Source organism: Agrobacterium sp. DSM 25558, from assembly GCF_900100825.1.
GTDB lineage: Bacteria > Pseudomonadota > Alphaproteobacteria > Rhizobiales > Rhizobiaceae > Agrobacterium.
Genome location: NZ_FMUD01000004.1, coordinates 171,848 through 229,161, shown reverse-complemented (window position 1 = coordinate 229,161; position 57,314 = coordinate 171,848). Strand labels below are relative to the sequence as shown.

Genomic DNA, 57,314 nt, shown 5'->3' with positions numbered 1-57,314 from the left:
GGCACGCTCAGGGCGTTCCTGACGCTCAGTGCGGTCCGACCGCTCTGGCTGTTCGTTGCGCTGAGACTGGTCATTGCGTTGAGGCTGGTCGTTGCGCTGCGAGCGCTGGTCCTGATGATCCTGCATGGAAGGCGCAGAGCCCATGCCGTCATCATTGTCATCGCCGTCGATATCGTCGCCGTCACGGTCCTGCTGGAACTCGCCGCGTTCATCGCGCTGGAAGCGTTCCTGCATCTGCGCCTGAGCGGACAAGATGATACGGTTATAATGTTCTGCGTGTTGCAGGTAGTTTTCAGCCATGACGCGGTCGCCGGAGCTCTGAGAATCGCGGGCAAGCGTCAAATATTTTTCGGCTATATGCTGGGCTGTGCCGCGTACTTTAACGTCCGGGCCGGAGCTGTCATAACTTCTGGTGAGCGGATTGCCGCCCTTGCGGTTGAAGTTATTGTTGTTGTTCCCGCTGCCACCACCGCCGCCGCCATTGTTATTGTTGTTGCTGCCACGCCCCCGGCCGCGCTTGTTTTGCTGTCCTGGCCTCATCAATTGCTCACCTGAATTCTGTCTTGCTGATAATTATTGTTGTTTCGATGCAATGGCGGAAGGGTGGACCACGGCCCGGTTTTCCGAAACTGCTCCCATCGCGCGCCTTGACCCCAAGGACAAGACCTCGCGTATATTGCCCGGATGCGCAAATGCTGCATCTAGCCGCCTGCGAACAAAGTTTACTGAGTCACATGCCGGGAACGCCCAGCCTTACAGGGTTCTCAAAAAGAACCCGCGTCGGGACTGATCCTTACCATGGCGAATCTAAAATTCGCCCTCAGCCACCCTGCATGTGGCGGCAAACTAGCCCGCTTCCCGTGGAAATCCAAGCCTTTTCTTTTGCTTTGCAAAATAACCTTGAACAAAACACATATCGTATCAACCCGGCCTATTTGCAAAAGATCAAAGCGCGATCATTCCCGCCATAATCCCTGATTGCTTCGATACAGCCATACGCGTTGCTTGCGAATATGGCCGTCACATCCACTTTTTGATCGTAACCGATTTCAACGCCGATAACGCCGTCTTCGCTGAGGAAATCCACCGCTTTTTCGGCAATCGAGCGGTAAGGAGAAAGGCCGTCCTCACCGCCATCGAGCGCCAGCATCGGGTCGAAATTGCGCACGTCACGATCAAGCGTTTCGATGACTTGCGTTTTTATATAAGGCGGATTCGACACGATTATGTCGAAACGACCGGAAATCTGTTCGAACCAGTGGCTTTCGACAGCCTCGAACCTGGCATCGAGCCCGTGCCGGTTTGCATTCTTGCGCGCCGTTTCCAGAGCATCTGGTGAAATATCGCTGCCGACGCCGGTGGCTTCAGGGCATTCATGCAGAAGCGCCAGACAGATGGCACCGGTGCCCGTCCCCATATCGAGAATGCGTGCGGTGCCAGTATTCGCGATGATGCGTTTGACGTGGGGCAGCAGCGCATCCACCAGCACTTCGGTGTCTGGCCTTGGCTCCAATGTGCCCTGAGACAGAACCAGATCAAGGCCATAGAATTCGCGATGCCCGAGAATGCGATGCACCGGTTCGCCATGTTCGCGTCGGGCAATCATGGCCTCGATCTCCGCGGTCTCTTCGTCACTGACCAGGCGGGTGCCGTTTAACACGAAATCCGTCAGCGAAAAGCCGACGACCTCCCCCATCAGCAAGCGCGTGTCGGTCAGCGGATCGGCGATGCCAGCATCCGTCAGACGCTTGCGCATCTGCGCGGCGAAGGCATCGACCGTCAGTGGCGACTGGCTCACGGCTGCTCGCCGAGTTGGGCCAGCTGACCGGCCTGATAATCGGAAATCAGGGCGTCCACCATTTCATCGATGTCACCCTCTATCATGCGGTCCAGCTTGTAGAGCGTGAGATTGATGCGGTGATCGGTAATGCGGCCTTGCGGAAAGTTATAGGTGCGAATGCGCTCGGAGCGGTCGCCGGAGCCGACTTGGCTCTTGCGCTCGGCAGACCGTTCGCCATCCACTTTCTGACGCTCGATATCATAAAGACGGGAGCGCAGAACTTGCATGGCTTTCGCACGGTTCTGGTGCTGCGATTTTTCCGAACTGGTGACGATAAGGCCGGTGGGCAGATGGGTGATGCGGACCGCAGAGTCGGTGGTGTTGACGTGTTGGCCGCCAGCACCGGATGCACGCATCGTATCGATGCGGATGTCCTCGGGGCGGATTTCGATGTCGATCTCTTCGGCTTCCGGCAGAACGGCAACGGTTGCTGCCGAGGTGTGGATGCGTCCGCTCGCTTCCGTGTCCGGCACGCGTTGCACGCGGTGAACGCCGGATTCGAATTTCAGCTTGGAGAACACGCCGCGCCCGGTGATGGTGGCGATGATTTCCTTGTAACCACCTGCCTCCCCTTCGCTGGCTGAAAGTATTTCGACCTTCCAGCCTTTGGTGCTGGCGAAGCGCTCGTACATGCGAAACAGATCGCCCGCGAAGAGAGCAGCTTCCGAACCGCCGGTACCAGCGCGAATTTCAAGGATCGCGCTTTTCTCGTCGGCAGCGTCCTTGGGCAGAAGAAGGATCTGCATGTCCTTCTCGAGCGTCTCGATATGCTCGGATATATCAGGCAGCTCGGCCTCGGCCAGATCGCGCATGTCCTTGTCGGTCGATTTATCCGCCAGCAACGCTTCGAGATCGGCAGCTTCGGCAAGCGCTTTTTCGTATTCACGGATCTTGTTGACGACCGGTTGAAGCTCGGAATATTCGGACGCCAGCTTCACATAGACATCGGCCGCAGGGCCAGCCGCCATGCGCGCTTCGATTTCACCGAAACGCCGCTCAAGCTCACGCATTTTTTCGACGGGGAGCTTAGCCACCTGTCACGCACTCCAATTGTTGTTGGCTTTCAGATAGGGATAGAATGCGTGGCTGCAAAGCGCAAAAGCACCTGCCGGGTGCTTTCCGCCGACTTTTGATCGTCCAATGCCGCATCGAGCTCAGCCGCTAGCGCACCAACGTCCAGCCCCAGCAGCATGGCTTTAACCGGGCCGATGGCCGTTGGCGACATGGAGACGGAGCGGAAGCCCAGTCCCATCAGGGCCATGGCCGACAATGGCTTGCTGGCCATTTCGCCGCACAATGTCACAAGCGTGTTGTTGCGTGCGCCTGCACGAACGATATCGCGCAGAATGCGCAGAAACGGCTTGCCCAGATTATCGAAACGGTCGGACACGCGCGCATTGCCGCGATCCACCGCCATGGTGAACTGGAACAGGTCATTGGAGCCGACGGAGACGAAATCGACTTCCTGCATCAACTCATCCAGCTGCCACATCAGCGCTGGTACTTCGAGCATCGCGCCGAATTGCAGCTTGCGCGGCAGGGAATGGCCGAATTTCGACAGGTGCTGTACTTCTTTCTGTAACAACTCACGGGCGGCTCGAATTTCGGATACTTCCGTGATCATCGGCAGCATGACGCGCAGTTCGGCACCGGAGGCTGCACGCAACAGCGAGCGAAGTTGCGTGCGCATCAGGCCGGGACGATCCAGCGACAGGCGGATGGCGCGCCAGCCGAGTGCGGGATTTTCCTCTTCCTGACCGCGCATATAGGACACGACCTTATCGCCGCCGATATCCAGCGTGCGGAAGGTAACCGGCTTGCCCTTGGCGTTGCGCAGAACGCTGCGATAAAAGGCTTCCTGCTCCTCACCCTTGGGCATGTTCGAGGCGATCATGAACTGAAGCTCGGTGCGGAACAGGCCGATGCCATCAGCGCCGGATTCTTCCAGCTGCGGCAGATCGACCAGCAGACCGGCGTTCATCTTCAGATCGACTCGCACGCCGTCCTTGGTGACGGGCTCGACATCGCGCAGCGCCCGAAACTGTTCCTGACGCTTGGCGCGCAGACGAACTTTTTCCTCATAGGCGCGCTGCAAGTCGATGACGGGACGCAGATGGACCTGCCCATCATCACCGTCGATGATGATCGGGTCGTTGTTTTCCGCGAGCGCCACGATGCCAGCTGCCTGGCCGATGATGGGGATGCCCATGGCACGTGCAACGATGACGACGTGGCTGGTGACAGCACCGTCTTCCAGCACCAGACCGCGCAGCTTTTCACGCGGGTAATCCAACAGTTCGGCAGCACCCATGGCACGGGCCAGAACGATGGCATCGGCGGGGAAATCCTGCTCCGGCGGACGACCGCCATAACCGATCAGTTGGCGCAACAGGCGGTTGGCCAAATCATCGAAATCATGCATCCGCTCGCGCAGATAAGGATCAGTCAGACGCATCATGCGCGCCTTGGTATCGCTTTGAACCTTTTCGACCGCCGCTTCCGCCGTCAGGCCGTTGCGGATGGCTTCTTCCATACGACGCACCCAGCCCTGGTCATGGGCGAACATGCGATATGTTTCCAGCACCTCGCGGTGCTCGCCTTCAGTAGCGACATCGCGGCGCTGAAGCATGTCGTCAATGGACAGGCGCAGGGAGCCGATGGCTTCCGCCAGACGCCGAATTTCGGTGTCGGCGTCCTCGTTCAGGAGATTGGTGACGACAATACGCGGATCATGCAGCACGACATGGCCAAGGCCGATGCCTTCACCATAGGCATCGCCATCGATCGAGACGGCTCTCGTCAGATCCAGTTCGACGCCGGGGCGGGTGATTGTTTTCAATTCACCGCTCGCTACGATTTCCGCAATGAGCATCGCAGTGGTTTCAAGCGCTTCAACTTCATCCTCCCGGTATGTTCGGCTGGTCTTGTTCTGGACGACAAGAACGCCAAGAGTGCGACCGGATCTCAAAATCGGCACACCCAGGAAGGAATGATAAATTTCTTCACCCGTTTCAGGGAGATAGCGGAAAGCTGGATGCGCCTGAGCATCGGAAAGATTGAGCGGTTGGGCAGATGCGGCGATGGTGCCGACGAGGCCCTGCCCCATTTTCAACTGGGCAAGATGGACTGCGTCTTTATTGAGTCCTTCGGTGGCATAAAGCTCCAGCACACTGTCGGAACGCAGCACGTAGACGGAACACACTTCGGCGACCATGTTGCTGGCAATCTGCCGAACAATCTGGTCGAGACGCTCCTGCGGCTCAAGATGCTCCGCCATCATTTCGCGGAGCCGCTTGAGGAGGACGCGTGGACCTGCAGAAAGGTCTCTCATCGCGTGTGCTCCCTGATGTCTTCATCATGCGGGCCGAGATGATCCGCATGGCAATCAATCAAAATCTATGCCGCCTGCACAGCAAACCGCAAGGCAGGGATGCACAGCCGACCGAACATCAGGCACGCCACAACAAGAATCGGATGACGTGTATCGACGTTACGGAATCAACTCTTATCGAGACCGTAAGCAGAATGCAAAGTACGAACTGCAAGTTCCGCGTATGCGCCATCAATAAGAATGGAAATCTTGATTTCCGACGTCGTGATGGCCTTGATGTTGATATTCTTCTCGGCCAGAGCCTTGAACGCGCTGGCAGCAACACCGGCGTGGCTGCGCATGCCGATGCCGATGACCGACACCTTGGCAAGGCCGGTTTCGTTCTGAACAACGTCAAAACCAATCTGGGTCTTGTTGTCTTCCAGAACCTTGATGGCCTTGGGCATATCGCCCGATGGAACCGTAAACGTCATATCGGTGCGCGAACCATCTTCTGAGATGTTCTGCACGATCATGTCCACATTGATATGCGCTTCGGCCAAGGGTCCGAAGATGGCAGCGGAAACACCCGGCCGGTCCGACAGGCGGCGCAGCGAAATTTGTGCTTCGTCCTTGGCATAGGCTATGCCGGTTACGACTTCCTGTTCCACGATTTCTTCCTCGTCACAAATCAAAGTACCGGGCGGATTGATAAGGTCACCCATGCCCGGCGCATCGGGATCCTCGAAACTGGAGCGCACGAAGGTACGAACCTTGTGCACCATGGCAAGCTCGACAGAGCGAACCTGCAAAACTTTTGCGCCGAGAGACGCCATTTCGAGCATTTCCTCGAAGGCGACCTTCTTCAGGCGGCGTGCCTTTGGCACGATGCGCGGATCGGTGGTGTAGACACCGTCGACATCGGTATAGATATCGCAACGATCTGCCTTGACGGCAGCGGCGATGGCAACGGCAGATGTATCCGACCCACCACGACCAAGCGTGGCAATGCGGTTATCCGGGCCTAAACCCTGGAAACCGGCAACGACGGCGACCTGGCCCTCGCCCATGCGGCGGACGATATCGGACCCGTCAATCTCGAGAATGCGGGCAGCGCCGTGGGCATTATCGGTGCGGATGGGAATTTGCCAGCCCTGCCACGAGCGGGCATTGACGCCCATGGACTGCAAGGCGATGGCCAGAAGGCCTGATGTGACCTGCTCGCCTGAGGCGACGATCGCATCATATTCACGCGCATCGTAGAACGATGTTTCCTTGGAGCCGGCCACCTTAGGGGTGTTCTGGACCCAGTCCACCAGTTCGTTGGTTTTGCCGGACATGGCGGACACCACCACGGCCACTTCATGGCCAGCATCCACTTCACGTTTCACATGCCGCGCGACATTATGAATGCGTTCGAGATTTGCGACGGATGTACCGCCGAATTTCATGACAATGCGCGCCATAGTTTGACCAGTACCATCCCATTATTACCGCCCAAACGGCGGACAAGAGCACAACCCAGTCGGCCCTTCCTAAAAACGGCCTCAGTTCCGGGTCTCATAGCGAAAAGGCATGGGCCACGCAATGCCGTTTATGAACCGTGCGGTACGCCTTTTTGCCGAGACAGTGCCCCATGTACGGCGTTTCAACAAAGCGAGCGTACCGCTTTGGTCTGTACAAACGTCGCTATTCACAGTATGAGCGCGTCAATTCAACTGGCTGAATGGCCGAAATGGCCCGTATCGGCTGCTTTATAACCCTTATGATCTAATGGTTTCGAGCGGATGCAGGCAGCCCAATATCCGAAAGACGGTAGATGACAGAAACCCAGGGTATCGCCCCGGCGATTGCACAGGCGTTGGAAAAACGCGGCTACAAAGATTTGACCCCTGTTCAGAAGGCAATGCTTGCCCCTGAGCTGGACGGACAGGACGCGCTGGTTTCCGCCCAGACGGGCTCTGGCAAGACCGTCGCCTTCGGAATGGCCATTGCCCCGACGCTGTTGCAGAAAAATGGCCGCTTCGGCCAGGCCGGCGCGCCACTCGGCATCGCCATTGCCCCGACCCGCGAACTTGCCATGCAGGTGATGCGCGAGCTGGAATGGCTTTACGAGTTCACCGGCGTTTCTATTGCGTCCTGCGTTGGCGGCATGGATATCAGAGCTGAGCGCCGTGCGCTGGAGCGCGGTGCGCATATCATCGTCGGTACGCCGGGACGCCTGTGCGACCACATCAAGCGCAAGGCGCTGGACCTTTCGTCCATTCGAGCCGTGGTGCTGGATGAGGCTGACGAGATGCTCGACCTCGGTTTCCGCGAAGATCTGGAATTCATTCTGGAAGAATCGCCGTCCGACCGTCGCACGCTGATGTTCTCGGCGACCGTTTCGCGCAGCATCGCTAAGCTTGCCGAAAGCTACCAGAAGAACGCTGTGCGCGTTGCAACGACATCCGAGCAGAAGCAGCACGTCGATATCGAATATCGCGCCATGGTGGTTTCGCCATCCGACCGCGAAAACGCAATCATCAATGCACTGCGCTTTTATGAAGCGCGCAATGCCATCGTGTTCTGCTCCACCCGTGCTGCCGTCAACCATCTGACCGCGCGTTTGAACAATCGTGGTTTCTCCGTCGTGGCGCTGTCTGGTGAATTAAGCCAGAACGAGCGTACACATGCGTTGCAGGCCATGCGTGACGGCCGCGCCCGCGTTTGCGTGGCAACAGACGTTGCCGCACGCGGTATCGATTTGCCGGGTCTCGAGCTCGTCATCCACGCCGATCTGCCGACCAACTCCGATACGCTTCTGCACCGCTCTGGCCGTACAGGCCGCGCCGGACAGAAGGGTATCAGCGCCATCATCGTGCCGATGAGCCAACGCCGCAAGGCGGAGCGTCTTCTTGAAGGTGCCAAGGTCAGCCCGGCCTGGGTTCGTCCGCCATCTGCCGAAGAAATCACCCAGCGGGATGGCGAGCGCCTTTTGGCCGACGCCTCGCTGACGGAAAATGTCAACGACGACGAGCGCGATTTCGTCGCTAAGCTTTTGGAACAGCACGGTGCCGAAAAGGTTGCTGCTGCTTTCGTGCGTCTCTACCATGCGGGTCGTTCAGCACCTGAGGACATCGCCGAAGTTTCGCTGGATGGAGCCCGCAAGCCACGCCGCGAAGGCTTCGAGACCGTTGAAAACAACGAACCACGCCGGGATCGTTCCGACTTTTCCGACAGCGGTTGGTTCACGCTTTCCGTTGGTCGCAAGCAGAATGCCGAACCACGTTGGCTCATTCCCATGCTGTGCCGCTTCGGCAAGCTGACCCGCCAGGATATTGGCGCGATTCGTATGCAGCAGACCGAGACCTATGTGGAACTGGCCGCCGATGCGGTAGACCGTTTCACCTCCGCACTCGGCAAGGACATGATGCTGGAAAAGGGCATCCGCGTTAAAGCCATGGACGGAAAGCCCGACATGACCGGCGGTGCGCGCGAAGAAACCCGCCCTGCAAAGCCGCAGCGGAAATTTGCCGAAAAGCCCGCAGCCGGTGGCGAACGCCGCACGGACGACAAGCCTTGGAAAAAGAAATCGGCTGCGCCCGCTGGTGACAGACCCGCGAAGTTCGATGGCAAAAAAGACAAGCCATTCGAAAAGCGCGCTCCCAAGAAAAAAGATCGCACATAACAAAAACCCGGCGGAGATGATCCGCCGGGTTTTTTTCTTTTTGCGATGTAGGAATTACCTAGGTAGCTGGCAGCCGGGCGAACCCACGATACAACCCAACTGTTGTCCATCCTGCGGTGGCGGCGGTGGGCGATTACCATCTGGACGACCTCGACCCTCATCATTCTGACGACGTGGATCGTTTTGGTTCATATCGCGGTTGCGGTCCCGGTTGTTGTCGCGGTTAGCGTCCCGATCTCTATTGCGATCACGGTCGCGATTGTCGTTATCCCAACGCTGTCGGTCATTGTCGCGATCCCGCATCGGTGGACGTTGACGATCGTTCTGGTTCCAATCGCCATGGCGCTGCTCCCAGCGACCATCGTTCGGACCGCGGTCTCTACGGTCGTCACGACCACGCCAGTCATCCCGTGGACGGGGTGGCGGGCCACCGAAATCGCGCGGTGGCGGGGCGTTCCAGTAACCACCCGATGGTGGCGGACGGCGCCAGCGGTCACGATCACGGTAGAAATCGCGGTTGCGGTAGTTCTGATCCCAATAACGTCCGGCTTCGAAGGTGATGATCGGCACGCCGAGATCACGGTAGTAGCGCGGCTCTACATAGACGCGGTTCTGTCGGTAGATGGCCTGAACGTAACGCCCGGCGACCCAGCCACGACCATAGCTGAACGAAACGTCGCACCACGGTGTATCCGACAGGCAACCGTGGATCGTCAGTGGTTCGCCATTGGGAATGACAACAACGGCTGGGTATGCCGTGCTTGGTCCGGAGCGCATATTGACGTTGGCAGTGGAAAAGCCCTGCGTCGCCGCTTCAGCCAAGGCCGGGGCGGCGACAAGCGCAAGCAGCGCAAAGGCACCAAACAGTTTCTTCTTCATTTTTTCTCCCTCAAGCAAGAGCTTGGCCGCCGATATCGGCATGTGACATTTCGAAAATACGCGCTTGATGATGAACGCAGCATGAAACGAAAATGCCCTGATAACGGTTCCTTCCGTGTCCGCCTGAAGCCTGAGATGAGAAACGCCCCCTTGACTTCGCGGACCAAGCATCCGACTTCAGGGACTGAACACGGATGGAGTAGAACCATGAGCGAAACCGCAAAAACGACCATCGACCAGAGCGAAGTGGACCGGTTTTCCGCCATGGCCGCGGAGTGGTGGAGCCCGACCGGTAAATTCCGGCCACTGCACAAGTTCAATCCCGTCCGTTTGGAATATATCCGCAACCGCGCCTGCGAGAACTTCGGCCGCGACCCCAAGGCGCACCGCCCGCTCGAAGGATTGCGGGTTTTGGACATCGGTTGTGGCGGCGGCCTGCTGTCTGAGCCCATGGCGCGGATGGGTGCGGATGTGGTTGGTGCCGACCCGTCGGAGAAGAACATCGGCATCGCCTCGACCCATGCCCGTGAAAACAATGTCTCCGTCGATTACCGCGCCGTGACCGCCGAGCAGTTGCTGGCAGTGGGTGAGACTTTCGACATCGTTTTGAACATGGAGGTGGTGGAGCATGTGGCTGATGTCGAGCTGTTCCTGACGACATGCGCGAAGATGGTGCGCCCCAACGGGCTGATTTTTGCAGCAACGATCAACCGCACTCTCAAGGCTCGCGCTCTGGCGATTTTTGCAGCGGAAAATGTCTTGCGCTGGCTTCCGCGTGGAACGCACCAGTATGAAAAGCTGGTGCGCCCGGACGAGCTGGAAAAGCCACTCGTTACTGACGGCATGCACGTCGTTCACCGCACCGGCGTCTTCTACAATGTACTGCAGGACCGCTGGAACCTGTCGCCGGATATGGAAGTGAATTACATGATACTGGCGAAACGTCCAGCTTAGCGCAGGCAGTCAGTTCACATCGTCAGGCAGGACCGGAAGGGGCGCGACTTCGATGCCCTCTTCGATCAGCGCCATGGCTTCTTGCGGAGATGCCTGGCCGATGATGCCGCGCTGTTCCACTTCGCCGTAGTGGATTTTGCGGGCTTCCTCCGCAAACTTGTCACCGACATCTTCGGTATTCGCGCGGATGGTCGCCAGCGTTTCCTTGATCTTGGCGAAGGCCTGCTTCTGCGCCGTGTCCAAAGCAAGCGTGCGCGTGGCGTCTTTCTTGCGGGCTGTAGACACGGATGGTGCCATCAGCATCTTTTCGACGGAAGATGAGCCGCAGACAGGGCAGCCGATCAGGCCGCGCTGAAGCTGGTTGTCGAAATCGGCGCTGCCGGAAAACCAGCCCTCGAATTCATGGGCATTTTCGCAATGGAGCGAATAGCGTATCACTGTACGCTACCCCCCGCGCCTGCTTTGTTTCTGACCGTATCGAGGTTGAAATCGCGTGCATTCTTGAGATTGGGGATTTTGCCGCGTGCCGATGCGACGGCAGCAGGATCGATATCCGCAAAAATGATCTCCTCGCCAGCGCCACCGGCGATCGCCAGAACATTGCCCCAAGGATCGATGATCATTGAATGGCCGAAGGTTTCGCGACCGTCTTCATGGGTGCCGCCCTGCGCGGCGGCCACGAGAAATGCACCATTTTCGATGGCACGGGCGCGCAGCAGAATTTCCCAATGGGCTTCGCCGGTTTGTTTTGTAAAGGCGGCAGGAACGGTGAGAACCTGCGCACCCGCCACGGCTTCGGTGCGAAACAGCGATGGGAAGCGAACGTCGTAGCAAATCGCAAAGCCGAACGTCGCAAGCGGCAGTTCGGCCACGCAGGCTTCCGTGCCGGCCTCATAAGCGGCACTTTCGCGCCAGCTTTCACCATTGTCGAGATCGACGTCGAACATGTGGATCTTGTCGTAGGTGCAGATGCGCTCACCATCCGGCGCAAACAGGAAGCCGCGATTGGCAATCTTGCCATCAGCGCGGGCAATGGCGGTAGAGCCGACATGAACGTAGATGCCGAGTTCACGGGAAAGCCTTGCCGCGGTCAGGACAACGATATCGACCTTCTCGTCCCTCAAAACCGCACGGAGCGCATCGCGATCTTTCTGGATGGCACCCGTCATCTCCGGAGTCTGCACATAGACGGCACCCTGGGATGCGGCATCACGAATAAGACGCTCCATGCTGGCGGCGTTTGCTATCGGATCAACGCCCGAACACATCTGAATTGCGGCAGCCTTGAAGCTCATCTTGTTTGTCCCTTGCATCGTCGTCGTACTCAAATTAGCTCGCCAGAAGCGCGTCCAGCTTGCCGTCGCGATCCAGCGCGTGCAGATCGTCGCAGCCGCCGACATGATTCGTGCCGATGAAGATTTGCGGGAAGGTATTGCGTCCGGATTTATCCATCATTTCCTGACGATAATCAGGGTTCGTGGTGGCATTGAATTCGGCGAAATCAACGCCCTTGCTCTCCAGCAGCGCTTTTGCACGGGCGCAAAAGCCACAAAAATCACGTGTGTAAATCGTAACGGATGCCATCGTTTTCAACCCTCGCACTATCGACCAAACCCGGTCTCTCCCGTGTCATATAGGCCCGGAAATCGCCATTGCAAAGGTCAAAACAGTCACATCTGAGGCACCTGCCTTCTTCAGCGTTCGCGCCGCTGCCGCAACGGTTGCACCCGTGGTGTAGACATCATCGATCAGCACGACGCGCTAACCGACAATGTCGGCTTCCCGCCCCGGCGCTATTGCGAAGGCACCGCGCACATTCTGCTGACGGGCGCGAGCGGAAAGGCCCACTTGGCGGCTCGTCGGCTTGATGCGCAACAGGGTGGAGGAGAGAAACTGTTTGCCCGAGAGAGCCGCGACGTGACGCGCAAGCTCGGCGGACTGATTAAACCTGCGTGCAAGAAAACGCCGCCTGTGCAGAGGCACGGGCACGATGCAATCACACGCGGCAACCGTACCATTGCTTGCCCGCAGCATCCACGATGCCATCAGCAGCGCGAGATTGGTACGGTCGAGATATTTGAGTTGGTGGACGAGCTTTCTGGCGGGGCCATCATGGATGGTGGCCGCTCGCAGGCGTTGGAATGGTGGAGGCTCGGCGATGGCTTCGGCGCTGAGAATGCCCGGGCCATGGTCATGCGCGAAAGGAATGTCCAGCACCTCGCAATAGGGCCGCTGGATGAATGTCACCTGCGCCCAGCACTCTGTACAAAATGCTCCGCCGCTTTTGGTCATACGCCCGCAACCCACGCAGGATCGCGGGTAGATGAAATCAGCTAGCGCGCGCAAGACCATGCGCAGCGCACCGACACCACCCACGTCTGTAAACAGCTTTTTCCCCTGGCCCATGTGGTTGACAATAGGCGCGAACGGGTGCCTTTGCGACAGCAAAGTTTGGATGGATGACGGCATGGATATGATTTTCGACCCGGTGCTGGTGGAGAAGAACCGCAAGCGCGCCTGGCGCTCCAGAGACGACAAGGCTCTGTTTCTGTTGGATATCGCAGCCGACGAGCTGGCGGACCGGATTGCCATCGTGGAGCGGCATTTCGATACCGCCGTCGAGCTTCACGGGGCAACGGGCGTGACGGCTCAACGCATTCTGCAAACCGGCAAGGTCGGCGCTGTCGTGCGCGTCGAAACCGATGCCGCGTTTGCCGAAGGATATCAGGACTTCAAAGTCGCGCCGATAGAGCAACTGCCGTTGGAACCGGCATCGGCCAATCTGATTGTTTCCCCCCTTACCCTGCATCTGACCAACGACACACCGGGAACGATGATCCAGATCCGCCGTGCGCTGAAGCCCGACGGGCTGTTTCTGGCGGCTATTCCCGGGAGCGGCACCTTGCAGGAACTGCGGGATGTGCTTCTATCCACGGAAATCGAGCTCAGCGGTGGCGCAAGCGCCCGTGTCATTCCCTTTGCCGATGTGCGTGATGTGGGTGCGCTGTTGCAGCGCGCCGGTTTTGCACTGCCAGTGACGGACGCCGAAACCTACACGGTGCGCTACGATTCCATCCTTCCGCTGATGCGCGACCTGCGCGCCATGGGCATGACCAACCCATTGATGGACCGAAGCAGAAAGCCGCTGACGAAGCGTTTCCTGATGCGCGCTGCCGAGATTTATGCAGACAAATACAGCGATCCCGACGGTCGTATCCGCGCAACCTTCTCAATTATCTACGTGTCGGGATGGGCGCCACATGAAAGCCAGCAGAAGCCGCTAAAACCCGGCTCGGCAAAAGTTCGGCTTGCCGACACGCTGAAGACGACGGAAATCACATTGCCTTAAAAAGATGCCGACTGAAAGAAAGTGGCACTCAGACAACGGCGTTTGCGAACGTATCGGATATGATCTTGAAGATGGCCATGAGGTTGTCGCGGATGCTTTCCATGCCGAAGATGATCGCCATGGAAATAATGCCGACGATGAGGCCGTATTCGATGGCGGTCGCGCCTCGCCGGTCGGCATAAAGCGCTGCCAGCTTCCGCACTACGAATTCCGCCCTGTCTGCCATTCCCCAAAGCCCTTGATCCGCGTGCGTGAACGACACGTCACAGTGAAACCATGCATATTTCTACCGCAATAAAGTGTGTAATGTGTTACGCACTTTACTAGGATTGTGCGCGCGATATGTTTGCAATTCCGGCGCAAAGCTTGCTGCCCTAAACTGTGGTCGAAGCCTTTCTTAAAGCAACATATTATCGTAAGCATCGATACCCGTGTTTGAACGATGAGCCATATGCCACAGCTTGAAATTGACCAATCGCTTCAGGATTTCTTCCAAAAATCGTCCGTTGCCCTTGCGTTATCCTACGCGCAAGATGACCAGCATCTGGCCTTGGTCAACGACAAGTTTTGTGCCCTGACGGGTTACAGCAGCGATGATGTGGTGGGTAAAAACTGCCGGATGCTGCAAACCAGCCCCAACGGAACGCACGCGGAAAACGCAACTGCCCGCGAAAAAATCCACGAATTTCTACAGGTCGATGGACCTATGACCATTCGCACGCCAATCGTTAATTTCCGCAAGGACAACAGCCCCTTCGTCAATCTGCTGTTCATGTCGAAGCTGAAGGCGACCTCTGGCCAGGTGCGCTACATTTTGGCCTCTCAATTCGATGTCAGCCGCGCCCATGCACACCTGTTGCAGGACTATGAGCTCGAACTCGACCTTACGCTAACAACAATCAAACCGCTGCTCGATGACCACAACATCATGATCGAGGGTACGCTTACAACAATCGCGAATTCGACCACGACCATTGCTCAAGCAAAACTAACATTGGCGGAATGGGAACAAAACTCCCCCTATTGATCGTTTCAGTACCGAAAATTCAAGGACGAGTGTTTGTCTAAAGATTATAATGTTCCCGTCGTCGGCGTCGGCTCTTCGGCCGGTGGTCTGGAGGCGCTGCGCGAGATGTTGAGCGCGGCCGAGGTTCCAACCGGGCTTGCATTCGTTGTCGTCCAGCATCTCGATCCACACCACGAAAGCATGCTGGCAGAGTTACTGGACAGGCACACGCGGCTCAGCGTTCGTCAATGCGAGGGCGGTGAAGCCATAGAGGCTGATACGGTCTTCATCATTCCACCGGGTAAGGGACTAAGCATCGAGCGCGGGCGGCTCGTGCTGAACGACTTTGCCCAGCCGCGCGGGTTGCGCCGGCCTATCGATGACTTCTTCATCTCTCTCGCCAACGATCAGCAATCGAATTCCGCCTGCGTTATTCTGTCTGGCACGGGTGCCGATGGATCAACGGGGCTGCGCGCCATCAAGGAAAATGGCGGGCTCTGTGTCGTTCAGGAGCCTTCAACGGCCAAGTATGACGGTATGCCCGTTTCGGCAACCGGCACCGGCCTTGTCGACTTCATCAGACCACCACAGGAGATTCTGGCTTGCATCGGCGGTTTCTTTTTTCGAAAGAGCCAAGGGTCCGATAAAAAAGAGACGTCGAAGATCGCGGATATTGTCGAAGACCTTTGCACGGCGCTTCGGCGCAGCGTCGGTCATGATTTTACCGGCTACAAGCAAACGACCTTCGTTCGGCGGGTCGAGCGACGCATGCATGTGCTGGGTATAGACAGGGGCACCGAATATCTGGCCCGTGTCCAGACGGATCATGACGAGTGCGATGCGCTGTTTCGAGATTTGCTGATCAATGTAACCCGCTTTTTTCGCGACCGGCATTCGTTCGACGTCCTGAACGAGATCGCCATCACCAATCTGATGCGCGATGCGGCTGGCAGCGAAGAGGGTGTGCGGGTCTGGATTCCCGGCTGTTCGAGTGGCGAAGAGGCTTACACGATCGCGATCCTGTTTGCAGAGGCCGCCAGAAATCTGAACCTGCCCTGCAACGTGCAGATATTTGCGACCGATATCGATGAGAGCATGCTCAAAATCGCCCGGGAAGGCTCTTATCCGATCGCGTTACTGGCCGACATACCGCACGAACTGCAAGAGCATTACGTCATTCCGCACAAGGAGCGTTTCAACTTCATCGGTCAAATCCGGGATATGATCCGCTTTTCCGGCCACAGCCTGATCAAGGACCCGCCGTTTTCCAAGGTGGACCTCGTCTCCTGCCGAAACCTGCTGATCTATTTTGACGACAAGCTTCAAAAGACGGTCATGCCGCTGCTGCATTACGCGATCCGTCCGGGTGGTTTTCTTTTTCTCGGCTCTTCGGAAACGGTGGGGCGCTTCGACAGCGTCTTTTCCGTCATCGACCAGAAAGCCAGATTGTTCGAGCGCCTGCCGGGATCTCCCACCTACCCTATTCCGCTTCCGGGAGAGCGCAGCAATCGCCGCCCTGCCGTTCCACGGGCCGAAGTCGAAAAGATGTCGGGCTCCGTTGAAGAACTGGCTACAAGCCGGCTGATGGAACGCTACGTACCGGCAAGTGTCGTGCTGGACAATGACGGGCAGATCGTTGCGGCCTATGGCCGGCTGAGCCGGTTCTTTGAGTTTCCCGTGTCTGGAACGAGCGAAACCAGTGCGTTTACCCTGGCCCGTCCCGGCGTCAAGGAACAATTGGGCGCGCTGGTACGGCAGGCGGCAACGGCAAAGAGGCGTGTTGTTGCCCGCAATGTCGACGTCATCACCGACTTTGGCACGCTAAAGACCGAGATTATCTGCGATCCCTTGGAAGAGAACGCCTATCTCGTGGTGTTTCAGGAATCGGCTATGTTTACACCGCTGGAGGCCATTGACCTTGTGGAGATGGAGCCGGGTGATGGCCATGTCGAAGCATTGGAGCGGGAGTTGCGCTCCGCCAAACACCGGTTGCGATCAGCGACGGAGGAGCTTGAGACCGCCAATGAGGAGCTGAAAAGCTCCAACGAAGAAATGATGTCGATGAACGAGGAGCTTCAGTCGACAAACGAGGAATTGACGACCGTCAACGACGAATTGAAAACCAAGATCGACGAAGTCTCCGTGGCCAATGCCGATCTGCGCAACTTCTTCGATTCGACCAGTCTGGCGGTCATCGTTCTCGATGACGAGATGAGGCTGCGATCCTATACGAGAGCGGCGACGGCGATCTTCCCGCTGCAACCCACCGACAGAGGCCGCCCGCTATCCGATGTGGCAAGCCGATATCCGTCTCTCGATTTTACCGCTCGCGTCAAAAGCGTGATGGCCAACGGCCTGGAGTATAATCAGACCGTTATGGACCCGGAGCAGGAGCGTACGTTTTCCCTACGTATTCTGCCGTACCGCACCGCCGATGGAGCAATAGATGGTGCCACGATCATCATGACCGACATATCCCATGCGCTGAGCATGGAAAGCCAGCTGGCGGCCGAGCAGGAGCGTCATGAGCTGGCTATCGAGGCGGCCGGGATCGGTGTTTGGGAGTATTTGCCGGATCACGGTGAATTCGTGCTGGGGGGAGCGGCCATGGAGCTGCTTCAAACCAGAGATGGTCGACCCGCGTTGCAAGCCGTTCTGCAAAACTTCAACAAACTGGACAGACAGCAATTGCACGATGCATTGGATTCAGCCGTGCATAATCATACCGGGTTCGAGCTGACCTCTCGCATCACCGGTGTCGATGGACGTCCACGATGGCTCAAGACGTTTGCCCGGCACGTTGCGGACAGCAATCCGGACCGCGTGATCGGCGTCAGTGTGGATGTGACGGCGGAATACGAACTGGCGGAAGCGCGTGAACTGATGCTGAGCGAAATGAACCACCGCGTCAAAAATCTGTTTGCGATGATCGGTGGTATATTGCGCATGTCTGCCCGCAAGCACGAAACAATCAAAAGTCTGGTGGAGGATGTCGAGGGCAGAATTCTGGCGCTGGGAAGCGCACATTCCCTGGCCTCGAACCAGAAACGCACCTCTGCGGTTCCCATCCACGACCTACTCGACACCATCCTGACGCCCTATAACAGGCACGCCGTAATCGACATTAGGGGTAAGGACTTTCTGATAGCGGTGAACTGCATCACGCCATTGACGCTGATCCTCCATGAATGGTCCACCAATGCGCTCAAACACGGCGTTCTTGGCAAGGAAGGTGGGGAATTGCGCATCGACTGGGAAGAAAAGGGCGATCATATCGATTTGGTTTGGAACGAAATAGGCACGGTACCCGTTGAGGGGTCAGGAGTGGCTGGATTTGGGACAGTGCTCTTGACCAGCGCCGCAAAACAAATCGGCGGTACGGTTTCAACTGAGGTCGATGGGGCACGGCTGACGCACACCCTGACGATGAAGATCAAGGTAAGACATGACGCAGAAGACCGTGTTGCTGGTTGAAGACGAAGTATTTGTCGCAATGGACATTCAGATGACCCTCGAGGACGAGGGCTGGACCGTTGCAGGACCATTTCCGAGTACCGCAGACGCTCTGTCTTATCTCGATGAGAACATCCCCACCTGCGCTATTCTCGACGTTCGGCTAACAGACGGAGACGTGTTTCCGGTGGCGGACAAATTGAAGGAAACGAATATTCCCTTCGTGTTTCATTCCGGCCATGCCGATGGAAAAGCGTTGGAGGAAGTTTATCCCGACTCCGCTTTCTGTCAGAAGCCATGCCTGCCAACCAGTCTTCTCCAGCAGGTAACGCGGCTGCTCAGCCGTGATGAACCGCAGAGACGTGCCGCTGCCGGTTAAGGCCGTGGATTCACGAACCCGTTAACGATGACGGTGTCGTAGAACGATTGCGTTCTTCATTCATAGAATTGCCACAGGTGCCGAAACGAGCTTCCAAAAGTGGTCCGTTGCGGCTCTTCTTGATTCCTCCTTTGAAAGTCTTTCCCGTGAACCAGAAAACATTGGTCGAAGTTTCCGTTCCGGACCAGAACGGCACCATGGTTCCTTACGGCATCATGAACAGCGAGCAAGCGGCTGAGCTGCCTGACGACTACGAGCTCGCGATTGCGCATCCAGCCGGTCAGCAAGAGGCAGACCTGGACGAGCCTAAGACGGGAGCGCTGATCTAAAGGCTGAGCCTCATGGTGCCGATAAGGCTTTCACCTGGAGCCTGTATCTTAAGGCCTAAATCGCCACGCTGGGCCTCAGGCTGGTACAGGGTTCCAGCAGCCATGGAAACTGGCTCAAGGCAGATGTAGCGTTCCGTCCGGTGGGCAGCGAGATGGCTCAGGACCGGATCGGCCTCTATCACGAGCGACCGGCTATCTTTCAGAATAATCTTTGCATGTGACCACTGCGCGAAATGTTTCGTGTAACCCGCGAGCGCCGGTAAAAACTTCGTAGAGCGGGCGACGGGTGGCTCGCCTGTGGGAAGGTCATGATCGTCCAGCGGATAGGCAAGCGCCGCATCCGTTTGCGCTTCACGATCCAGCCCCGCGGCAAAATAGGGATGCCAGCCGATGGCGGCGGGTGCCGGGACCTCTGCTTTGTTGGTGAGTGTTAGCTGCACCGTCAGCCCTTGCGCAGTAAGCGTAAATGACTGCTGCGCTTCGAATGCAAAGGGCCACTCGTCATCCGCTTCATAGGCAAGTGCGAGCACGGCCTTATCCGACGTCTGACTTGCTAGGTGCCATGGGCGACGGTGCGCAGGGCCGTGGGTGGCATCCTTGCCGAGTGCTGGATTTGGCAGGACGTTGTATGCGACGCCTCCATGCACGAAAGACGCGCCATAGAGGCGGTTATGATAGGGAAACAACGGATAGGCCCCTGCCTTCGGCCAGTTCCAGGGATCGAACACATCCGTTTCTGTTGGCATCAAGATATCGCCAAACTGCGCGTGGGTGAGATGCGTCATGCGCCCGCCCCACGCGGGACAGATGCGGGCCGAGAACGGCCCGCTGGCAATTGAAATTACATCAGGCAAAGGCATAGGAGCCGTCTGGTCGCTTTGGAACCCGGCGTTGCCAGTGGATATAACCGTCTTCCTGCATGGCCTTTTCATTCATCTCGACACCCCAGCCGGGGCGATCCGGCCGCAATTCGAGATAGCCATCCTTCGGCAGATAGGGATCGACCACGTAGCGCGTTTCGTCTTCACGCTTTTCCAGATCGGTGCCGCCATAGACGTAGCATTGACCCTTGGGCAAGCGGTACTCCAGAATGCGGAAATTCTGCTGTGCGGCAGAGAAGTGAACGTTGACGGCTGTTGCCAGCGGCCCCATGGGGTTATGCGGCGCAATGCTGACGAAATGGGCTTCGGCAAGCGTGGCGATGCGACGCATTTCGGAGATACCGCCGACGACGCAGATATCCGGCTGGATGATATCGGCACCCTTGACCTGCAAGAGCCGCAGAAATTCGTTGCGGTTATAAAGGCTTTCGCCTGTCGCCAGTGTGCAGTTGAGACCCTGTTTCAGGTCTCCCCACATTTCGATATTTTCCGGGCGCAAAGGCTCTTCGAAAAACAGCGGATCATAAGGTGCCAACGCATTGCCAAGCTGGCGGGCGGCCGCGGGTTCGAAAATCTTGGCGTGAGCATCGAAGGCGATATCGTAATCGGAGCGCACGGTTTCGCGCAGCGAACGGAAATACTCCGCCGAACTTCTGACGACCTCACCCCAGCGATGGGCGTGGATATCGAGACGCCAGGGGCTGAGTTTGAAAGCCGTGAAGCCCCATTCTTCATTCAGACGGTCGAATTCTTCCTTGGCTGCCGGTGCATCCGGTGCTGTATAGACGCCGGCATAGACCTTGATGCGGTCACGAACTTCGCCGCCCAGCAGCTTGTAGACCGGCACTCCGGCGGCCTTGGCGGCAAGGTCCCACAGGCAATGGTCGAGGGCGGACATGGCAGATAGGCCAAGCGCACCGGGCGGAAAGCGGTTCTGCTGGAGCATGAGATTATAGAGGTATTCGACCCGCGTCGGGTCTTGGCCCGCCAGGAAATTATAGAGGTAATCTAGGATCGGCGGCAGTGCGAGATCGGGGCCATGATTGTAGCACTCACCCCAGCCGGTCAGCCCGTCATCGGTATCCAGCGCCACGACGACACGCGGGCGGTCCTTGTCGCGGGTGACGAATACCCGCATGCGATCGATTTTCATGCTCTTGTCTTCCTCATGGATTTTAGCAGGCGCGCCGTATCAACCAGCTTTGCTTTCGGTCTTGACGGCGGCAGGTTCGATGTAACGGAAACGGCGGGTGCGATCCCGATCACGTGGATCGGGGCGTGGAATGGCGGAGAGAAGTGCTTGCGTGTAGGGGTGATCCGGCGCGTTGCAGACCTTTTCCGCATCACCCACTTCCACCAGCTTGCCGCGATACATGACGCCGACGCGGTCACACATATATCTGATAACGCCGATGTCATGGCTGATGAAGATATAGGCAAGGCCAAGCTCGTCCTGTAGCCGCATCAACAAATCCAGCACCTGGAACCGGACGGACACGTCGAGTGCCGATGTCGCCTCGTCCGCAACGATAATGCGCGGCTTGAGCGTAATGGCTCGGGCGATGCCGATGCGCTGACGCTGACCGCCGGAAAAAGCATGCGGGTAACGTTCACGCCCGGCGGGGTCCAGCCCCACCTGATCCATCAGCGCGCAGACGCGTTCATCAAGCTCCTTACCCTTGGCGATGCCATTGACGAGAAGCGGCTCTCCGATGACCTGCGCTACCGTCATGCGCGGGTTGAGCGAGCCGAAAGGGTCCTGAAACACCATGCGCAATTCGCGCCGGGCGGCTTTGAGTTCAGCACCCTCGATCTTCGCCAGATCGACCACGCTGCCATCCGCCTTGCGGTAAAGCATTTCGCCACCCGTCGGGTCGTAAAGCCGCATGATGGAGCGGCCCATGGTGGTCTTGCCGGAACCGCTTTCGCCGACGATGCCCAGTGTTTCGCCTGGCAAAAGCTTGATGGACACGCCGTCCAGCGCCTTCATCTCACCGAAGTGCATGGAAAGGTCTTTGACTTCCAGAATCGGTGCGGCGGTGAGATCGAGCGGCGGTCGGGCGAGCCGTATCTCGGCCTTCTGTTCTAGCTTCAGAACCGAGCCGATCAGCATGCGGGTATAAGGATCTTGCGGGCTGTGGAAGATTTGCTCGACCGTGCCATATTCCTTGGCAACGCCGTGGTGCATAACCAGCACGTCATCGGCAATCTGTGCCACCACGCCCATGTCATGGGTGATGAACAGCACGGCCATGCCATGTGCTTTCTGCAAGCGGGCAATGAGGTCGAGGATTTCGGCCTGTGTGGTGACGTCGAGTGCTGTTGTCGGCTCATCCGCGATCAGCAATTGCGGTTTGCAGGCCAGCGCCATGGCGATCATGGCACGCTGGCGCATGCCACCGGAATATTGGAAGGCATATTTGTCCAGCGCCGTTTCCGGGTTGGGAATTTCCACCTGTCGCAGCAATTCGATGGCTTCCGCCCTCGCCTGCGCCTTGCTCATTTTCAGATGCAGACGGAGCACTTCGGTAATCTGATCACCCACCGTGTGGACCGGCGACAACGAGGACATCGGCTCCTGGAAAATCATCGAAATATCCGCACCGCGCACCGAACGGATGGCGCGGCTGCGTGGATCGAGCTTTGCCAGATCGAGCGTCGTTCCATTCGCACGGTTGAGGATGATGGAGCCGGACGCGATGTGGCCGGGGCTATCAATAATTTGCAGAATCGAACGGGCGGTGACGGATTTGCCGGAGCCGCTTTCGCCTACCACGCACAAAGTCTTGCCCGGATCGATCGAGAAGGACAGGTCGTTAACGGCGCGGAACACGCCATTGCGCACTGGAAATTCCGTGACGAGATTGCGGACTTCGAGGAGCGGCTTCGCAGGCTTGATCGGGAGAATATCGCTCATCTGTGGCCTCACTTGTTGTAGGGATCGGCTGCATCGCGCAGACCGTCACCGAGCAGGTTGAGCGCCATGACGGCGACGACAACAGCGACACCGGGCAGAAACAGCCAGGGTGCGGTTGCGATGGAGCGAATATTCTGGGCTTCACGCAGCAGCACGCCCCAGGAAATGGTGGGCGGTTGCAGGCCAAGGCCGAGGAAGGACAGCGAAGTCTCGGCAAGGATCATCGCCGGGACGGCCAGTGTGACCGAAGCGATGATGTGGCTGGAAAAGCTGGGCAGCATATGGCGGAAGATGATGCGGCCTTCCGGCACGCCATCCAGACGGGCTGCCGCCACGAATTCCTCGGTTCTGAGCGACAGGAAGCGGCCACGCACCACGCGGGCAAGCTGCGCCCAGCCGGTGAGCGAGAGGATGATGGTGATCATCATATATTGCAACGTGGCGGGCCAGCCCTGCGGCAGTGCTGCGGCCATGGCAAGCCAGATGGGGATGGTGGGCAACGACAGCACGAAATCGATCACGCGCTGCATGACGAAATCGATGCGCCCACCATAATAGCCGGAGATGCCACCTAAGACGACGCCAAGCAGCAGCGAGAAGAAGACGCCGACGAGACCGATAGACAGCGAAATCTGCGACCCCTGCACCACGCGGCTAAAGACATCGCGCCCCAGACGATCTGCACCAAACAGGAAGAGCGGGCGGGTTTTATCAGTTGAGGCCAAGAGGTGAATGTTGGTGTTGAACAGGCCGAGCACGGAGTATTCGTAACCGCGTCCGAAAAGCTGGATGGGGATTTTCTTGCCCGTGTCTTCCACGAAGACGGCGGCCAGCGTTTCAGGATCACGCGTCAGCTTGAGCGGATAATAGTGTAGGCCGACGGAGAAACCATCTGTCGTATCGATGAAATGGACCCGTTGCGGCGGATAGAACGTGGCGCGGGCGTTTTGCAGCACCGGATCATTGATGGCAAAAAAGCCAGGTACGAGCGCCACGATATACATGGCGACGGTGATGAACAGCGCGGCCATGGCCAGCCGGTGGCGTTTGAACGCCCACCAGATGAGCTGCCATTGTGAGGCGACGGCGGCGCGGTCCGGGCGGACAGCGGTGGTGATGGCAATGTCACTCATGACGCCCTCCTATTCGAGACGGATGCGCGGATCGACCAGCGCCAGCAGAATGTCGCTGATGAGCGATCCGATCAGCGTCAGTGCGCAGATCAGGAGCACGAATGCCCCGGCGAGATACATGTCCTGCGCCATTAGTGACTGCAAAAGCAGGGGTGCGGCGGTGGGCAGGTTGAGCACGATGGCAACGACCACTGAGCCCGAGATGAGGTTGGGCAGCAGCCATGCAATGGTGGAAATGAAGGGGTTGAGCGCAATGCGCAGCGGATATTTCGTCAACAGGCGAAACTCCGACAGGCCCTTGGCACGTGCCGTGGTGACGTAGGGTTTCGGCAACTCATCTAGCATATTGGCGCGCATGACGCGGATAAGGCTGGCGGTGGAGGAGATGGCAAGGATGGCAACCGGCAACCAGATATGGGCCATGAGATCGACCATCTTGCCGATGCTCCACGACGCGGTTTCATATTCCGGCGAAAACAGACCGCCGACATCCGCCCCGAACTCGACCGCCGCGATGTACATCAGCACGAGTGCAAGGAGGAACGACGGCACGGAAAGGCCGAAAAAGGAAAATGCAGTGAAGAGATAATCGCCAATCGAGTATTTGCGGACAGCGGAGTAGACGCCGATGGGAAGGGCGATGGCCCATGTGGCCAGAAGGCTTGCGACAGCCAACACCAGCGTCAGCGCCATGCGTTCCCAGATGAGGCCCGACACCGGCTGTTGCCACTCAAAGGATATGCCGAAATCACCGCGGCTGATGATGCCCCATATCCATTTCAGATATTGAATGATCATCGGGTCATCGAGGCCGAAACGTTCACGCAATTGCGCTGCCGTATTGTGGTCGATGACTTCGTTGGAGGCGGCCAGTGTGGCGATGTATGTCGTCACATAGTCGCCGGGAGGCAACTGGATGAGGACGAAGGCCAGAAAACTGACGGCAAACAGGGACGGGATCATCCACAGCAGGCGTTTGACGATAAAAATCAGCATGTCGCTCTCGCAATCACATTTTACCGCGCACGCCACCGTCCCTGAACGACGGATGCGGGCGGTCGACACAGACTGAAAGCGTCGCCGCCGTGAGACGGCGACGCCAAAGTGACGTTGTTAGCTTGTGAAGGTGAACTGTTGCGGCAGCGCAGGACCGGGGTTCGGCCATGTCCAGCTGTCCGGTTCCGTTTCCGGCACGTTACGAAGATTGTTGCGGATGATGCCGAAGCCACCGACGGCGAGGCAAAGACCAATGGTCTCGAACTCTTCTGCGGCGATATCGAATATCTGCTTCATCTTCTTGCCGCGCTTGGCAAGATCGGCTGTCGAGCGTGCTTCATCGAACAGTTTGAAACGCTGCTTTTGGCTTTCCGGCGGCTCTTCGCCCTTCTGGCCGTTCGATGTGTACCACAGTGCCCAAGGGATTGCGTAACGCGAGCCCTGCGGGTGGAAGGCAAAGAAGTCGCGCGGATCAAGCATTGGGTCGAGACCACCAGGGCCTGGCCACACCGCTGCATCATGGGCATTGTCATCGCCGCGTGTGTAGTAGAGTGCGCGCTCAATGGTGTTGACCTTGATATCGACGCCGATCTGCGCCCACTGGGCCTTCACCAGTTCCAGCGAGTCCACCAGATCGGGGTAAAGCGTCGGAATGACGTCGATGGAGAAGAAGACTGGTTGGCCATCTGGACGCAGACGTATCCCGTTGTCGTTCTTCTTGTCGTAACCGGCCTTGTCGAGCAACTCGTTGGCCTTGTCTGCATCATAGTCCGTGTTCTGGCGGGCCAGCTTTTCGTGGTACCACGGATGTGTCGGGCGAGGCCCGGCCTGATAGCCTTCGCTCTGTCCGAAATAGACGATGTCGATGATTTCCTGCCGGTTGAGGCCGATGGACAGCGCCTGGCGGAAGGATTTGTCGGCGAACATCTTTCGCATCGCCGGGTCTTTATGGGTGATGTTGAGGTAAATCTGGCACTGCTGCGCGGCAGATGGCACCAGCGTCAGCAGGCGGTAATCACCCTTTTTCATGTTTTGCGACAGGGTCGGCTTGTTGGCGAGAACGCTGATGTGGCGTTCCTGAATATCGATCTTACCAGAGATGACGTTTAACATCAGCGATTCAACATCCTGTGAAATGCCGAAATTGACCTCATCAATGTAAGGCAACTGGTTGCCTTCGGTATCGACCTGCCAGAAGTATGGATTGCGTGTCATGACAACGCGCGTCGCACCGCCGGAATAGGGCTCCTTGACGACCCAAGGATCGAGCGTCGGCTTATCGACATTTGACCAGCGCGAGGGAATTTCGATATCACCGCATTTGGCGCGGAAAAGTTCGGTCCAGCTGGAAACACCAGCGGCCTTGACGTCGGCGTCCAGCGCCGTGTTGTATTTCGGAAGGAACTTGCTGCAATAGTGCTTGGCAAACATCGTCGGGTGTTGACCGAGCGGGGTCGCAAGGTTTTCGAGATAAAGCGCGTTCGGTGCGGCGAAGGTGAATTTCACCGTGAAGTCATCGACTTTTTCAACATTGACGGCTTTGCCCGCGACGGACAATTGCGCTGGTGCGGAGCTGTAAAGCTCCTTGTTCTTGATGCAGTCCTCGATGGCAAAAACGACATCATCTGCGGTGAAGGGATGACCGTCAGACCACTTGGCACCTTGGATAAGATGGAATGTGAACTGTGAAGCGTCGTCGCTGACTTCCCATTTTTCCGCCAGGTTCGGCAGAACTTCGGTGAAATCCATGTTCCAGCGCACCAGACCCTGGTTGCCGACCATGCGCAAAATGCCGTTATGGTCCGACGAACCGCGAAGGCCGCGACGCAGCGTGCCGCCATAGGTGCCGATTTTTTCGTGTGGCGTGACCACCATCGGATTTTTCGGCAACCGGTCGGCCAGTGGCGGCAACTTGCCGTCTTTTACCATGGCCGCCAGCGCAGGCGCTTCTTTGCCGCCAGCAGCAAATGCAGGTCCCCCCAGAACCGAGACGGCGGCAACGCCTCCAAGCCCTGCGATAAAGGTTCGGCGTGTTACGCCCAGCGAAAACAGATGCTCGTCGCTCATCGATTATCCTCCCAAAAAGTCACTGGCAGCAACAGAGCTTTCGCTCCGTCGCACCGACCCTCCCGGTCAGCCAGCATGCCAATCCTCCATCGGCACGCAGACCATATGGGCGTTTTCAGATGATTACAAGTATTGACAGATTTTTACAGATTTTTTATTGATGGGTCACTCGCGGTGCTCGCCCAACTTTTCTTTTCGATCCGCACCCACTTTAAAAACATAACAAACTCAGCGGTTTGCAACCGATAAAGGCGCGCTGATGGACAATCTGGCGACATCTGCTTCTCCACGAAACGACACGCGTTTCAGCGATGTGATTTACGAAAAAATCGTCGGGATGATTTCTGACGGACGGTTTCCGGTCAACGAACGCCTGCCGTCCGAACAGAACCTCGCCGTGATGTTCGGTGCTTCGCGGCCTGTGGTGCGCGAAGCACTGGAGCGGTTGCGCAATGACGATCTCATCGTGTCCCGGAAGGGATCTGGTTCCTATGTGCGCCAGCAGCCGGACTCGTCTGTCTTGCAGCAAATTCCCGTGGGGTCGCTTGCCGATGTTCAGCGGTTTTTCGAGTTTCGGTCCGGGCTGGAAGCATCAGCTGCCGAACTTGCGGCGCGCAATTGGCAAAACGCCGACAGAGCAAGAATCGAACAAGCCATTACCGCGCTGGAAGCCTGCCTTGAGAATGGCGACCTCGGTGCGGATGAAGATTTCGCCTTGCATGAAGCCATTGCCATGGCGAGCCAGAACCAGTTTCACATCACCGTCCGAGCCTGGTTCAAGCCGCATTTTTCCATCGGGCAATCCGTGACGCGAAGCCTGAGCCTGAAACGGACTCCACAACGGGTTCGTGATGTGCAGAACGAGCATACCGCAATCGTGGAAGCCATTTTCGCGCGGCGTGAACAGGCTGCACATGACGCCATGAAAAACCACGTTCTGAAAGCACGCGCACGTATGTTCGAAGGCGTAGGGAACTGAGGTAATTGCAGATGACCCAACCGCACATCATCGAACCAACGTTTCATCAGCTGATCGACCTCCCCCTCAAGGTGGGTGAATCGCCTGTGTGGGATGACCGTTCCGGTGCCCTTTGGTTTGTCGACATTCTGGCACCTGCGGTGTTTCGCCTCGAGCAATCTGGACATCTTGATCGCTTTGATATGCCCGCGCCCGTTGGGTGTCTTGGCCTTTGCGAGAACGGGATGGTCGTCGTTGGCTTGCAAACAGGCGTTCACCTGCTTGATCCGGCAACGGGACAGCTGGACAGTTTGTGCGACCCCGATGACGGGCGGCCAGACAGCCGTCTTAATGACGGCAAAGTTGGACCGGACGGTCATTTCTGGGTGGGTACGCGTGATGAGGCCGTGCCACAGACCGGCAATGCCCGCCTTTATCGGGTTGCGCCGAACGGTGACTTTACGTGTGTGATCGATGGCAGCATGCTGACCTCGAACGGTCTGGCCTGGAGCCCAGACGGCAGGCGGATGTATCATTCCGATAGCAGCGGGTTGTTGCTGCAAGTGTTTGATTTTGAACCGCAGACCGGACAATTGGGGCCAGTGCAACGGCTGCACGACTTTGCACCTGGCGAAGGACGGCCGGACGGGGCGGCAACGGATAGCGAGGGTTTTTACTGGAGCGCGGGCGTTCAGGCGGGTCGTCTGAACCGATTCTCGCCAGAGGGCGAGATTGTGGAAATTTACACATTTCCATTCAAGGGACCGACCATGCCCTGCTTCGGCGGGCCTGACCTCAAGACGCTGTATCTGACGAGCCTTACAACGGAAAATGACGGTGCCAGCGTCGCCGGTACCGTCATTTCATTTAAAGCTCCCGTCGCTGGCGCACCCGTCAGCCGGTTTGCTCTTTAGGCGTCACAGCGCACGTGGCACGCCGTCGTTCTCATCGGGATTGGGAAGTGGCAAATCATCCGGTAGTCCGTCGGGTTCCGGCTCTTTGACTGGCGGAACGTCGGGCTGGGGTGGAAGGGGTGGAACCTGTCCGGGAACGGGCTCAACAGGGATGACAGTCATGGACGTCTCCTAACATGAAATTGGCGGGCAACACCCTCTTCGAAATCGCCGTTCGGTCGACTTTCGTTCGCCGCTTATGGTCCATTTAAATTCGTGTCGCCCGCCTCGCGGGTATCATGGGGTAAACGTATCTCGCCCGTCAGGGTTCCCGATCGTTTTAGGATCAGGCAAAGCCGAGGGCGTTTCTGGCAACCTCGCGGCTGTCACCATAGTCGCGGGTATGGGATTCGTGGCCATATTCGCGAGCGACCATGCGGTCGGATTGCATCTCGGGCATCTGCAGAAAGGCGTCGGCGTAGGTGCCGGTCTCTTCCTCTACCGCTATCGTGTTTTGCGCTGTTTTCAAGAAATCGAACATGGCTTCCTCCCACTCCAATGTTAAATCGTTAACGCGTCAGTTGCGTCCCTGTTCCCTCCCAGAAAAGCGAAACAACCGTTGTAGATCAAAACAATAATACAACACGGTTTTTTGACAATCCGTTACGGCGGATCGTTAAAATAATGTCATTTTGCAGGACCTGACGACTGCCGCAAAACGAGATCGACGGGCCATAGTTCCTGACACTCCGTTACCGGGCGGCCGGCGATGATCTGCAGCAGCAAATCCGTTACCCTCTCGCCTGCCATGCGCTGGGGAGAACGGGTCGTCGAAAGTGACGGCAACATACTCTCAGGCGTCAGATACGGGAACACGTCATCATGCGCGATGACGGATACGTCCTTGCCGATGACGAGGCCAAGCTGGCTTGCGGCACGGTAAACGCCCTGTGCCGTCATCATGGCACCAGCCACGAAGGCGGTGGGACGCGGGCTTTTTTCCAGCAGCGAGCGGGCGAACTGAAAGGCCGTTTCCTCGCTGAAAGGTGACGACAGCATCATGCGCGGATCGGCTGAAATATTCATCGTCTCCAGAGCATCGCGATAGCCGTTTTCGCGATCGATGACGAAGGTTCTGCCCCTGGGACCGTTGATGAAGGCGATGTTGCGGTGGCCGCGCTCCAACAAATGCACGGTGGACAGATAGGCCACGGAGTGGTTGTCGATATCCAGCCAGGCGTGTTCGAATTTGGTGGCAGAACGCCCGTGAACCATGAAGGGGACGTCGAGTTTGTGCAGAAGCGCTATGCGCTCATCATCCGGACGCGGCGAGTGGATGATGATCCCATCGACGCGGCCACTCTGCGCCAACCGGCTGAAGATGCTGAGCTCTTCGTTGAGGTCGTTGTCGGTGGTCACGCTGACGAGAATATCCGTATCCTCGCCTTCCAGGCGACTGGCCATGCCGCCCATGAATTCCGAGAAAAAATGGCCGCCGCCGCTTCTGCCCATGACGACGCCGATGGCACCTGCCCTGCCCGTGACCAGCCTTACGGCATTCGCATTGGGCCTGTAGCCCAGTTTGCGGGCGGCTTCGGTAACGCGGTCGCGGGTTTCCTGACGCACTTCAGGATAGCCACCCAGCGCCCGGCTGACCGTGGTGGGTGACAATCCCACTTTTTCTGCGAATTCCTTGAGTTTCATGCGCCCCGCCGTTTTCTCTTGAATGCGGCCAACAGCATTAAGTTTCAAGCTTGAAAATTTGAAATCGATTTCAATACATGAATATCAACCGCCTCAAATAGTGAAAAGAGGCGGAAACTTTCAACGGCATTGCCCGTTAACGGCGCATGAAATCTCTAAAATCGAACGGATTGACACCGCGCTCCGAATTTGACAGCTTTGTGAAGTCGAAAGCGTTTTCAATTTAGAGGATGATTGAAATCGGCATGGAGGAGTTTTGACAATGAATGTTTCGATAAAAGTTTTGTTCCTGTGCGGCAGTGTGATGTCCACAGGCTTTGCCGCGCAGGCCGCGGAAATTTCGATGGCCGCGAATTCTACGGGTAAAAACCTGAATTTCATTCGCGAGCAACTGGTGGAGTTCGAAAAGCAGAGTGGACACAAGGTGAAACTTGTTACCATGCCACCATCATCCAGCGAGCAGTTCAGCCAGTATCGTCTGTGGCTTGCGGCCGGTAACACCGACGTTGACGTCTACCAGACGGACGTGGTCTGGGCACCACAACTGGCAGAACAGTTCGTGGATTTGAGCGAAGCGGCCAAGGATGTCGTTTCCAAACATTTCCCATCCGTCATCGCGTCGCAGACGGTGGATGGCAAGCTGGTTGCCATGCCGATGTACACGGACGCCCCAGCCCTGTTCTACCGCAAGGATTTGCTGGAGAAATACGGCAAGCAGCCACCCAAGACCTGGAAGGAACTGGCGGAAACCGCCAAAGAGGTTCAGGACAAGGAACGCACGGCCGGACAGAAAGACATGTGGGGCTTCGTGTTTCAGGGCAGCGCCTATGAGGGCCTGACCTGCAACGCACTCGAGTGGATTGCATCTGCCGGCGGTGGCCACATTGTCGAAACCAATGGCGACATCAGCATCAACAATGAGAAGGCGGCAGCGGCCCTCGAGACGGCCAAAAGCTGGATCGGTACCATCTCGCCGCAGGGTGCGCTTGCCTATAAGGAAGAAGAAGCCCGCGGCGTTTGGCAGACAGGCAATTCCGTGTTCATGCGCAACTGGACCTATGTCTACGCGCTGGGCAACGGTGGCGACAGCGCTATCAAGGGCAAGTTTGGAGTCGTGCCTCTGCCAGCCGGTACTGAAGGCCAGGCAGCAGCATCGACATTGGGTGGCTGGAATGCGGCCGTTTCCAAATATTCCAAGAACCAGGAAGCCGCGATTGCGCTAGTGAAATTCCTAGGGTCTGAAGAAACCCAGAAAAAACGCGCCATCGAACTTTCCAACATGCCAACGATTGCGACGCTCTATGACGACAAGGACGTTGCCAAAGCGCAGCCTTTCATGCCGCTGTGGAAGCCGATTTTTGAGACCGCCGTACCGCGTCCATCTGCGGCGACCAAGGTGAAATACAACGAGGTCTCGGCAAAGTTCTGGGGAGCTGTGCACAACACGCTGTCCGGAACCGGCACCGCTGCTGAAAATCTCGAACTTCTGGAAGTCGAACTCACCGATCTCAAGGGCGACAGCTGGTAATTTGGCGTCACCCGTCAGGTGGCCGTTATCGGTCACCTGACGCTCTTAAAACACGGTGGGAAACGATATGAGTAAGATAACCCCAGGCAGGACTGCCTCAGCGCAAGTGATCGGTTCCGATTTACAATCTGAACGTCTTCGCTCCGCATGGCTGTTCCTGGCACCTACATTTTTGACACTGGCACTGGTTGCCGGTTGGCCGCTGGTCAGAACCGTCTGGTTCAGCCTGACCGACGCATCCCTGACCAATCTTGGCGATGCGCAGTTCGTTGGTTTGAAGAACTATCTCTCATGGATCACGCTCAGCAGTGGTCGCACGGTCTATCGCGGCCTGCTAGCAGACCCCGCCTGGTGGGGTGCAGTTTGGAACACGCTGAAATTCACGTTGATCTCGGTTTCCGTCGAAACCGTCTTCGGCCTGATCGTGGCGCTCGTTCTCAATGCGGAGTTCAAGGGGCGTGGCCTCGTTCGCGCCGCCATTCTTATTCCATGGGCCATTCCGACCATTGTTTCCGCCCGCATGTGGGCGTGGATGCTGAATGATCAGTTCGGCATTCTCAACGACATGATGCTGAATCTTGGTCTTATCTCACAAAAGATAGCCTGGACCGCCAATCCTGAAACGGCCATGACGGCGGTGTTGATCGTGGACGTCTGGAAGACCACGCCTTTCATGGCGCTGCTCATTCTGGCCGGGCTTCAGATGGTGCCGAAGGATATGTATGAGGCGGCCAAGGTGGATGGCATTCACCCCATCAAGGTTTTCTGGCGCGTGACCCTTCCGATGATCCGCCCGGCACTGATGGTTGCGATCATCTTCCGCATGCTGGATGCCATGCGCGTTTTCGACCTCATCTATGTGCTGACGCCCAACAATTCCCAGACCAGAACCATGTCGGTTCTTGCCCGCGAAAACCTGTTCGACTTCGATAAATTCGCTTATGGCGCAGCCGCATCCACCATGCTGTTCCTCATCATCGCATCTGTCACCGTCATTTACATGTGGCTTGGCCGGGTCAACACGGATGGAGGAGCACGATGACAGCCTCTGATGTTATCAAGACAACGGCGTTCTACGCCCTCGTCGCCATTATCGTCATCATCGCGGTCTTTCCGTTCTATTACGCGATCATAACCAGTTTCAAAACCGGAACGGCGCTGTTCGAGATCAACTATCTGCCCACGGCAATTTCGTTCAGCAATTACAGCGACGTGCTGGGCAATGACAGCTTTCTGCGCAATCTCGGCAATTCTCTGCTGGTTGCATCCTGCGTCGTGGCGCTATCACTGTTTCTTGCCGTGACAGCCGCTTACGCCTTGGCACGTGTGCGGTTCAGGGGCCGTTCGCTGCTGTTGCTGACGATCCTGTCGGTATCGATGTTTCCGCAGATTGCGGTTCTGGCGGGCCTGTTCGAGCTGATCCGCTGGGCTGGCGTTTTCAATACGCCGTTTGCGCTGATCTTCTCCTATATGATCTTCACGCTGCCGTTCACGGTGTGGGTTCTGACGACCTTCATGCGGGATCTGCCTGTCGAAATCGAGGAAGCGGCGATTGTCGATGGCGCATCGCCGTGGGTCATCATCACGCAGGTCTTCATGCCTTTGATGTGGCCAGCCTTGGTGACCACGGGTTTGCTGGCCTTCATCGCGGCATGGAACGAGTTCCTGTTTGCCTTGACCTTCACCTCGTCCAATGAGCAGCGCACGGTGCCGGTGGCCATCGCGCTTCTGTCCGGCAGCTCTCAATTTGAAATTCCATGGGGAACGATCATGGCGGCCTCCGTCATCGTTACCGTACCCCTCGTCATCCTCGTTCTGATCTTCCAGCGGCGCATCATTTCCGGCCTCACGGCTGGTGGCGTCAAAGGTTAGGAGACCCATTCATGACCAGCATACAATTGCGCGATATCCGTAAATCCTTCGGTGCCTTCGACGTTATCAAGGGCATCGACATGGAGATCAAATCCGGTGAGTTCATGGTTTTCGTCGGGCCATCCGGTTGCGGCAAATCCACCCTGCTCCGCCTCATTTGCGGCCTGGAAGAAATTACCGGCGGCGAGCTTTCCTTCGAAGGCCAAGTGGTCAACCGGCTGACGCCCGCCAACCGCGGCGTGGCCATGGTTTTCCAGTCCTATGCGCTTTATCCGCATATGACGGTTTTCGAGAACATGGCCTTTGGTCTGAAGCTCGCGGGTTCCACGAAAGACGAGCGCCGTAAGCGCGTCGAGGCGGCAGCGGAAATGCTGCAACTGACGCCCTATCTTCAACGTCTGCCCAAGCAGCTCTCCGGCGGACAGCGCCAACGCGTCGCCATTGGCCGCGCCATCGTGCGTGATCCGAAGGTGTTTCTATTCGATGAACCGCTCTCCAACCTCGATGCCGCACTGCGCGTGGCAACGCGTCTCGAAATAGCCAAATTGAACCGCAGTATGCCTGACACGACAATGATCTATGTTACCCATGATCAGGTGGAGGCCATGACTCTGGCAGACAGAATTTGCGTGTTGCGTGATGGCCGTGTGGAACAGGTCGGTACACCGTTGGAGCTTTATGAAACACCGGTCAATACCTTCGTGGCGGGCTTCATCGGCTCTCCGCAGATGAATTTCCTGACCGGCAAACATGCCGACACCTACGGCGCTCACACCATCGGCATCCGCCCGGAACACATCGTTGCCGGAGACGGTGCGAATGGCTGGACGGGCGACATCGTGCATGCGGAAATGCTGGGTTCCGACAGCTACATCTATGTGGATATCGGTGCTGGGCAACCTGTTGTCGTGCGTGAAGACGGCGTTTCCAACCGGCAGACGGGCCATAAGCTGACGATCGCGCCGCTGCCAGAGCACGTTCATCGTTTCGACGCGCAAGGCAACGCTCTGCCGAAAACCCAAATGCGCGCCGCCTGATACAATCGAGACCCCTCTTCACCGGCAGTCCTCTCAAGTGCCGGATCATCAAGGAGCATACATATGACTATCAATACCGTCGTCTGGGGCGAAAACATCCACGAGCACATAAACGAGACCGTTCGTTCGATCTATCCCAACGGCATGCACACCACGATTGCCGATGCTTTGAACAAGACACCCGAGATCAATGCCACGACCGCTACGCTTCAGGAGCCTGAACACGGGCTTTCGCAGGAGCGGTTGGACAAGACCGATGTTCTGGTCTGGTGGGGTCACAAGGACCACGGTGCCGTTCAGGACGAGATCGTCGAGCGTGTTGCCAAGCGCGTCTGGGAAGGCATGGGCCTGATCGTTCTGCATTCCGGCCATTTCTCCAAGCCGTTCAAGCGTTTGATGGGAACGCCATGCGCGCTGAAATGGCGTGAGGCGGGCGAGCGTGAGCGCCTGTGGAACATCAATCCCCGCCACCCGATCACGGCTGGATTGCCGGAGTCCTTCGAACTGGAAAACGAGGAAATGTACGGCGAGCAGTTTTCCGTACCTGAACCGCTGGAAACCGTGTTCATATCCTGGTTCCAGGGTGGTGAGGTGTTCCGCTCCGGCCTGACATGGCGTCGCGGTGCTGGCAACATTTTCTATTTCCGCCCAGGCCATGAGACCTATCCGACTTATCACGATGCCAATGTGCAAAAGGTGATCAGCAACTCCGTCAAGTGGGCTTATAACCCCGCAGGCGCGTTGACCAGCATCCACGAGGCACCGAACGTTCCCGTCGACAAGGCACCGGAGAAAATCGAAGAGCGCGGCCCGAAACTCCACGCGGCTGGCGAAGCAGGTTACAGGTAATCGATATGAGACTTCTTATTCTTGGTACTGGCGGCATGGCCAACACCCATGCCATGCATTTTTCACAGATTTCCGGCGTCGAGCTCGTCGGCGCGGTGGATGTGGACGATGTCATCGTGCGGGCTTTTGCGGCACGCCACAACATCGGCACCACCTTCACATCGCTGGATGATGCAATTGCATGGGGTGAATTCGACGCGGTGGCCAATGTCACCCCGGACTCGATCCATCACCCGACCACGCTGAAGCTGCTGGCCGCAGGCAAGCATGTGTTTTGCGAAAAACCCTTGGCGGAAACCTACGCCAAGGCAGCTGAAATGGCAGACGCTGCGGAAAAATCCGGCCTCGTCGCCATGGTCAACCTGACCTACCGAAATGTGGCACCGTTGCAGGCTGCACGGCAGATGGTCACCGAAGGCACGATAGGCAAGTTGCGGCATCTGGAGGCGTCTTACCTCCAGAGCTGGCTGGTCTCCAAGGCATGGGGTGACTGGATGACGGAGAGCAAATGGCTCTGGCGTCTGTCGACCAAGCACGGGTCGAACGGCGTGCTCGGTGATGTCGGTATTCACATCCTCGATTTCGCGTCCTATGGTGCGGGCAGCGATGTGGAGCGCATTTTCACGCGCCTGAAGACCTTCGACAAATATGAAGGCAACAGGATCGACGTCTATGACCTCGATGCCAATGACAGCTTCACCATGACGGCTGAACTCGAGAACGGTGCGATGGGTGTGATCCACGCCAGCCGTTGGGCGACCGGCCACCTGAACGAGCTTCGCCTTCGCCTGCATGGAGACAAGGGCGCTTTGGAAGTGATCCATACGCCGGAATACTCCACGCTTCGTGGTTGCCTAGGCGAGGATGTGGAAAAAGCCGTCTGGAGAGACATCGAAGTCGATGATGTCGAAACCAACTATCAGAAATTCGCCAAGGCGGTGATGGAAGGCGGACAGGCTGACCCGAATTTCCGCCACGCCGCCAACCTGCAAAAGGTGCTGGATCTTTCCATCGTCACCGACCGGGAGAGACGAGAGATTGCAGTCTCGAACTGATTTAGCTTTCTGATCATAACAAAAAAGGCGGTCTTTATGGCCGCCTTTTCTATTGGTAGCGTCACCTAAAATGAGTGCAGTGCAGCATTGAGAATATGCTTGCCTAGAAATGATAATATGACTTTAATGGCGATAGTATCAGTTTGCAGGTTTAGTATGCGCTCTAGCGTGAGTTCCTCTCCAAGCTAACAAAGACGGTTCCCCGCGCCCTGCCGCGCGGCCTTTTCCGTCGAACAATCATACGCCAAGTAAAGGGAAGAGCAGTGAAAATCGCCATCGTAGGATGCGGATCACGTCACAAGATGTTCCGCGATTCCGTTACCGAAGACTATTCGGACAAGCATGAGATCGTAGCACTGTGCGACAGCAACGCCCACCGGTTGGGTGAGGCTGCAAAGGCGATATCCAAGCCGGGCACGAATGGTGTTCCGACCTATCTTGCGGAAAATTTCGATCAGCTGATTGCCGAGCAGAAGCCGGATACGGTGGTGGTCGCAACTCCTGACTTTCTGCATTCGGAGTATATTGTCCGGGCTTTCGAGGCGGGTTGTGATGTCATCTGCGAAAAGCCGCTAACGATCGACATGTCGCGACTGAAGCAGATCGTGGATGCGCAAGCACGCACCGGTCGCAAGGTCATGGTCACCTTCAATTACCGCTATTCCCCTGCCCGCACACAGATAAAGGAAATGCTGACCTCAGGTGTCATCGGCACCGTGACGGCCGTCGACTTCCGCTGGCATCTGGACCGGGTGCATGGTGCCGATTACTTCCGGCGCTGGCATCGACACAAGGAAAACTCTGGCGGGCTGCTGGTTCATAAATCCACCCACCATTTCGACCTTCTCAACTGGTGGCTGGCTTCCGCCCCGACAGATGTGTTCGCCTCCGGCCAACGCGCATTTTACCGGCCAGAAACAGCGGTGGAACTCGGTTTGCAAGATCACGGCCCACGATGTGCTGACTGTCCCGTGGCGGAGAGATGTGCGTTTCGCCTCGATCTCTCCGCCGACGAACAGTTGCGCGCCCTTTATCTGGATGCCGAAGATGAGGACGGCTATTTCCGCGACCGCTGCGTGTTCGATGCGGATATTGGCATAGAGGACACCATGCAGGCGCATATTCGGTACGCATCCGGCGTCACCGCCAACTATACGCTGACGGCCTATTCACCCTGGGAAGGTCTGGAAATTCGCTTTCAGGGCACGAAGGGCGAAATTACCCACAAGCACATCGAGGTGCATGGCGTGTTTGGCGGGGTGCGCGATCATGCAGACGAAGAGGCAATCACCACCGAACTGCATCTGGCCGGTGAAAAGCCGAGGATGATCGAAGTTCCCAAGGCAACGGGGAATCACGGGGGTGCCGACCCGGTCATGCTGGGCTACATCTTTGCCCCTGAGACCATGGAGCCGGATCGTTTCAACCGCGCCTCGGACCACGTCTCAGGGGCATGGTCCATTCTGACAGGCATTGCAGCCAATGCCTCTATCGAGACTGGATCAGTGGTGAACATTCAGTCGATGCTGAGATCACGCGACATTCGAATTTAAAAGGGTGCTAAAAAGGAAAAAGCCTGCCGCGGGAGGAGGTGCGGCAGGCTTTAAACTTGATCAGCAACTGGGAGGAGGAGTGCTGCTGATCCACATCTCGCGACGCTGGGAGGAGGAGTGCGTCGCTTCGATGATTTGAATATAGCGCTCCTGAAAAAATTAAACAGAGCAAGTCTCGCAATGCAGCAATGCATTATTGCATGGCTCAGCAATGACTGCCTCGTTTTTCATCACATTCTCATATGCTGATCACTGCGTATCGCGATGGACCTGAAAGCCAGCAAAGGACTGGTTGACCGGCATCAGCTCGATGCTGTTGATGTTGATATGCTTCGGCTGCGACGCGACCCAGTGGATCGTATTGGCGATATCCTCAGAAACAATCGGCTTTACCCCCTTGTAGAGGTTATCGGATGCTTCCTGATTGCCGCCGGTGCGCACGACGGTGAATTCCGTTTCGCACATGCCTGGCTCTATCGAGGTGACGCGGACGCCTTTGCCATGCATATCTGACCGCAGACCGAGAGAAAACTGGCGCAGAAATGCTTTGGTTGCCGCATAGACATTGCCGCCAGCATAGGGCCAGTGGGCGGCGACAGACGACATGTTGATGACCATACCGCGACGCTCGATCAGCACTGGTAGAACGTGATGCGTGATATTGAGCAGGCCGGTGATGTTCGTGTTGACCATGGTGTGCCAATCCTTGAGCGGCACCTGCGGCGCGGGGCCTGTGCCAAGTGCAAGACCAGCATTGTTGACGAGGACGTCGATATCCCTGAATTCGGCGGGAAGCGCTTCGAATTCCAAACGCATTGCCTCCTCATCGATGATGTCGAACACCATGCCGTGAAAGGCTGATCCAAGTTCCGCACCCAGTTCCGCCAAACGATCCGCACGGCGGCCCGTGCCGATGACCTTCCACCCATCCTTTGCAAATAGTCTGGCTGTCGCCTTTCCAAATCCGGATGTTGCACCGGTGATGAGAATTGTACCGCTCATGTGATTGTCTCCGCTTTATCGATCTGTCTTTTAAAGAAGTGCTTTCGCCGCCTGCGCTAAGCACTCTTTGAAGGCCGCAAGGTCGGTATAAATTGCATCCGCGGGCGCGTTACCGACCACGACAACGCCACCGCGCCGGATGATACCGCCGTGCAGCATGAGGTTATCGGCCATATCGAAGTTCTCGATGGAGAGGCCATCGGCACCTCTGTAACGGCCCGTTTCATCCTGATTGGCAACACCGCCATTATAGCCCACAATGCGGGTGAAATGATTGGCGGCGACATTCGTATAGGCAAAGACGGGCTTGCCCAGCGCGCACATGAAGCCCAGCTCAAAACTGGTACCAGTATCCGCAGCGATGCCCCTGAACGGCGTGAGGTTGGCAATGACGGCATCCGCCTCGATCATCATCTGCTCATCGACCGCGTTGATGTTGCAGCCATGGCCGATTTTCGTATCAGCAGGCGGAATTTCTAGATCGCCAGGAGAAAGCGGAACAAACCCGGCTTCGCGGGCAAGAGCCGCCTTCGCATCGAGCATTTCACGGGCATTCGACAAAAACACTTCCGGCCCGGCGAGATAAATTTTGACTGGCATGAGTATGCGGCACTTTTCAAAAGAGAAACATTCTCACCAACTTAACCCCTCGTTCAACCGCTATGCAAGGCCATGACGAGGGTAGAAAAGCAGCATGAGCCGGTATCGCTGATACGCATGATCAGCTATAGCCGCCGCAACAGTTTACCGATGGAGACAGGAATGGCCGCGACGATCCGTTACCATGAAGGCGATATTTCGCTGAGTGATGCAGCCCGTTACACCGGCGCGATCGCCATCGATACCGAAACGCTCGGCCTCGTTCCACGCCGCGACCGGCTTTGCGTGGTTCAGTTGTCACCCGGAGACGGAAGTGCGGATGTCATCCGCATCGCTTCTGGACAAAAAGTGGCTCCGAACCTCGTCGCCATGCTGGAAGATCCTGCACGCCAGAAGATATTCCATTACGGCAGGTTCGACATCGCGGTCCTTTTCCACACATTCGGCGTGACCTCCAACCCGGTATTCTGCACCAAGATCGCCTCGCGCCTGTGCCGCACCTATACGGACCGCCACGGGTTGAAGGACAATCTGAAGGAAATGCTGGAGGTGGATATCTCCAAGGCACAACAGTCTTCCGATTGGGCGGCTGAAAAGCTGTCGGCGGCGCAACTGGAATATGCGGCATCCGACGTACTTTATCTGCACGCGCTGCGCGACAAGCTGACCGCACGCCTCATTCGCGACGGACGCTACGAGCATGCCGAAGCCTGCTTCGCATTTCTGCCAACCCGATCCAAGCTGGATCTGCTCGGCTGGGACGCTACGGATATTTTCGCGCATAGCTGACGCCAGGCGGCGCGCACCAAATCTATGGTTAGCAGATCATTAATCTTTGAGGACCATTCTTCACTGAGATGATTCGGTGCATTTTCATGCAACTGGACAACCACATTGGCGTTAGAGCCGAGTACCGTGCCGCATGAGCGGTCGGGAATAACACCTGCGTCGTGACCATCGCCCAGCCGAAATCCGGGTCGATCCAACGGAGATTTGTGCTGGCACCCACCGCCGACACCTGTCGCCAAGAAGGGAGCGCACCATGCTGCCACCTGTCAGCGCCGTCACCGCGGTCGATGTGTCCTTTTCAACGTCTACACCACGCCAGGATGTGGTCATCGCGTCCGTTGCGCCGACAACGGCTTCGCAGACAGAACCGGCCGACGTCGTCAATCTGGCGTCTGGAACCGGTATACGTGCTGTTTCCGGCGAGCTTCAACTGTCCGATAACGTCAATGTCCTTGCGGAGACGCTGGGCAAGCTCTTGAACATTGCCCGCATGGATGGGGAGGCAGCAGACGCCTATGTGAACCGTCTCGTAGCAAACATTCAAACGCTGCCGGCAGACCAGAAGGCGACATTGGAAAAGGCGCTTGGCAGCATCTTGCGCGGCATCAGTCTCGATGCACTGTCCAATCTCCTGAAAAGCTCGGCAGGGCCTGAAGCCGCACGGCTCGCCATCATGTTCGAACTGTCACGTTCTAGCGCGTCTGCGCGCGCGCCGAAGCCGTCGATCACGCCTTATTTGCAGGATATCTTGCCGGACAGCCCGGTTATCAGCCAGATCAAGGCCGCCAATCCAGCGTCCCCTGCCAGTGCGACTGCGAACAAAACGCTACCGGCCATCGAAGCCGAAATTTCTCCGTTAGCCCAGCTAAAGTTGGGCCCAGCTGTCGACAGGCAACCAGCAACTACGGCTGCGGGCAACGCCTCCTTGCCACCGGCGCAAAACACTATTGCATCTGATAATGTTGCGATAACCGCGAAAGCAGCGTCATCGCCTACTGATCGAAATGTTGCGCAGGCAAAATCTGCCACATCAGCCGTCGCACCGTTAGCGAACCCCAGCCCTGCGGCCAGCATTGGCAGAGTGCCCCTCGACATCATAAAGACGGCGCTGATGGAGGCGTTTACCACATCTAACGCGGTGAAGCCGCCGTCGGCGGAGTTGGAGCAACCCATCGGACCTTTGCCCGCGAAGCCAATCGACCGCCCGCCCATTTCCGCCATCGCCACTGATTTTGCAGGGGCAACACCCAAGGAGATGGAAAATCTTCTTCTTGCCGTGGTTCTCGCAAAGCTACCGTCCCGTGGCGAGGTTTCGATACCGGAGGCCATGCCGCAACCTGGCGCACATGTGAAAAGCGAACATGCTGTGAAATCGCAGATTGCGCATCCGCCTGTTTCACCAGCAAACATTGAGGCAGGGGAGCATGACACCGCCCTTGCCAATGGGCGTCCAGACAATGCGGCCATGCAACGAGTGGCAGTTGCCGAGGACATAAAGGCCGCGATACTGGATCAACCAGCCTTGCAGGCCGCTGTGGCGGCGATGATTTCCAAAGAAGGAACAGGTTTGCCTTTCGTCAGCTACCCCTTTGCCAAGGACGAGGACGAATCGGACGCTCCTCACCGTGGACGCTGGCCTTCCTCGGAGGGTGAGGCTGAAGAGGGTGACGATGGCAAACAGCCAGACGATGGGGCCGCCCAGGAAGAACGCACCGCCGCCAATGATGAAGTGATCGATCACTCCCTATCGGAAGGTGCCAATGATGATGGTGCCGCTGGCAATGCGGAATCCTATTATCTCAGGATGAGCGGTTTTTCCTGATATTTTCAGTTTTTGAACTCAAAGAAAAACCCGCCGGATCGCTCCGGCGGGTTTCTTATTTCAGATGATCTGGACGATTACTCGCCGCGGTTCTTTAGAGCCGCGCCAAGGATGTCGCCGAGCGAAGCGCCAGAGTCGGACGAACCGAACTGTGCAACTGCTTCCTTCTCTTCTGCGATTTCCAGAGCCTTGATCGAAAGCATAACCTTGCGATCCTTCTTGGAGAAGTTGACGACGCGGGCGTCGAGAACCTGGCCGACCGAGAAACGCTCAGGGCGCTGATCGTCACGATCGCGGGCCAAGTCGTTGCGGCGGATGAAGGATGTGAGGTCCTCGTGGGCTACGAGCTTCACTTCGATGCCGCCTTCGTTCACGCCGATAACTTCAGCGGAAACAACAGCGTTCTTGCGCAGTTCGCCAGTCGTTGCGGCGTCGCCAACAGCGTCCTTGCCGAGCTGCTTGATGCCGAGCGAGATGCGTTCCTTTTCGACGTCAACGTCAAGAACAACAGCCTTTACGGTATCGCCCTTGTTGTATTCTTCAATGACCTGTTCGCCTGGACGGTTCCAATCGAGATCGGACAGGTGGACCATGCCGTCAACGTCGCCTTCGAGACCAATGAACAGGCCGAATTCGGTCTTGTTCTTGACTTCGCCTTCGACTTCAGTGCCGGCCGGATGGCTGAACGCAAATGCCTGCCATGGGTTTTCAAGCGTCTGCTTGAGGCCCAGCGAAATACGACGCTTGGAAGGATCAACTTCGAGAACAACAACGTCGACGTCCTGTGTTGTGGACAGGATCTTGCCGGGGTGTACGTTCTTCTTGGTCCAGGACATTTCGGAGATGTGGATCAGGCCTTCGATGCCTGGCTCCAGCTCAACGAATGCACCGTAGTCAGTGATGTTCGTGACCGTACCGGAGATCTTCTTGCCAACTGGATACTTGGCGGAGATGCCATCCCAAGGATCAGACTCAAGCTGCTTCATGCCGAGCGAGATACGGTGGGTTTCCTGGTTGATACGGATGATCTGAACCTTGACCGACTGGCCAATGTTGAGGATTTCCGAAGGGTGGTTGACGCGGCGCCAAGCCATATCCGTGACGTGCAGCAGGCCATCGATGCCGCCGAGGTCAACGAACGCACCGTAATCGGTGATGTTCTTGACGACGCCGTCAACAACCTGCCCTTCTTCGAGGTTCTGAACGATTTCAGAACGCTGCTCGGCGCGGGACTCTTCGAGAACCGTACGACGCGATACAACGATGTTGCCGCGACGCTTGTCCATCTTGAGGATTTCAAACGGCTGTGGGTTGTGCATCAGCGGTGTAACGTCGCGGATCGGACGAATGTCGACCTGCGAACGTGGAAGGAACGCAACAGCGCCATCCAGATCGACGGTGAAGCCACCCTTGACCTGGTTGAAGATAACGCCTTCGACGCGTTCGCCAGCTTCGAACTTAGCTTCGAGCTTGACCCAGCTCTCTTCGCGGCGAGCCTTTTCGCGCGAAAGAACGGCTTCGCCCAGAGCATTTTCAATACGCTCGACGTAAACTTCGACCTCGTCGCCGACCTTCAGGCCGCCGTCTTTAGAACGTGCACCGAATTCCTTGAGCGCGATGCGGCCTTCAACCTTGAGGCCGACGTCGACGATCGCAACGTCCTTTTCAATCGCCGTGACGATACCTTTGGCTACATAGCCTTCAGCAAGGTCGTTGGACGAAAAGGACTCTTCCAGCAGGGCTGCGAAATCGTCGCGCGTGGGGGTAGCTACTGACATTCAATCTCCTGAGAGTGTCCACGAGTGAACACAAAGCGCCGGGGGTTCGCGTTGATCATTCCCAAAATCCATGCCCGCCTCTTACATTTGGAGGCTTTCCGGCGCAGGACATGCTTTCGGGATATTCCAGTATAAACAGGGGCCGGACGTGCCGGTTCCCCGCAAATGTCATTTATTCAAGGCGGCATCGATAATCGACTTCGCTGCTTGAAACGCCGCCTCTATACCCATTTCCGACGTATCTAGCAAGTGCGCGTCTTCTGCTGGTTTCAAGGGACTATCACTGCGGCCCATATCGCGCTCGTCACGCTTTTTCACATCCGCAAAAACAGCTTCGTAATCCGCAGCACTACCCGTCGCGATAATCTCGTCATACCGACGTCGCGCACGGACCTGCGCCGAAGCCGTCACATAGAGCTTTACGGGCGCCTGTGGGCAGACCACAGTGCCGATATCACGACCATCCAGTACCGTTCCCGGCTCCCTTGCCGCAAAGGCCCGTTGCGCTTCCACGAGCGCACGGCGAACAGCGGGCATAACGGCAACCCTGGACGCTGCCTCGCCGACCTCATGCTTCGCCAGCACCTCACGATCCAGTCCGGACAGATCGAGCCCAAGTGCTATCTCTGCGGCTACCGCCTCGTCATCCAGCGGCAAGCCGGCATCCAGCAAAGCTTTTGCAGTGGCGCGGTAGGTCAGGCCGGTATCGAGATGATGAAAACCATAGACCTGCGCAACCCTGCGCGAAAGCGTTCCCTTACCGGCAGCGGCTGGCCCGTCGATCGCGATCGTGAATGTCATTATAGCTATATATCCCGATTTGGATGGCCAGATTGTTTGGCAGACGGTTATTATAAGTCGGAAGACGGATCATCAAGAGACCCACGGTCGATGCTCTTCAGATGCGGCTTATAAAGTTTATCTTTGACACGAAAGGCATCAGCGATTAATGGGACCGGCTAGAATTTTATCGTCTACTGCCGGAAATACGGCGTAAACACCGAACCCATCTCACAATTCGAGGCTTAGACAGTGGCAAAAGCGGACCTTGGAACCAAGCGTACAGATCCCGATACCGGCAAGAAATTTTACGACCTAAACCGCGACCCAATCGTTTCCCCTTATTCGGGCAAGTCCTGGCCGCTTTCCTTCTTCGAGGAAACGACTGCAGCCAAGAAGATGGAACAGCAGGCTGAAGAGGAAGAAGTGGCCGAAGTCGATACCGAAAATACGGAAGTCGAACTCGTGCCTCTGGAAGACGCAGATGGCGACGCCAGCGCTGACGATATCCCTGATATCGAAGGCGATGACGACGTTGAACTCGATGATGACGACGACACGTTCCTTGAAGCCGACGAAGACGAAGATGACGACGACGTGTCCGGCATCATCGGCGTAAACGGCGACGACGACGAAACCTGATTTCCACAGGATTTATCGCCCGGCGTCAAAAAAATGTCGTCGGGCGAACTTTTCGGCTTGCCATCTTCCAGAAGCAGAAGTATCAAGCCGCCACCGAACGCAATCAAACGCTTCGGTTCCCGGAACCGGATTATAAACACCGGAACCCTTATGGGGCTATAGCTCAGCTGGGAGAGCGCTTGCATGGCATGCAAGAGGTCAGCGGTTCGATCCCGCTTAGCTCCACCAAATTTCCTAGATTTATATATTTGACAAGTTTACCAATATCTTCGGTCATAATGAGGTCACGCTCGCAACACGTTTCCTAGACTTCGACGCAGGTTTGCGGCACTCAAGATTCGTGAGCGACCAGGCAACAGATGCCGGGTCAATCTCCGAAATATCCCCTCGATGTATCTGTTCTATAACGCTGCAATTACGGTCCAGTGAGTAGCGGAAGCAATTGGCTGCCTTGGCGCTTGATTTCAGAGAGATAGGGCGTGTCGGACAGCACGAAATGGCTGACGCCAAGAGCTTCATATTTGCGGAGCGAGCGCGCGACATCCTCGCCTGAGCCGACGAGCCAGGTGGTGCCTGCACCGCCACCGCCAAACTTGCCCGGTGCCGTGTAGAGGTTGTCATCCAGAACGTCCCCCTGTTGTGCAAGGTTCAACAATCGTTGCTGACCAACCGCGATACCGTGACGATGGTCCTGCCAGTTGCCAGCGGCTCCATCCGCCATCTTGGCGACCTTTGCTTCCGCTTCCGCCCAGGCCTGCTCCGTCGTGTCGCGCACGAAGGTCGTGATTCTGAGGCCAAACTCCAGTGGCGGCAGGTCGCGGTCGAGTGTCTTGCCATGCGCCTTGAGACGATCGATTCGTTCGCGCACACCATCCAGCGGTTCGCCCCAGAAAAGCTGCACGTCAGCTTCCGTGGCAGCCACGCGCTCGGCCGCTTCCGAAGCACCGCCGAAATAAAGCTTCGGATGGCGGCGCTCACCAACCGGTATGAGTCTTGGGGCGACCGTAGAGCCTGTGACGTGGAAATGTTCGCCGCTGAACGTGACGTTTTCTTCCGTCCACAGCCTGCGGGCAAGCCGCATGAATTCCTTTGTGCGGGCATAACGTTGCGCCTGGTCACCCTCCTCATCGCCATAGGCTGCCAGCTCATCCGGTCCGGAGACAACATTGACACGCACACGGCCGCCGCTGAGGTGATCGAGCGTGGCTACTGACGATGCGAAGTTTGCCGGTTTCCAATAGCCGGGGCGCACGGCGATCAATGGCTCGAAGCTTGTCGTGCGCGCAACGAGCGCCGTTGCCAGGGTGAATGTATCGGGCCTGCCCCAACCGGTGCCGATCAGTGCACCTGTCCAGCCGTACTCTTCCAAGGCTTTTGCCTGAGACGTCAGCGTATCCAGACCGTTGTGGTCAGGACTGCTAGCATCACCACGGTGGCCAGCTTTGATATCATTGGGGATGTACCAGAGAAATTCTGAATGGTTGCTCACGACCTGTCCGTCATCTGATTGCGAAGTCGATAGCAAAAAAATCGATTTCGGTATCGCCGCCAAGCACTTGTGCCGCAAAATCGGAGAGCCGATCATGTGGCCAGTGGATGGCCTTTGGACAAGGCTAGGTTCCCCAGCCCGTTTCATCAACATCGCCGCGTTCTCTAATGGGACGCAGAACGAGAACAGAATCGCTGACGTTCGATCAAATGTCGAAAACTATGCCGTTGGCTGACGCGAAGACGTTCGCGCCGTGTCGATAAGGTTTTGCTGATGGAAATGGAGGCTGGCTTCAGGCCACGCTTGGAGAATGTTTTTCCAACGCGACGTATTCCCAAACCGCGACCAGCAGAAGAACGCTTACGGCGGATATCTGCATCACGTAGAGCGGCATGCCCTGTAGAAACAGCAGGACGACAAGGATGCCGATGCCGGCGAAATGCGATATCGGCCGAATATAGGATGCAGCAATCTTGACCCCGATGTTTCCCGCAAGAAACAGGATAGGGCCGCCCACGATGGCAAGAGCCTCTCGAAGCGTGGACTGGTCGTGACTGTGAGACAGGCTGAAATCCTCGCCGACCGCCGTCAATATAATACCCGCAACGATGGGCAAATGGCCGTAGTTGAACAGGGCCTGGCCAATCTTTTCCGGCTCGGCGGTTTCTTCCGCCTTTTCAGAGACTTTTTCCTGGCCATGATGGAAATAGATCCACCACATCAAGACCGTGCTGGCAAAGGCGGAACAAAAGACGAAGAAGCTGAGGCTGGAACTCATGTGGTCCGTTGCCGTGCGGCCGGTGGTCAGAACCGTCTCTCCGAGGCAGATGATAACGAAGAGTGCGCAGCGCTCTGCCAGATGTTCTCCCGAGAGATGCAGCTTTTCTTGCTTTCCGGTTTCGAGGCCAGGAAAATAATATTTCATGGCAGGGCCGAGATATTCGATGCCGATGGCAACGACCCAGAAGCCGATCTGCCACTCAAGTCCCGCAGACAAGCCGCCGATGATCCAAAATACGCTCGATACCGCAAGCCAGAGCGCCATGCGGGAAAATGTCAGGGAGTTTTCATGGTCCACGCCCTTGAACACATAAAGCGCAAACAACGACCGCATTAACTGCATGCCACTGTAAATCAGCGCGAAGGTGAAGCTCTGGTCATGAAAGGCTTTGGGCAACGCAATTGCCAGCAGAACGCCAGCGAACATCATGGTAAAAAGGAAAAGTCGCACCAACCCCGCTTCGGTGTTGAGCAAGTTGGTAAGCCACGTAATCTGTACCCACAACCACCAGAGCGCCAGAATGATGATGGCCGCTTCCAGAAGTGCCGTCGAGCCGAAGTCCTTGGCCAAGGTGTGCGAAAGCTGAATGAGCGCGAAAACGAAGACAAGGTCGAAGAACAATTCGGGAAAAGTCGGCTTACCCGCCTCGGCATCTTTCTGCCGAATGAGATGCCACTTCGGATCACTCTTGACGCCCGAAGTTTCTGTCGATTTGCTCATGCTTGCCTTGTCCCCTTCACAACAGATGATCCCGATCGTCTAACGGCTACTTAGCCGCGATCTGGGAACGCGCCTGTTCACGCGCCAAGGCCTGATCGCGACCGAAAAGCGCGACTTCCTTTGAATTATCAGGGAAAAAACGTGGGCCTACGAGCCTGACTTGCTTGCCGCTGACATCGGCGATATAGCGATGATCTGCCGCGTTAGACCGCTTTGCTTCGAAAGTGGCATGTGTCTGTTTGATATCGAGGCTGCTGACTTCGATGTCCTGAGCTATCGCAACAGTCCCGAAACACATAACGGCACCCACGGCGGCGCATACGGCAACGCGCTTCATCAACAATCTCCTGAATGTATTGAGCTTTTCTGGCTCATCAACACAACAGGCGATGGTTTGGTTCCATGGTTTTATTCATGTCCATCGTGGGCGAACACATCGCGTGACGCTGGCACCAACCACAGCGCACTTCGCAGTGCATCAATGACGGAAGTGTGTTTTAACTTTCCCTTGAACAGAAGCGGCATGGAAGATTCGTAGGACGTATGATGAGGGGCACAATTCTAGACCGTTCGCGGCAGGTAGCGCTGCAGATCTATGACATACTGCACAAACGCATTCTTGACGTTGAGCTGGTTCCCGGAACGGTGCTGTCGCGCGCCTCGTTGCAAATCGAATTCGGCGTTAGTCAGACGCCCGTGCGGGACGCCGTGATGCGTTTGCAGGAAGAGGGTATCGTTGACGTTTATCCGCAATATGCGACGGTCGTGGCCAAGATCGACCTGCGTCATGCGCAGCAAGCACAGTTTCTTCGCCTATCGCTGGAACTGGAAGCGATCAACAAACTGACGAACGAAACGCCTGTAGAAACGGCAGCCGAGCTGGCAGTCATTCTCGAAAAGCAGACATCTTTCGCGTCACCCGAAACCCATGACAATTTCGACGCGGCAGACCGGGAATTCCATCACAAGCTTTATGAGCGCGCCGGTATCATCGACCTCTGGAGCAATGTGCGCAGGCAAAGTGTTCACCTTGACCGTCTGCGCCGGCTCAATCTGCCGATGCCGGGGAAAATGCAGACGGTTCTCAACGATCATCAGGCAATCGTTGACGCCATTCGCTCGGAAAATCCCGGTAAGGCCAGAGAGGCGCTGAGGAAACATCTGTCCGGAACGCTGTCGATCACCGACCTTATCAGAGAGAAGTTTCCTGACTACGTGCAGGAGTGATCGTCAGCCACATCCAAACTTGATATATTCCATAAACATGATAGTTGCTATCATATATGGCATCCATTTTTACCAAAGCCTAAGTGCGGGACTGCTTTAAAGCATTGTCGCGTTCGTGGCATTGTTTGACCTGCCAGATCAAACCGAACGAGACGGGTTCAGGATTGTGACGTATCTCCACTCGATGACCAGCTTCACGGACGGTATCCGCGCGATCGGGCCTGCAAAGTGGCGTGGCCTCGACGGGCTGGTGAGCGTATTCTGGGACGCCGAAGCACATGCGGGCGCAACGGGATATTACCTCTCGCCCGACCCACGCATCGTCATATTCTTCAACGATGTCTCGCCACACATTCTCATGGCAAACCGCGATAGTGGCGTAGCGGCGCATTATCGTCCGATGAAAAGGGCCATTTACGTGCCGGCCGGTGTACCGCTTTGGACGAGTTTCACCTCGTTTCACCGCTTTTCGCACCTCGATATCCACCTCCATAAAGACAGGCTGTTGAAATATCTGTCCCCCTCCGTCGGTCCGTCCGTTGCGCTATGTGCGCTTCGAAGACCCGTGGAAATTCAGGACACGCGGGCGGTTGAAACCCTGGCAAGCCTGTTGGTGGACGAACTGTCCAGCCCTTCGCGCCACGCCGTCTATGCGGAAAGCCTTGTCGGCAGCATCGTTGCCGGTTTGCTGGACATGACCGGCGAAGCCGACGACCAGACGAATGCACGGCTGACGCAAGCGCAGATGAACAAACTGATTTCAGTTGTGAATGCACGCGCCGATTACCGCATGACGGTTGGCGAAATGGCCGAAACCGTCGGCCTTTCGGAAAGCTGGTTTGCCAACGTGTTCAAGCAAACGACAGGCACGACACCGTTGCAATGGCAACTCGGCAAACGCATCGGCATTGCGCAGAGCATGCTGGCCGAAAGCGATCTCAGCGTCGCCGCGATTGCCGCACAACTCGGATTTTCAGATCAGGCACACCTGACGAAAACCTTCCGACAAGTCGCGGGAGAAACACCCGCCGCATGGCGTCGTATGCGGCGGATTGGGTGAAATGGGTCCATCCGCACGACTGCGGATGAACCATTACATCACCAAGTCTGGCGTAGCGTAGCGTAGATTGCGCGGCCGGGATTGTAGTAATACGCGCCACCATCATTGTTGGCGATGTGCTTCTCGTCGAAGATATTGCTGGCATTCAGCTGGAACGTCGTATTTTCTTGGATTTTGTACGTGAAGGCAGCATCGAATACTATTGCCGCATCAGACTTGCGCGTATTTGCGTTATCGAAATAGTAGGACCCAATGTAGCGAGCGCCCAATCCGAAGGTCATGTCCCCACGTGCACCTTCCCCGTCCCAAGTGTATGTCCCCCAAAGCGCAGCGGATTGTTCTGGGACTTGTGCAAAGCTTTTGCCATTGTAACCATTGATGTTACCTGGCTCATCAATCCGGGAGTCGATGTAGCCATATGACGCGATCAAATTGATGTTCTGAGGCAGCTCCACCTTTGCCTCAAGATCGATGCCACGATGCCTAATTTGCTTGATCGTCGCGGGGAGATAGGTAGGGGCTTCGAAGGTTGTGATATTCTGCATCGTCAGGTCATAGATCGAGGCAGTAAACAACGCTGGAAACGCATCGGGACGATACTTGACACCGGCTTCGTACTGTTTGCCTGTCGTAGGTTCGCTACCCGTGCTCGGCGGAGCGACGGACTCAGCGTAACTAGCATATGCTGCAAGTTCTTCCGTAATCTTGTAGCTCAAGCCCAAACGCTTGCTAAGCTCACTGTAGTCCCCAGAGGTCGTGGTGCCTGCGACGCGCTTTGTTTCGTCAAGATCAAGCCAGTCGTTACGTAGGCCGACGCTCACGGTCAACTTATCAAAAAAGGTCAAATCTTCCTGAAGATAGATTGCCTTTGTTGTCTGATCTTTTGAAGTGCTTTCCGACAAGGGAATGGAGCCAGGAACTCCCCAATAGATAGGATTTTGCCAATTAATTGGAGGTGCCGTACCGCCATAGATCGGCGGATACAACAGGTAGCTGTCGTTCTGGGATTCTATCTTATTATGGTCAATGCCAACGAGCGTTTTGCTTTCAATCTGATCGAAGCTCGCTTCATAAATTAGATGTGCATCGATGACGAATTGCTCATCCGAACCGTCACCGCCAAAAAAGATGCGGTCAATCATGTTATCTGCGGGGTCGCTGGCACCCAATGCGTCATATATATACGCATAGCCGAAGCTGTTTTTCGATTTGCTGTAACGCGCATTAGAATTGAAAGTCAGGCCATTTCCGAAATCATGGTCCAACATAAAACTGTATGTGTTTCTATTCGTCTTATCATAATTGTAATCTGGCTCACCGAAGAAACGGTCTCGATCTAAATCTGTAAATGTCGGATGCCCCCCACTGCTGGGCGTGCCGTCCTTGTCCAGATGATCGAAGACGAATGAAAAACTCGTCGCGTCAGTAGGGCGCCAAGTCATACCACCCATAATGAAGTTTTCATCGTCTTGAGAGTAATCATACTCACCGTTAGAGCGCTGGAACTTGCCCGTGAGACGGTAAGACAGTGTATCATCTTCGGTGATGTTATCACCAAAGTCCAACCCCACTTCTTTGTGTGCAAACGAACCGCCGGTGGTGTAGGCCTCACCAAAGCGCTCACTCTTCGGCGTCTTTGTGACATAGTTCACGGCCCCACCTGGATCAGATACGCCGAAACCAGTGGAACTTGCTCCCTTCAGCACTTCAACACGTTCATAAGCGTAGGGCTCTTCCCGAAGGCCACCCCAACTCCGCCCTAGGACCAATCCGTCGCGATATGTAAATGGGCTGAAGCCACGGATTTTGAAGTAATCGTAACGGTCATCTGAACCGTAATAGTCGGTAACAACACCAGCGGTATATTGCACCACCTGTTCGACACTGCTGGCACCGCGCTCCTCGATTTCCTTAGAAGTGACGACAGAAACTGAAGCCGGAGCAGTTAGAATATCTGTCGGCATTTTCCCAGCGGCAGTCGTCTTCTTTGCCACGATGGATTTTGAATCGTCATCGCTACCCGCACCCTGAACAACGATCGTTTCAAGAACCGTACTACCGCCTTGACTTGTCGCCTCCTGAGCAAGCAGCCGTACAGGCGCTAAAGCGATAAGGGCTGTACAACCGAGCAATGCGGCTTCGCGGTAACGGCGTTGCGAGGTTGCCTGCTGGAGGCTCGTCGTTTCATTGCTCATGATCAAATTCCAGAAATCGTGTTGCTGTGTCTGGCAACCTCGGCGAAATCCCGGTGCCCCCTGTTGCGCAGATAACTTGAGAGCAAAGGTCTGGTATTGTAAAATCCCACGGATTTGTAAAAAACCACGGAAACTTCGTTGCTCTTGGCAGCGGGTTGTCACATCGGTCTTGACGTTCAGTGGTGAAGCTGAGACGTGAAGTCAACTTTTAATGTCCAGAGGTTTCGCCGATGCTGCGCTTCGTCCGCGCTTTTGCGCCAATTGTCACATTTCTGTCCCTGATTGCTTTCAGCAACGCCTCTGCACAGGACGAAACGTCGTATCCGATCGTTATAAAACACGCCTTGGGCACGACCACGATCGAGAAAAAGCCACAGCGGGTCGCGACCGTTGCGTGGGCCAACCATGAAGTGCCGCTGGCGCTTGGCATCGTGCCGGTCGGTTTTGCTTCGGCCAATTTCGGTGATGATGATGGCGATGGCGTGCTTCCCTGGGTGGCAAAAAAGCTGAAGTCTCTCGGTGCTGCAACACCCGTTCTTTTCGATGAGGGTGATGGCATCGATTTCGAGGCCGTTGCTGCCACCAAGCCGGACGTTATTCTTGCGGCCTATTCCGGGCTTAGCCAAGCCGACTACGACACGCTCACCCAGATCGCGCCCGTTGTTGCCTATCCGCAATCGCCATGGGCAACGGATTGGCGCGATATGATCCGCTTCAACAGCGCAGGTCTCGGCATGGCCAAGGAGGGCGAAACCTTGATCAAGCGCATCGAAGGGGAGATCACCGAGGTCGTGGCTGGCTTCCCCCAGCTTAAAGGCAAGTCCGCGATGTTCGTGACGCATCTGGACGCTACCAATCTCAGCACCGTCAACTTTTACACTGCCAATGACTCCCGCGTAAAATTCTTCGCCGATCTGGGTTTGGCGTCACCGAAAAGCGTGAGAGAGGCAACCAAGCCGGGCCAGTTTGCGGCTGCCGTGAGCGCGGAACGCGTGGATGCGTTTGACGATGTCGATATCGTCGTCACCTATGGTGGTCAGCCCCTGCTGGATGCCGTGCAGGCCGATCCGCTACTGTCGCGCATGCCGGCCGTCGAGCATAAATCCATCGTCATGCTGGGCCGAAATCCACTTGGCACCGCCGCCAATCCGACACCGCTTTCGATCTCGTGGATTTTGAAAGATTACGTCGCCCTGCTTGCCAATGCGGCAGAAAAGTCGGCTGGAAAACAGTAATGACGTTTCGATACGTCAGGCAACGGTCGCCGAGTGAGGTGATGAAGCGGTCCAACGGGACCAGATCCTTCTGGCTGCTGTGTCTGCTTGCCACGCTTGGTCTCCTTTGCACGCTCTCCGTCGCCATCGGTACGCGAGATGTCGCTTGGGGGGATATAGTCGCGGCGCTGGGTGGCCAGGCGGAAAATATCGGTCAGGCGGCTGTCGCTGTGCGTATTCCGCGCACCGTGCTTGCTTTGGTTGCCGGTGCAGCACTCGGTCTTTCCGGTGCCATCATGCAGGGTGTGACGCGCAACCCATTGGCGGATCCCGGAATTCTGGGCGTCAATATGGGCGCTTCGCTTGCCGTCGTCATCGGAGTTGCGTGGTTCGATATCGACTCGGCCAACGCCTTCATATGGACGGCGATCCTCGGCGCGGGATGCTCGGCGGTCTTCGTTTATATCATAGGGTCGCTTGGCCGAGGTGGTGCAACACCGCTCAAGCTGGCGCTTGCCGGTGCGGCGACCTCCGTCGCGTTCTCCTCACTGGTGATTGCGGTCGTGCTGCCCCGAAACGATATCGCCGGAGGCATTCGCTCGTGGCAGATCGGCGGCGTTGGTGGCGCAACGTTCGACCGGATCTCCCATGTATTGCCGTTTCTTGCCATCGGTTTTCTTATCAGCATGCTATCTGCGCGGAAGCTCAACTCGCTGGCATTGGGGGACGAGCTGGCCGCAGGCCTCGGCGAGCGCGTGGCCATTGCCCGCGCATTTTCAGCTCTTGGGGCCATTTTGCTGTGCGGCGCGACGACAGCGGTCTGTGGGCCGATCGGTTTTCTGGGTCTGGTCGTGCCACATCTCTGCCGCCTACTGGTCGGGGTGGATCATCGCTGGCTGCTCCCGTTCTCAGCGCTGGGCGGTGCTGGACTTTTGCTTGCCGCCGACATCGTCGGGCGCATCGTCTCCCGCCCTGCCGAGCTTGATGTGGGCATCGTGACCGCTCTGATCGGCGCACCATTTTTCATCTGGGTCGTCAGACGCCAAAGGGTGCGCGAGCTATGACCACGTTGTTTCCGATCATCACGGCACTCGTCGAAAACCGCAGCAGACACGCGCGGCGACGCGTAACCGTCATTGCGGTTCTTACGATCCTGTTGCTTGCGATCTTTTCTCTGGCTCTCGTTCTCGGCCAGTCCTTCACGCCACCCGCAGATGTGCTGCGGGTTCTGCTGGGCGAAGATGTTGCCGGCGCAAGCTTCACCGTGGGCCAATTGCGCTTGCCGCGCGCCCTTCTTTCGGTGCTGGCCGGGCTGAGCTTCGGGCTTGGCGGTGTGGCCTTTCAGATCATGCTGCGCAACCCGCTGGCCAGTCCTGATATCATCGGCATCAGTTCCGGTGCCAGTGCCGCAGCCGTCTTCGCCATCGTGGTTCTGTCGCTGAAAGGCCCCATCGTTTCGGTCTTTGCGGTGGTCGCGGGGCTAGGCGTAGCGCTGTCTGTCTACGCACTCTCTTCTCGCAACGGTGTTGCGGGAACGCGGCTCATCCTCGTCGGGATCGGCGTTTCCGCGATGCTGGAGAGCATCATCGCCTACATCCTCTCCACTGCACCCGCGTGGAACCTGCAAGAGGCAATGCGGTGGCTGACGGGAAGCGTTAACGGCGCACAGCTATCTCAAGCACTTCCGCTTCTGCTGGGATTGATCGTTTTTGGCGGCCTGCTGCTTAGCCGCCGCCGGGATTTGGAGGCATTACGGTTGGGCGATGATACGGCAGCGGCGCTTGGCGTGCGTGTCGGCATCACCCGCATCGTGGTGATCGTCGCAGCCGTTGGCATGATTGCCTTTGCGACAGCCGTCACGGGACCGATCGCTTTTGTCGCATTTCTTGCAGGGCCGATCGCAGCCCGCATCGTCGGCAACAGCGGTTCTCTGCTCATTCCCGCAGCGCTGATCGGCGGATTGCTGGTGCTGGCCGGAGATTACGCCGGGCAATTTCTGCTACCAAGCCGCTATCCGGTCGGCGTGGTCACAGGCGCGCTGGGCGCACCCTATCTGATTTTCCTGATCATACGCGTCAACCGGACCGGAGGCTCGCTTTGACCGCTCATTCCCTGACTGCCAGCCAGCTCTCCGCCGGTTATGGCGATAACGTCATACTTGAGGGCCTCGATCTGACCATTCCGCCGGGCAAGATCACCGTCATCGTCGGTGCCAACGCCTGCGGTAAATCAACGCTTCTGCGCACCATGTCGCGGCTCATTTCTCCGCGCCGGGGACATGTGTTTCTGGACGGCAAGTCCATTCACAGCACGCCGCCCAGAAAGCTGGCGCGGACATTGGGCCTGCTTCCGCAATCTCCCATAGCACCAGAAGGCATAACTGTTGCCGATCTCGTCAGCCGTGGACGGCACCCGCATCAGGGATTGTTGTCACGCTGGACCAGTGCGGATGACGAAGCCGTTGCGGCAGCACTTGACGCGACGAAAACCTTCGAGCTTGCAGAGCGCCCGGTCGATGAACTCTCGGGCGGACAGAGGCAGCGGGTCTGGATTGCCATGGCGCTTGCACAACAAACCGAAATCCTTCTGCTGGATGAACCGAC

Annotated in this window: 52 protein-coding genes, 1 tRNA gene and 1 pseudogene (2 of these 54 running past the window's edge); 26 read left to right on the top strand and 28 right to left on the bottom strand. The window is 56.9% G+C overall.

Translation table 11 applies throughout. From position 1 onward, the window contains the following. From DSM25558_RS06000 to DSM25558_RS05980, 5 genes are all read right to left on the bottom strand, one after another. Window positions 1-540: part of a DUF4167 domain-containing protein coding region (locus DSM25558_RS06000; RefSeq protein ID WP_077102795.1), annotated on the bottom strand (this coding region is incomplete at its 3' end). Its footprint begins 284 nt before the window's first position; the window shows 540 of its 824 annotated nt. A gap of 391 nt (window positions 541-931) precedes the next feature. Then, the gene (prmC, locus tag DSM25558_RS05995) at window positions 932-1,798 is read right to left on the bottom strand and encodes a peptide chain release factor N(5)-glutamine methyltransferase (protein ID WP_256387054.1); all 867 of its coding nucleotides are present in this window, start codon (window positions 1,796-1,798) and stop codon (window positions 932-934) included. Beyond that, window positions 1,795-2,874 carry a peptide chain release factor 1 gene (gene prfA, locus DSM25558_RS05990; RefSeq protein ID WP_077102793.1) on the bottom strand — a complete coding sequence of 360 codons (1,080 nt, stop codon included), beginning with the start codon at window positions 2,872-2,874 and terminating at the stop codon, window positions 1,795-1,797. The genes prmC and prfA overlap by 4 nt, the downstream gene beginning before the upstream one ends. A gap of 29 nt (window positions 2,875-2,903) precedes the next feature. Then, on the bottom strand, window positions 2,904-5,171 hold the full coding sequence (ptsP, locus tag DSM25558_RS05985) for a phosphoenolpyruvate--protein phosphotransferase (RefSeq protein ID WP_077102791.1): 2,268 nt from the start codon (window positions 5,169-5,171) through the stop codon (window positions 2,904-2,906). Between the two features lie 167 nt (window positions 5,172-5,338). Then, the gene (locus DSM25558_RS05980) at window positions 5,339-6,616 is read right to left on the bottom strand and encodes an aspartate kinase (RefSeq protein WP_077102789.1); all 1,278 of its coding nucleotides are present in this window, start codon (window positions 6,614-6,616) and stop codon (window positions 5,339-5,341) included. A 353-nt stretch (window positions 6,617-6,969) separates the two neighbouring features. Here DSM25558_RS05980 and DSM25558_RS05975 point away from each other — a divergent pair, with 353 nt between their 5' ends. After that, window positions 6,970-8,820, top strand: coding sequence for a DEAD/DEAH box helicase (locus DSM25558_RS05975; RefSeq protein ID WP_077102787.1), 1,851 nt, complete (start codon window positions 6,970-6,972; stop codon window positions 8,818-8,820). 54 nt (window positions 8,821-8,874) lie between these two features. Here DSM25558_RS05975 and DSM25558_RS05970 read toward each other — a convergent pair whose 3' ends face one another. Then, window positions 8,875-9,699: an SH3 domain-containing protein gene (locus DSM25558_RS05970; protein ID WP_077102835.1), complete on the bottom strand. Its 825-nt coding sequence runs from the start codon at window positions 9,697-9,699 to the stop codon at window positions 8,875-8,877. A gap of 207 nt (window positions 9,700-9,906) precedes the next feature. Between DSM25558_RS05970 and ubiG the strand changes: the two genes are divergently transcribed. Next, a complete protein-coding gene (ubiG, locus tag DSM25558_RS05965) occupies window positions 9,907-10,653 on the top strand; it encodes a bifunctional 2-polyprenyl-6-hydroxyphenol methylase/3-demethylubiquinol 3-O-methyltransferase UbiG (RefSeq protein ID WP_077102785.1) in 747 nt (248 codons plus the stop codon). 9 nt (window positions 10,654-10,662) lie between these two features. On the opposite strand, the gene DSM25558_RS05960 is transcribed toward ubiG, so the two are convergent. From DSM25558_RS05960 to DSM25558_RS05945, 4 genes and pseudogenes are all read right to left on the bottom strand, one after another. Beyond that, window positions 10,663-11,091: a DUF1178 family protein gene (locus DSM25558_RS05960; RefSeq protein WP_077102783.1), complete on the bottom strand. Its 429-nt coding sequence runs from the start codon at window positions 11,089-11,091 to the stop codon at window positions 10,663-10,665. Next, window positions 11,088-11,948 carry a carbon-nitrogen hydrolase family protein gene (locus DSM25558_RS05955; protein WP_077102781.1) on the bottom strand — a complete coding sequence of 287 codons (861 nt, stop codon included), beginning with the start codon at window positions 11,946-11,948 and terminating at the stop codon, window positions 11,088-11,090. Before DSM25558_RS05955 ends, DSM25558_RS05960 begins: the two co-directional genes overlap by 4 nt. Before the next feature lie 34 nt (window positions 11,949-11,982). Then, complete coding sequence (gene grxC / locus DSM25558_RS05950; protein ID WP_077102779.1) at window positions 11,983-12,237, bottom strand: glutaredoxin 3; 255 nt, start codon at window positions 12,235-12,237, stop codon at window positions 11,983-11,985. Between the two features lie 45 nt (window positions 12,238-12,282). Beyond that, window positions 12,283-13,005, bottom strand: a pseudogene (locus tag DSM25558_RS05945) (ComF family protein). A 115-nt stretch (window positions 13,006-13,120) separates the two neighbouring features. Here DSM25558_RS05945 and DSM25558_RS05940 point away from each other — a divergent pair. After that, window positions 13,121-14,002 carry a methyltransferase domain-containing protein gene (locus DSM25558_RS05940; protein ID WP_077102778.1) on the top strand — a complete coding sequence of 294 codons (882 nt, stop codon included), beginning with the start codon at window positions 13,121-13,123 and terminating at the stop codon, window positions 14,000-14,002. A 28-nt stretch (window positions 14,003-14,030) separates the two neighbouring features. On the opposite strand, the gene DSM25558_RS05935 is transcribed toward DSM25558_RS05940, so the two are convergent. Next, window positions 14,031-14,228, bottom strand: coding sequence for a Flp family type IVb pilin (locus DSM25558_RS05935; RefSeq protein ID WP_077102776.1), 198 nt, complete (start codon window positions 14,226-14,228; stop codon window positions 14,031-14,033). 225 nt (window positions 14,229-14,453) lie between these two features. On the opposite strand from DSM25558_RS05935, the gene DSM25558_RS05930 reads away from it, so the two are divergent. From DSM25558_RS05930 to DSM25558_RS05915, 4 genes are all read left to right on the top strand, one after another. Beyond that, complete coding sequence (locus tag DSM25558_RS05930; protein ID WP_077102774.1) at window positions 14,454-15,029, top strand: PAS domain-containing protein; 576 nt, start codon at window positions 14,454-14,456, stop codon at window positions 15,027-15,029. Between the two features lie 33 nt (window positions 15,030-15,062). Continuing rightward, window positions 15,063-18,482 (top strand): chemotaxis protein CheB, encoded by a 3,420-nt coding sequence (locus tag DSM25558_RS05925; RefSeq protein WP_077102772.1) that lies wholly within the window; start codon window positions 15,063-15,065, stop codon window positions 18,480-18,482. Beyond that, window positions 18,454-18,840 (top strand): response regulator, encoded by a 387-nt coding sequence (locus DSM25558_RS05920; protein WP_077102770.1) that lies wholly within the window; start codon window positions 18,454-18,456, stop codon window positions 18,838-18,840. Before DSM25558_RS05925 ends, DSM25558_RS05920 begins: the two co-directional genes overlap by 29 nt. A 146-nt stretch (window positions 18,841-18,986) precedes the next feature. Next, window positions 18,987-19,169 (top strand): hypothetical protein, encoded by a 183-nt coding sequence (locus DSM25558_RS05915; protein ID WP_077102768.1) that lies wholly within the window; start codon window positions 18,987-18,989, stop codon window positions 19,167-19,169. Here DSM25558_RS05915 and DSM25558_RS05910 read toward each other — a convergent pair. From DSM25558_RS05910 to DSM25558_RS05885, 6 genes are all read right to left on the bottom strand, one after another. Next, the gene (locus DSM25558_RS05910) at window positions 19,166-20,029 is read right to left on the bottom strand and encodes an aldose epimerase family protein (RefSeq protein WP_077102766.1); all 864 of its coding nucleotides are present in this window, start codon (window positions 20,027-20,029) and stop codon (window positions 19,166-19,168) included. The two genes, DSM25558_RS05915 and DSM25558_RS05910, sit on opposite strands and share 4 nt — an antisense overlap. After that, window positions 20,016-21,203 carry a galactarate dehydratase gene (locus tag DSM25558_RS05905; protein ID WP_077102764.1) on the bottom strand — a complete coding sequence of 396 codons (1,188 nt, stop codon included), beginning with the start codon at window positions 21,201-21,203 and terminating at the stop codon, window positions 20,016-20,018. Before DSM25558_RS05905 ends, DSM25558_RS05910 begins: the two co-directional genes overlap by 14 nt. A gap of 39 nt (window positions 21,204-21,242) precedes the next feature. After that, complete coding sequence (locus DSM25558_RS05900; protein ID WP_077102762.1) at window positions 21,243-22,967, bottom strand: ABC transporter ATP-binding protein; 1,725 nt, start codon at window positions 22,965-22,967, stop codon at window positions 21,243-21,245. A gap of 8 nt (window positions 22,968-22,975) precedes the next feature. Beyond that, the gene (locus DSM25558_RS05895; protein WP_077102760.1) at window positions 22,976-24,100 is read right to left on the bottom strand and encodes an ABC transporter permease; all 1,125 of its coding nucleotides are present in this window, start codon (window positions 24,098-24,100) and stop codon (window positions 22,976-22,978) included. 9 nt (window positions 24,101-24,109) lie between these two features. Continuing rightward, window positions 24,110-25,096 (bottom strand): ABC transporter permease, encoded by a 987-nt coding sequence (locus DSM25558_RS05890; protein ID WP_077102758.1) that lies wholly within the window; start codon window positions 25,094-25,096, stop codon window positions 24,110-24,112. A 117-nt stretch (window positions 25,097-25,213) separates the two neighbouring features. After that, complete coding sequence (locus DSM25558_RS05885) at window positions 25,214-27,163, bottom strand: ABC transporter substrate-binding protein (protein ID WP_077102756.1); 1,950 nt, start codon at window positions 27,161-27,163, stop codon at window positions 25,214-25,216. Between the two features lie 259 nt (window positions 27,164-27,422). Here DSM25558_RS05885 and DSM25558_RS05880 point away from each other — a divergent pair, with 259 nt between their 5' ends. Both DSM25558_RS05880 and DSM25558_RS05875 read left to right on the top strand, forming a co-directional pair. After that, window positions 27,423-28,142, top strand: a complete 720-nt coding sequence (locus DSM25558_RS05880; RefSeq protein WP_077102754.1) for a FadR/GntR family transcriptional regulator — start codon at window positions 27,423-27,425, stop codon at window positions 28,140-28,142. An 11-nt stretch (window positions 28,143-28,153) separates the two neighbouring features. Continuing rightward, complete coding sequence (locus tag DSM25558_RS05875) at window positions 28,154-29,035, top strand: SMP-30/gluconolactonase/LRE family protein (protein ID WP_077102752.1); 882 nt, start codon at window positions 28,154-28,156, stop codon at window positions 29,033-29,035. A gap of 3 nt (window positions 29,036-29,038) precedes the next feature. Here DSM25558_RS05875 and DSM25558_RS28955 read toward each other — a convergent pair whose 3' ends face one another. The 3 genes from DSM25558_RS28955 to DSM25558_RS05865 all read right to left on the bottom strand — a co-directional run bounded on the left by DSM25558_RS28955 (window position 29,039) and on the right by DSM25558_RS05865 (window position 30,718). Next, window positions 29,039-29,197, bottom strand: coding sequence for a hypothetical protein (locus DSM25558_RS28955; RefSeq protein WP_181951707.1), 159 nt, complete (start codon window positions 29,195-29,197; stop codon window positions 29,039-29,041). A 163-nt stretch (window positions 29,198-29,360) separates the two neighbouring features. Continuing rightward, on the bottom strand, window positions 29,361-29,555 hold the full coding sequence (locus DSM25558_RS05870) for a hypothetical protein (RefSeq protein WP_077102750.1): 195 nt from the start codon (window positions 29,553-29,555) through the stop codon (window positions 29,361-29,363). A 146-nt stretch (window positions 29,556-29,701) separates the two neighbouring features. Next, window positions 29,702-30,718, bottom strand: coding sequence for a substrate-binding domain-containing protein (locus DSM25558_RS05865; RefSeq protein WP_077102748.1), 1,017 nt, complete (start codon window positions 30,716-30,718; stop codon window positions 29,702-29,704). Window positions 30,719-30,980: 262 nt separating this feature from the next. Between DSM25558_RS05865 and DSM25558_RS05860 the strand changes: the two genes are divergently transcribed. The 7 genes from DSM25558_RS05860 (at window position 30,981) to DSM25558_RS05830 (ending at window position 38,612) form a co-directional block, all read left to right on the top strand. Further along, complete coding sequence (locus tag DSM25558_RS05860) at window positions 30,981-32,246, top strand: ABC transporter substrate-binding protein (RefSeq protein WP_077102746.1); 1,266 nt, start codon at window positions 30,981-30,983, stop codon at window positions 32,244-32,246. 67 nt (window positions 32,247-32,313) lie between these two features. After that, the gene (locus tag DSM25558_RS05855) at window positions 32,314-33,288 is read left to right on the top strand and encodes a carbohydrate ABC transporter permease (RefSeq protein ID WP_077102744.1); all 975 of its coding nucleotides are present in this window, start codon (window positions 32,314-32,316) and stop codon (window positions 33,286-33,288) included. Next, on the top strand, window positions 33,285-34,118 hold the full coding sequence (locus DSM25558_RS05850) for a carbohydrate ABC transporter permease (protein ID WP_077102742.1): 834 nt from the start codon (window positions 33,285-33,287) through the stop codon (window positions 34,116-34,118). Before DSM25558_RS05855 ends, DSM25558_RS05850 begins: the two co-directional genes overlap by 4 nt. 11 nt (window positions 34,119-34,129) lie before the next feature. Further along, window positions 34,130-35,155, top strand: a complete 1,026-nt coding sequence (locus tag DSM25558_RS05845; protein WP_077102740.1) for an ABC transporter ATP-binding protein — start codon at window positions 34,130-34,132, stop codon at window positions 35,153-35,155. Window positions 35,156-35,218: 63 nt separating this feature from the next. Next, window positions 35,219-36,004 (top strand): ThuA domain-containing protein, encoded by a 786-nt coding sequence (locus DSM25558_RS05840; RefSeq protein WP_077102738.1) that lies wholly within the window; start codon window positions 35,219-35,221, stop codon window positions 36,002-36,004. A 5-nt stretch (window positions 36,005-36,009) separates the two neighbouring features. Then, window positions 36,010-37,059, top strand: coding sequence for a Gfo/Idh/MocA family protein (locus DSM25558_RS05835; protein ID WP_077102736.1), 1,050 nt, complete (start codon window positions 36,010-36,012; stop codon window positions 37,057-37,059). A gap of 263 nt (window positions 37,060-37,322) precedes the next feature. After that, complete coding sequence (locus DSM25558_RS05830) at window positions 37,323-38,612, top strand: Gfo/Idh/MocA family protein (RefSeq protein ID WP_077102734.1); 1,290 nt, start codon at window positions 37,323-37,325, stop codon at window positions 38,610-38,612. A gap of 249 nt (window positions 38,613-38,861) precedes the next feature. Here DSM25558_RS05830 and DSM25558_RS05825 read toward each other — a convergent pair whose 3' ends face one another. Continuing rightward, window positions 38,862-39,614: an SDR family oxidoreductase gene (locus DSM25558_RS05825; RefSeq protein WP_077102732.1), complete on the bottom strand. Its 753-nt coding sequence runs from the start codon at window positions 39,612-39,614 to the stop codon at window positions 38,862-38,864. Between the two features lie 30 nt (window positions 39,615-39,644). Beyond that, window positions 39,645-40,214: a nucleoside 2-deoxyribosyltransferase gene (locus DSM25558_RS05820; RefSeq protein ID WP_077102730.1), complete on the bottom strand. Its 570-nt coding sequence runs from the start codon at window positions 40,212-40,214 to the stop codon at window positions 39,645-39,647. Between the two features lie 162 nt (window positions 40,215-40,376). Between DSM25558_RS05820 and DSM25558_RS05815 the strand changes: the two genes are divergently transcribed. Then, on the top strand, window positions 40,377-41,003 hold the full coding sequence (locus tag DSM25558_RS05815) for a ribonuclease D (protein WP_077102728.1): 627 nt from the start codon (window positions 40,377-40,379) through the stop codon (window positions 41,001-41,003). Window positions 41,004-41,256: 253 nt separating this feature from the next. Then, window positions 41,257-42,825 carry a hypothetical protein gene (locus tag DSM25558_RS05810; RefSeq protein ID WP_077102726.1) on the top strand — a complete coding sequence of 523 codons (1,569 nt, stop codon included), beginning with the start codon at window positions 41,257-41,259 and terminating at the stop codon, window positions 42,823-42,825. 77 nt (window positions 42,826-42,902) lie between these two features. Here the strand turns inward: DSM25558_RS05810 and rpsA are convergent, their stop codons facing one another. Beyond that, window positions 42,903-44,603 (bottom strand): 30S ribosomal protein S1, encoded by a 1,701-nt coding sequence (rpsA, locus tag DSM25558_RS05805; RefSeq protein WP_077102724.1) that lies wholly within the window; start codon window positions 44,601-44,603, stop codon window positions 42,903-42,905. 168 nt (window positions 44,604-44,771) lie between these two features. Continuing rightward, the gene (gene cmk, locus DSM25558_RS05800) at window positions 44,772-45,404 is read right to left on the bottom strand and encodes a (d)CMP kinase (RefSeq protein ID WP_077102722.1); all 633 of its coding nucleotides are present in this window, start codon (window positions 45,402-45,404) and stop codon (window positions 44,772-44,774) included. A 231-nt stretch (window positions 45,405-45,635) separates the two neighbouring features. Here cmk and DSM25558_RS05795 point away from each other — a divergent pair, with 231 nt between their 5' ends. Together DSM25558_RS05795 and DSM25558_RS05790 are read left to right on the top strand one after the other, a co-directional pair. Then, entirely contained in the window at window positions 45,636-46,025 is a 390-nt protein-coding gene (locus DSM25558_RS05795; protein ID WP_077102720.1) for a TIGR02300 family protein, read from the top strand. A 152-nt stretch (window positions 46,026-46,177) separates the two neighbouring features. Further along, window positions 46,178-46,253: transfer RNA gene (locus DSM25558_RS05790), tRNA-Ala, on the top strand. 187 nt (window positions 46,254-46,440) lie between these two features. Here DSM25558_RS05790 and DSM25558_RS05785 read toward each other — a convergent pair. The 3 genes from DSM25558_RS05785 to DSM25558_RS05775 form a co-directional block, all read right to left on the bottom strand. Next, window positions 46,441-47,514, bottom strand: a complete 1,074-nt coding sequence (locus DSM25558_RS05785) for an LLM class flavin-dependent oxidoreductase (protein WP_077102834.1) — start codon at window positions 47,512-47,514, stop codon at window positions 46,441-46,443. A 292-nt stretch (window positions 47,515-47,806) separates the two neighbouring features. After that, window positions 47,807-49,015 carry a low temperature requirement protein A gene (locus tag DSM25558_RS05780; RefSeq protein WP_077102718.1) on the bottom strand — a complete coding sequence of 403 codons (1,209 nt, stop codon included), beginning with the start codon at window positions 49,013-49,015 and terminating at the stop codon, window positions 47,807-47,809. A 46-nt stretch (window positions 49,016-49,061) separates the two neighbouring features. Beyond that, window positions 49,062-49,352: a hypothetical protein gene (locus tag DSM25558_RS05775; protein WP_077102716.1), complete on the bottom strand. Its 291-nt coding sequence runs from the start codon at window positions 49,350-49,352 to the stop codon at window positions 49,062-49,064. 209 nt (window positions 49,353-49,561) lie between these two features. On the opposite strand from DSM25558_RS05775, the gene DSM25558_RS05770 reads away from it, so the two are divergent. Beyond that, on the top strand, window positions 49,562-50,242 hold the full coding sequence (locus tag DSM25558_RS05770; RefSeq protein ID WP_244554125.1) for a GntR family transcriptional regulator: 681 nt from the start codon (window positions 49,562-49,564) through the stop codon (window positions 50,240-50,242). A 166-nt stretch (window positions 50,243-50,408) separates the two neighbouring features. After that, window positions 50,409-51,302 (top strand): helix-turn-helix domain-containing protein, encoded by an 894-nt coding sequence (locus DSM25558_RS05765; RefSeq protein WP_143240026.1) that lies wholly within the window; start codon window positions 50,409-50,411, stop codon window positions 51,300-51,302. 38 nt (window positions 51,303-51,340) lie between these two features. Here the strand turns inward: DSM25558_RS05765 and DSM25558_RS05760 are convergent, their stop codons facing one another. After that, on the bottom strand, window positions 51,341-53,497 hold the full coding sequence (locus DSM25558_RS05760; RefSeq protein ID WP_077102710.1) for a TonB-dependent siderophore receptor: 2,157 nt from the start codon (window positions 53,495-53,497) through the stop codon (window positions 51,341-51,343). A 230-nt stretch (window positions 53,498-53,727) separates the two neighbouring features. Between DSM25558_RS05760 and DSM25558_RS05755 the strand changes: the two genes are divergently transcribed. The 4 genes in view from DSM25558_RS05755 to DSM25558_RS05740 are tightly spaced (each overlapping or abutting the next) and all read left to right on the top strand, a layout consistent with a single transcriptional unit that may run on beyond the window. Beyond that, window positions 53,728-54,732 carry an iron-siderophore ABC transporter substrate-binding protein gene (locus DSM25558_RS05755; protein ID WP_077102708.1) on the top strand — a complete coding sequence of 335 codons (1,005 nt, stop codon included), beginning with the start codon at window positions 53,728-53,730 and terminating at the stop codon, window positions 54,730-54,732. Beyond that, window positions 54,732-55,775 carry a FecCD family ABC transporter permease gene (locus tag DSM25558_RS05750; protein ID WP_077102706.1) on the top strand — a complete coding sequence of 348 codons (1,044 nt, stop codon included), beginning with the start codon at window positions 54,732-54,734 and terminating at the stop codon, window positions 55,773-55,775. The genes DSM25558_RS05755 and DSM25558_RS05750 overlap by 1 nt, the downstream gene beginning before the upstream one ends. Beyond that, on the top strand, window positions 55,772-56,812 hold the full coding sequence (locus DSM25558_RS05745; protein WP_077102704.1) for a FecCD family ABC transporter permease: 1,041 nt from the start codon (window positions 55,772-55,774) through the stop codon (window positions 56,810-56,812). The genes DSM25558_RS05750 and DSM25558_RS05745 overlap by 4 nt, the downstream gene beginning before the upstream one ends. Next, window positions 56,809-57,314, top strand: partial view of an ABC transporter ATP-binding protein gene (locus DSM25558_RS05740; RefSeq protein WP_077102702.1) — the 5' portion only. The gene runs 292 nt beyond the window's last position; the window shows 506 of its 798 coding nt (coding positions 1-506); its start codon is at window positions 56,809-56,811; the stop codon falls past the right edge of the window. Before DSM25558_RS05745 ends, DSM25558_RS05740 begins: the two co-directional genes overlap by 4 nt.

Excerpts from the sequence above, each read along its gene's own strand:
- DSM25558_RS05825 (WP_077102732.1), bottom strand. The coding sequence starts at position 39,614 with ATGAGCGGTACAATTCTCATCACCGGTGCAACATCCGGATTTGGAAAG.
- grxC (WP_077102779.1), bottom strand. The coding sequence starts at position 12,237 with ATGGCATCCGTTACGATTTACACACGTGATTTTTGTGGCTTTTGCGCC.
- DSM25558_RS05935 (WP_077102776.1), bottom strand. The coding sequence starts at position 14,228 with ATGGCAGACAGGGCGGAATTCGTAGTGCGGAAGCTGGCAGCGCTTTAT.
- DSM25558_RS05775 (WP_077102716.1), bottom strand. The coding sequence starts at position 49,352 with ATGAAGCGCGTTGCCGTATGCGCCGCCGTGGGTGCCGTTATGTGTTTC.
- DSM25558_RS05855 (WP_077102744.1), top strand. The coding sequence starts at position 32,314 with ATGAGTAAGATAACCCCAGGCAGGACTGCCTCAGCGCAAGTGATCGGT.
- DSM25558_RS05755 (WP_077102708.1), top strand. The coding sequence starts at position 53,728 with ATGCTGCGCTTCGTCCGCGCTTTTGCGCCAATTGTCACATTTCTGTCC.
- DSM25558_RS05760 (WP_077102710.1), bottom strand. The coding sequence starts at position 53,497 with ATGAGCAATGAAACGACGAGCCTCCAGCAGGCAACCTCGCAACGCCGT.
- DSM25558_RS05885 (WP_077102756.1), bottom strand. The coding sequence starts at position 27,163 with ATGAGCGACGAGCATCTGTTTTCGCTGGGCGTAACACGCCGAACCTTT.
- DSM25558_RS05865 (WP_077102748.1), bottom strand. The coding sequence starts at position 30,718 with ATGAAACTCAAGGAATTCGCAGAAAAAGTGGGATTGTCACCCACCACG.
- DSM25558_RS05940 (WP_077102778.1), top strand. The coding sequence starts at position 13,121 with ATGGATATGATTTTCGACCCGGTGCTGGTGGAGAAGAACCGCAAGCGC.
- ubiG (WP_077102785.1), top strand. The coding sequence starts at position 9,907 with ATGAGCGAAACCGCAAAAACGACCATCGACCAGAGCGAAGTGGACCGG.
- DSM25558_RS05910 (WP_077102766.1), bottom strand. The coding sequence starts at position 20,029 with ATGCCTTTGCCTGATGTAATTTCAATTGCCAGCGGGCCGTTCTCGGCC.
- DSM25558_RS05835 (WP_077102736.1), top strand. The coding sequence starts at position 36,010 with ATGAGACTTCTTATTCTTGGTACTGGCGGCATGGCCAACACCCATGCC.
- DSM25558_RS05905 (WP_077102764.1), bottom strand. The coding sequence starts at position 21,203 with ATGAAAATCGATCGCATGCGGGTATTCGTCACCCGCGACAAGGACCGC.
- cmk (WP_077102722.1), bottom strand. The coding sequence starts at position 45,404 with ATGACATTCACGATCGCGATCGACGGGCCAGCCGCTGCCGGTAAGGGA.
- DSM25558_RS05930 (WP_077102774.1), top strand. The coding sequence starts at position 14,454 with ATGCCACAGCTTGAAATTGACCAATCGCTTCAGGATTTCTTCCAAAAA.
- DSM25558_RS05860 (WP_077102746.1), top strand. The coding sequence starts at position 30,981 with ATGAATGTTTCGATAAAAGTTTTGTTCCTGTGCGGCAGTGTGATGTCC.
- DSM25558_RS05850 (WP_077102742.1), top strand. The coding sequence starts at position 33,285 with ATGACAGCCTCTGATGTTATCAAGACAACGGCGTTCTACGCCCTCGTC.
- DSM25558_RS05890 (WP_077102758.1), bottom strand. The coding sequence starts at position 25,096 with ATGCTGATTTTTATCGTCAAACGCCTGCTGTGGATGATCCCGTCCCTG.
- DSM25558_RS28955 (WP_181951707.1), bottom strand. The coding sequence starts at position 29,197 with ATGACTGTCATCCCTGTTGAGCCCGTTCCCGGACAGGTTCCACCCCTT.
- ptsP (WP_077102791.1), bottom strand. The coding sequence starts at position 5,171 with ATGAGAGACCTTTCTGCAGGTCCACGCGTCCTCCTCAAGCGGCTCCGC.
- DSM25558_RS05745 (WP_077102704.1), top strand. The coding sequence starts at position 55,772 with ATGACCACGTTGTTTCCGATCATCACGGCACTCGTCGAAAACCGCAGC.
- DSM25558_RS05955 (WP_077102781.1), bottom strand. The coding sequence starts at position 11,948 with ATGAGCTTCAAGGCTGCCGCAATTCAGATGTGTTCGGGCGTTGATCCG.
- DSM25558_RS05900 (WP_077102762.1), bottom strand. The coding sequence starts at position 22,967 with ATGAGCGATATTCTCCCGATCAAGCCTGCGAAGCCGCTCCTCGAAGTC.
- DSM25558_RS05820 (WP_077102730.1), bottom strand. The coding sequence starts at position 40,214 with ATGCCAGTCAAAATTTATCTCGCCGGGCCGGAAGTGTTTTTGTCGAAT.
- DSM25558_RS05780 (WP_077102718.1), bottom strand. The coding sequence starts at position 49,015 with ATGAGCAAATCGACAGAAACTTCGGGCGTCAAGAGTGATCCGAAGTGG.
- DSM25558_RS05770 (WP_244554125.1), top strand. The coding sequence starts at position 49,562 with ATGAGGGGCACAATTCTAGACCGTTCGCGGCAGGTAGCGCTGCAGATC.
- DSM25558_RS05875 (WP_077102752.1), top strand. The coding sequence starts at position 28,154 with ATGACCCAACCGCACATCATCGAACCAACGTTTCATCAGCTGATCGAC.
- rpsA (WP_077102724.1), bottom strand. The coding sequence starts at position 44,603 with ATGTCAGTAGCTACCCCCACGCGCGACGATTTCGCAGCCCTGCTGGAA.
- DSM25558_RS05810 (WP_077102726.1), top strand. The coding sequence starts at position 41,257 with ATGCTGCCACCTGTCAGCGCCGTCACCGCGGTCGATGTGTCCTTTTCA.
- DSM25558_RS05975 (WP_077102787.1), top strand. The coding sequence starts at position 6,970 with ATGACAGAAACCCAGGGTATCGCCCCGGCGATTGCACAGGCGTTGGAA.
- DSM25558_RS05970 (WP_077102835.1), bottom strand. The coding sequence starts at position 9,699 with ATGAAGAAGAAACTGTTTGGTGCCTTTGCGCTGCTTGCGCTTGTCGCC.
- DSM25558_RS05880 (WP_077102754.1), top strand. The coding sequence starts at position 27,423 with ATGGACAATCTGGCGACATCTGCTTCTCCACGAAACGACACGCGTTTC.
- DSM25558_RS05845 (WP_077102740.1), top strand. The coding sequence starts at position 34,130 with ATGACCAGCATACAATTGCGCGATATCCGTAAATCCTTCGGTGCCTTC.
- DSM25558_RS05840 (WP_077102738.1), top strand. The coding sequence starts at position 35,219 with ATGACTATCAATACCGTCGTCTGGGGCGAAAACATCCACGAGCACATA.
- DSM25558_RS05870 (WP_077102750.1), bottom strand. The coding sequence starts at position 29,555 with ATGTTCGATTTCTTGAAAACAGCGCAAAACACGATAGCGGTAGAGGAA.
- DSM25558_RS05750 (WP_077102706.1), top strand. The coding sequence starts at position 54,732 with ATGACGTTTCGATACGTCAGGCAACGGTCGCCGAGTGAGGTGATGAAG.
- DSM25558_RS05980 (WP_077102789.1), bottom strand. The coding sequence starts at position 6,616 with ATGGCGCGCATTGTCATGAAATTCGGCGGTACATCCGTCGCAAATCTC.
- DSM25558_RS05815 (WP_077102728.1), top strand. The coding sequence starts at position 40,377 with ATGGCCGCGACGATCCGTTACCATGAAGGCGATATTTCGCTGAGTGAT.
- DSM25558_RS05895 (WP_077102760.1), bottom strand. The coding sequence starts at position 24,100 with ATGAGTGACATTGCCATCACCACCGCTGTCCGCCCGGACCGCGCCGCC.
- DSM25558_RS05920 (WP_077102770.1), top strand. The coding sequence starts at position 18,454 with ATGACGCAGAAGACCGTGTTGCTGGTTGAAGACGAAGTATTTGTCGCA.